Origin of the sequence: Actinoallomurus liliacearum (genome assembly GCF_039542035.1) — a bacterium.
Classification (GTDB): domain Bacteria; phylum Actinomycetota; class Actinomycetes; order Streptosporangiales; family Streptosporangiaceae; genus Actinoallomurus; species Actinoallomurus liliacearum.
In genome coordinates, this window is the sequence record NZ_BAABHJ010000027.1 from 57672 (window position 1) to 112827 (window position 55156).

The 55156-nt window shown below is 70.5% G+C and carries 60 protein-coding genes and 1 pseudogene (2 of these 61 only partly in view); 23 read left to right on the forward strand and 38 right to left on the reverse strand.

Features of this window, described 5'->3' with window-relative positions:
* A protein-coding gene (locus ABD978_RS31835) for a carboxyl transferase domain-containing protein (protein ID WP_425550787.1) crosses the window boundary here: on the reverse strand, position 1 shows a 1-nt sliver of it. 1607 nt of this gene lie to the left of the window's left edge; only 1 of the gene's 1608 nt is visible here; its start codon straddles the left edge of the window (only 1 of its three bases is visible, at position 1); its stop codon lies beyond the left edge, outside the window.
* Positions 2–74: 73 nt separating this feature from the next.
* On the opposite strand from ABD978_RS31835, the gene ABD978_RS31840 reads away from it, so the two are divergent.
* Positions 75–656 (forward strand): SACE_7040 family transcriptional regulator, encoded by a 582-nt coding sequence (locus tag ABD978_RS31840; protein ID WP_345363071.1) that lies wholly within the window; start codon positions 75–77, stop codon positions 654–656.
* Here ABD978_RS31840 and ABD978_RS44045 read toward each other — a convergent pair.
* Positions 653–745, reverse strand: a complete 93-nt coding sequence (locus ABD978_RS44045; RefSeq protein WP_425550788.1) for a DUF397 domain-containing protein — start codon at positions 743–745, stop codon at positions 653–655. The genes ABD978_RS31840 and ABD978_RS44045 overlap by 4 nt on opposite strands.
* Positions 733–1533 (reverse strand): helix-turn-helix domain-containing protein, encoded by an 801-nt coding sequence (locus ABD978_RS31845; protein ID WP_345363073.1) that lies wholly within the window; start codon positions 1531–1533, stop codon positions 733–735. The genes ABD978_RS44045 and ABD978_RS31845 overlap by 13 nt, the downstream gene beginning before the upstream one ends.
* A gap of 129 nt (positions 1534–1662) precedes the next feature.
* On the opposite strand from ABD978_RS31845, the gene ABD978_RS31850 reads away from it, so the two are divergent.
* Entirely contained in the window at positions 1663–1968 is a 306-nt protein-coding gene (locus tag ABD978_RS31850) for a hypothetical protein (protein WP_345363075.1), read from the forward strand.
* Positions 1965–2156 (forward strand): hypothetical protein, encoded by a 192-nt coding sequence (locus ABD978_RS31855; protein ID WP_345363077.1) that lies wholly within the window; start codon positions 1965–1967, stop codon positions 2154–2156. Before ABD978_RS31850 ends, ABD978_RS31855 begins: the two co-directional genes overlap by 4 nt.
* Positions 2157–2363: 207 nt before the next feature.
* On the opposite strand, the gene ABD978_RS31860 is transcribed toward ABD978_RS31855, so the two are convergent.
* Together ABD978_RS31860 and ABD978_RS31865 are read right to left on the reverse strand one after the other, a co-directional pair.
* Positions 2364–3557, reverse strand: a complete 1194-nt coding sequence (locus ABD978_RS31860) for an FAD-dependent monooxygenase (RefSeq protein ID WP_345363079.1) — start codon at positions 3555–3557, stop codon at positions 2364–2366.
* Positions 3554–4459 (reverse strand): zinc-binding dehydrogenase, encoded by a 906-nt coding sequence (locus tag ABD978_RS31865; RefSeq protein WP_345363081.1) that lies wholly within the window; start codon positions 4457–4459, stop codon positions 3554–3556. The genes ABD978_RS31860 and ABD978_RS31865 overlap by 4 nt, the downstream gene beginning before the upstream one ends.
* Positions 4460–4543: 84 nt before the next feature.
* On the opposite strand from ABD978_RS31865, the gene ABD978_RS31870 reads away from it, so the two are divergent.
* Positions 4544–5107, forward strand: coding sequence for a TetR/AcrR family transcriptional regulator (locus tag ABD978_RS31870; protein WP_345363083.1), 564 nt, complete (start codon positions 4544–4546; stop codon positions 5105–5107).
* A gap of 501 nt (positions 5108–5608) precedes the next feature.
* Here ABD978_RS31870 and ABD978_RS31875 read toward each other — a convergent pair.
* Positions 5609–5887 carry a hypothetical protein gene (locus ABD978_RS31875; RefSeq protein WP_345363085.1) on the reverse strand — a complete coding sequence of 93 codons (279 nt, stop codon included), beginning with the start codon at positions 5885–5887 and terminating at the stop codon, positions 5609–5611.
* A gap of 335 nt (positions 5888–6222) precedes the next feature.
* Between ABD978_RS31875 and ABD978_RS31880 the strand changes: the two genes are divergently transcribed.
* Positions 6223–6783: a GNAT family N-acetyltransferase gene (locus ABD978_RS31880; RefSeq protein WP_345363087.1), complete on the forward strand. Its 561-nt coding sequence runs from the start codon at positions 6223–6225 to the stop codon at positions 6781–6783.
* Between the two features lie 42 nt (positions 6784–6825).
* On the opposite strand, the gene ABD978_RS31885 is transcribed toward ABD978_RS31880, so the two are convergent.
* Positions 6826–7905 carry a radical SAM protein gene (locus ABD978_RS31885; protein WP_345363089.1) on the reverse strand — a complete coding sequence of 360 codons (1080 nt, stop codon included), beginning with the start codon at positions 7903–7905 and terminating at the stop codon, positions 6826–6828.
* A 192-nt stretch (positions 7906–8097) separates the two neighbouring features.
* Between ABD978_RS31885 and ABD978_RS31890 the strand changes: the two genes are divergently transcribed.
* From ABD978_RS31890 to ABD978_RS31910, 5 genes are all read left to right on the forward strand, one after another.
* Entirely contained in the window at positions 8098–9471 is a 1374-nt protein-coding gene (locus ABD978_RS31890) for a DUF6002 family protein (RefSeq protein WP_345363091.1), read from the forward strand.
* A gap of 162 nt (positions 9472–9633) precedes the next feature.
* Positions 9634–10704, forward strand: coding sequence for a hypothetical protein (locus ABD978_RS31895; protein WP_345363093.1), 1071 nt, complete (start codon positions 9634–9636; stop codon positions 10702–10704).
* Positions 10701–12056: an ATP-grasp domain-containing protein gene (locus tag ABD978_RS31900; RefSeq protein WP_345363097.1), complete on the forward strand. Its 1356-nt coding sequence runs from the start codon at positions 10701–10703 to the stop codon at positions 12054–12056. Before ABD978_RS31895 ends, ABD978_RS31900 begins: the two co-directional genes overlap by 4 nt.
* A gap of 12 nt (positions 12057–12068) precedes the next feature.
* Complete coding sequence (gene asnB, locus ABD978_RS31905; protein WP_345363099.1) at positions 12069–13886, forward strand: asparagine synthase (glutamine-hydrolyzing); 1818 nt, start codon at positions 12069–12071, stop codon at positions 13884–13886.
* A 7-nt stretch (positions 13887–13893) separates the two neighbouring features.
* A complete protein-coding gene (locus ABD978_RS31910; protein WP_345363101.1) occupies positions 13894–14787 on the forward strand; it encodes an LLM class flavin-dependent oxidoreductase in 894 nt (297 codons plus the stop codon).
* A 111-nt stretch (positions 14788–14898) separates the two neighbouring features.
* Here the strand turns inward: ABD978_RS31910 and ABD978_RS31915 are convergent, their stop codons facing one another.
* Together ABD978_RS31915 and ABD978_RS31920 are read right to left on the reverse strand one after the other, a co-directional pair.
* On the reverse strand, positions 14899–15387 hold the full coding sequence (locus tag ABD978_RS31915) for a GNAT family N-acetyltransferase (RefSeq protein ID WP_345363103.1): 489 nt from the start codon (positions 15385–15387) through the stop codon (positions 14899–14901).
* A 106-nt stretch (positions 15388–15493) separates the two neighbouring features.
* Positions 15494–16267 (reverse strand): SDR family oxidoreductase, encoded by a 774-nt coding sequence (locus tag ABD978_RS31920; protein ID WP_345363105.1) that lies wholly within the window; start codon positions 16265–16267, stop codon positions 15494–15496.
* A gap of 88 nt (positions 16268–16355) precedes the next feature.
* On the opposite strand from ABD978_RS31920, the gene ABD978_RS31925 reads away from it, so the two are divergent.
* Positions 16356–16973: a TetR/AcrR family transcriptional regulator gene (locus tag ABD978_RS31925; protein ID WP_345363107.1), complete on the forward strand. Its 618-nt coding sequence runs from the start codon at positions 16356–16358 to the stop codon at positions 16971–16973.
* Here ABD978_RS31925 and ABD978_RS31930 read toward each other — a convergent pair whose 3' ends face one another.
* Complete coding sequence (locus ABD978_RS31930) at positions 16974–18539, reverse strand: MFS transporter (protein ID WP_345363109.1); 1566 nt, start codon at positions 18537–18539, stop codon at positions 16974–16976.
* Between the two features lie 91 nt (positions 18540–18630).
* Here ABD978_RS31930 and ABD978_RS31935 point away from each other — a divergent pair, with 91 nt between their 5' ends.
* The gene (locus ABD978_RS31935; protein WP_345363111.1) at positions 18631–19002 is read left to right on the forward strand and encodes a winged helix-turn-helix transcriptional regulator; all 372 of its coding nucleotides are present in this window, start codon (positions 18631–18633) and stop codon (positions 19000–19002) included.
* 66 nt (positions 19003–19068) lie between these two features.
* Here ABD978_RS31935 and ABD978_RS31940 read toward each other — a convergent pair whose 3' ends face one another.
* The 4 genes from ABD978_RS31940 to ABD978_RS31955 all read right to left on the reverse strand — a co-directional run bounded on the left by ABD978_RS31940 (position 19069) and on the right by ABD978_RS31955 (position 22013).
* A complete protein-coding gene (locus tag ABD978_RS31940) occupies positions 19069–19659 on the reverse strand; it encodes a hypothetical protein (RefSeq protein WP_345363113.1) in 591 nt (196 codons plus the stop codon).
* A gap of 452 nt (positions 19660–20111) precedes the next feature.
* A complete protein-coding gene (locus tag ABD978_RS31945) occupies positions 20112–20639 on the reverse strand; it encodes a GNAT family N-acetyltransferase (RefSeq protein WP_345363115.1) in 528 nt (175 codons plus the stop codon).
* 16 nt (positions 20640–20655) lie between these two features.
* Entirely contained in the window at positions 20656–21435 is a 780-nt protein-coding gene (locus tag ABD978_RS31950) for a class I SAM-dependent methyltransferase (protein ID WP_345363117.1), read from the reverse strand.
* 137 nt (positions 21436–21572) lie between these two features.
* Positions 21573–22013 (reverse strand): hypothetical protein, encoded by a 441-nt coding sequence (locus ABD978_RS31955; RefSeq protein ID WP_345363119.1) that lies wholly within the window; start codon positions 22011–22013, stop codon positions 21573–21575.
* A gap of 313 nt (positions 22014–22326) precedes the next feature.
* Here ABD978_RS31955 and ABD978_RS31960 point away from each other — a divergent pair, with 313 nt between their 5' ends.
* Both ABD978_RS31960 and ABD978_RS31965 read left to right on the forward strand, forming a co-directional pair.
* Positions 22327–23184, forward strand: a complete 858-nt coding sequence (locus ABD978_RS31960) for a DUF72 domain-containing protein (protein ID WP_345363121.1) — start codon at positions 22327–22329, stop codon at positions 23182–23184.
* A gap of 61 nt (positions 23185–23245) precedes the next feature.
* The gene (locus ABD978_RS31965; protein ID WP_345363123.1) at positions 23246–23821 is read left to right on the forward strand and encodes a phospholipid scramblase-related protein; all 576 of its coding nucleotides are present in this window, start codon (positions 23246–23248) and stop codon (positions 23819–23821) included.
* A 3-nt stretch (positions 23822–23824) separates the two neighbouring features.
* On the opposite strand, the gene ABD978_RS31970 is transcribed toward ABD978_RS31965, so the two are convergent.
* Positions 23825–24583 carry a methyltransferase domain-containing protein gene (locus ABD978_RS31970; protein ID WP_345363125.1) on the reverse strand — a complete coding sequence of 253 codons (759 nt, stop codon included), beginning with the start codon at positions 24581–24583 and terminating at the stop codon, positions 23825–23827.
* Between the two features lie 28 nt (positions 24584–24611).
* Here ABD978_RS31970 and ABD978_RS31975 point away from each other — a divergent pair, with 28 nt between their 5' ends.
* A complete protein-coding gene (locus tag ABD978_RS31975; RefSeq protein WP_345363127.1) occupies positions 24612–25040 on the forward strand; it encodes a MerR family transcriptional regulator in 429 nt (142 codons plus the stop codon).
* A 6-nt stretch (positions 25041–25046) separates the two neighbouring features.
* Here the strand turns inward: ABD978_RS31975 and ABD978_RS31980 are convergent, their stop codons facing one another.
* On the reverse strand, positions 25047–26231 hold the full coding sequence (locus ABD978_RS31980; RefSeq protein WP_345363129.1) for an MFS transporter: 1185 nt from the start codon (positions 26229–26231) through the stop codon (positions 25047–25049).
* 79 nt (positions 26232–26310) lie between these two features.
* Here ABD978_RS31980 and ABD978_RS31985 point away from each other — a divergent pair, with 79 nt between their 5' ends.
* On the forward strand, positions 26311–26922 hold the full coding sequence (locus ABD978_RS31985; RefSeq protein ID WP_345363709.1) for a TetR/AcrR family transcriptional regulator: 612 nt from the start codon (positions 26311–26313) through the stop codon (positions 26920–26922).
* 45 nt (positions 26923–26967) lie between these two features.
* On the opposite strand, the gene ABD978_RS31990 is transcribed toward ABD978_RS31985, so the two are convergent.
* From ABD978_RS31990 to ABD978_RS32040, 11 genes and pseudogenes are all read right to left on the reverse strand, one after another.
* Positions 26968–27639 carry a GntR family transcriptional regulator gene (locus ABD978_RS31990; RefSeq protein WP_345363131.1) on the reverse strand — a complete coding sequence of 224 codons (672 nt, stop codon included), beginning with the start codon at positions 27637–27639 and terminating at the stop codon, positions 26968–26970.
* A 130-nt stretch (positions 27640–27769) separates the two neighbouring features.
* A complete protein-coding gene (locus ABD978_RS31995) occupies positions 27770–28480 on the reverse strand; it encodes an ABC transporter ATP-binding protein (RefSeq protein WP_345363133.1) in 711 nt (236 codons plus the stop codon).
* On the reverse strand, positions 28464–29273 hold the full coding sequence (locus ABD978_RS32000) for an ABC transporter ATP-binding protein (protein WP_345363135.1): 810 nt from the start codon (positions 29271–29273) through the stop codon (positions 28464–28466). The genes ABD978_RS31995 and ABD978_RS32000 overlap by 17 nt, the downstream gene beginning before the upstream one ends.
* Positions 29273–30253 (reverse strand): branched-chain amino acid ABC transporter permease, encoded by a 981-nt coding sequence (locus ABD978_RS32005; protein ID WP_345363136.1) that lies wholly within the window; start codon positions 30251–30253, stop codon positions 29273–29275. Before ABD978_RS32005 ends, ABD978_RS32000 begins: the two co-directional genes overlap by 1 nt.
* A complete protein-coding gene (locus ABD978_RS32010) occupies positions 30250–31143 on the reverse strand; it encodes a branched-chain amino acid ABC transporter permease (RefSeq protein WP_345363138.1) in 894 nt (297 codons plus the stop codon). Before ABD978_RS32010 ends, ABD978_RS32005 begins: the two co-directional genes overlap by 4 nt.
* A 10-nt stretch (positions 31144–31153) precedes the next feature.
* Positions 31154–32305: a branched-chain amino acid ABC transporter substrate-binding protein gene (locus ABD978_RS32015; protein WP_345363140.1), complete on the reverse strand. Its 1152-nt coding sequence runs from the start codon at positions 32303–32305 to the stop codon at positions 31154–31156.
* 110 nt (positions 32306–32415) lie between these two features.
* A pseudogene (locus ABD978_RS32020) lies at positions 32416–33422 on the reverse strand (proline racemase family protein).
* On the reverse strand, positions 33415–34311 hold the full coding sequence (locus tag ABD978_RS32025) for a dihydrodipicolinate synthase family protein (RefSeq protein ID WP_345363142.1): 897 nt from the start codon (positions 34309–34311) through the stop codon (positions 33415–33417). The pseudogene ABD978_RS32020 and the gene ABD978_RS32025 overlap by 8 nt, the downstream one beginning before the upstream one ends.
* A 165-nt stretch (positions 34312–34476) precedes the next feature.
* On the reverse strand, positions 34477–35841 hold the full coding sequence (locus tag ABD978_RS32030; protein WP_345363711.1) for an FAD/NAD(P)-dependent oxidoreductase: 1365 nt from the start codon (positions 35839–35841) through the stop codon (positions 34477–34479).
* A gap of 50 nt (positions 35842–35891) precedes the next feature.
* Entirely contained in the window at positions 35892–36143 is a 252-nt protein-coding gene (locus ABD978_RS32035; RefSeq protein WP_345363144.1) for a (2Fe-2S)-binding protein, read from the reverse strand.
* Positions 36140–37282: an NAD(P)/FAD-dependent oxidoreductase gene (locus ABD978_RS32040; protein WP_345363146.1), complete on the reverse strand. Its 1143-nt coding sequence runs from the start codon at positions 37280–37282 to the stop codon at positions 36140–36142. The genes ABD978_RS32035 and ABD978_RS32040 overlap by 4 nt, the downstream gene beginning before the upstream one ends.
* Positions 37283–37466: 184 nt before the next feature.
* Between ABD978_RS32040 and ABD978_RS32045 the strand changes: the two genes are divergently transcribed.
* Positions 37467–38720, forward strand: coding sequence for a nucleotidyl cyclase domain-containing protein (locus ABD978_RS32045; RefSeq protein WP_345363148.1), 1254 nt, complete (start codon positions 37467–37469; stop codon positions 38718–38720).
* An 87-nt stretch (positions 38721–38807) separates the two neighbouring features.
* Here the strand turns inward: ABD978_RS32045 and ABD978_RS32050 are convergent, their stop codons facing one another.
* Positions 38808–39359, reverse strand: a complete 552-nt coding sequence (locus ABD978_RS32050; protein ID WP_345363150.1) for a winged helix-turn-helix domain-containing protein — start codon at positions 39357–39359, stop codon at positions 38808–38810.
* Positions 39360–39508: 149 nt separating this feature from the next.
* On the opposite strand from ABD978_RS32050, the gene ABD978_RS32055 reads away from it, so the two are divergent.
* Entirely contained in the window at positions 39509–39895 is a 387-nt protein-coding gene (locus ABD978_RS32055) for an STAS domain-containing protein (protein ID WP_345363152.1), read from the forward strand.
* A 657-nt stretch (positions 39896–40552) separates the two neighbouring features.
* Here ABD978_RS32055 and ABD978_RS32060 read toward each other — a convergent pair.
* The 6 genes from ABD978_RS32060 to ABD978_RS32085 form a co-directional block, all read right to left on the reverse strand.
* Complete coding sequence (locus ABD978_RS32060; protein WP_345363154.1) at positions 40553–42598, reverse strand: alpha/beta hydrolase family protein; 2046 nt, start codon at positions 42596–42598, stop codon at positions 40553–40555.
* 229 nt (positions 42599–42827) lie between these two features.
* On the reverse strand, positions 42828–43019 hold the full coding sequence (locus ABD978_RS32065) for a hypothetical protein (protein ID WP_345363156.1): 192 nt from the start codon (positions 43017–43019) through the stop codon (positions 42828–42830).
* 132 nt (positions 43020–43151) lie between these two features.
* Positions 43152–43535: a hypothetical protein gene (locus ABD978_RS32070; RefSeq protein WP_345363158.1), complete on the reverse strand. Its 384-nt coding sequence runs from the start codon at positions 43533–43535 to the stop codon at positions 43152–43154.
* Positions 43532–44320 (reverse strand): hypothetical protein, encoded by a 789-nt coding sequence (locus ABD978_RS32075; protein WP_345363160.1) that lies wholly within the window; start codon positions 44318–44320, stop codon positions 43532–43534. Before ABD978_RS32075 ends, ABD978_RS32070 begins: the two co-directional genes overlap by 4 nt.
* Positions 44317–44571, reverse strand: a complete 255-nt coding sequence (locus ABD978_RS32080; RefSeq protein WP_345363162.1) for a hypothetical protein — start codon at positions 44569–44571, stop codon at positions 44317–44319. The genes ABD978_RS32075 and ABD978_RS32080 overlap by 4 nt, the downstream gene beginning before the upstream one ends.
* Before the next feature lie 35 nt (positions 44572–44606).
* Positions 44607–46313, reverse strand: a complete 1707-nt coding sequence (locus tag ABD978_RS32085) for a hypothetical protein (RefSeq protein ID WP_345363164.1) — start codon at positions 46311–46313, stop codon at positions 44607–44609.
* A 269-nt stretch (positions 46314–46582) separates the two neighbouring features.
* On the opposite strand from ABD978_RS32085, the gene ABD978_RS32090 reads away from it, so the two are divergent.
* The 3 genes from ABD978_RS32090 to crcB (ABD978_RS32100) all read left to right on the forward strand — a co-directional run bounded on the left by ABD978_RS32090 (position 46583) and on the right by crcB (ABD978_RS32100) (position 49471).
* Entirely contained in the window at positions 46583–48412 is a 1830-nt protein-coding gene (locus ABD978_RS32090) for an ATP-binding cassette domain-containing protein (protein WP_345363166.1), read from the forward strand.
* A 127-nt stretch (positions 48413–48539) separates the two neighbouring features.
* Positions 48540–49112: a fluoride efflux transporter CrcB gene (gene crcB / locus ABD978_RS32095; protein WP_345363168.1), complete on the forward strand. Its 573-nt coding sequence runs from the start codon at positions 48540–48542 to the stop codon at positions 49110–49112.
* Positions 49109–49471: a fluoride efflux transporter CrcB gene (crcB, locus tag ABD978_RS32100; RefSeq protein WP_345363170.1), complete on the forward strand. Its 363-nt coding sequence runs from the start codon at positions 49109–49111 to the stop codon at positions 49469–49471. The genes crcB (ABD978_RS32095) and crcB (ABD978_RS32100) overlap by 4 nt, the downstream gene beginning before the upstream one ends.
* A 188-nt stretch (positions 49472–49659) precedes the next feature.
* Here the strand turns inward: crcB (ABD978_RS32100) and ABD978_RS32105 are convergent, their stop codons facing one another.
* The 3 genes from ABD978_RS32105 to ABD978_RS32115 all read right to left on the reverse strand — a co-directional run bounded on the left by ABD978_RS32105 (position 49660) and on the right by ABD978_RS32115 (position 52552).
* Positions 49660–50211, reverse strand: a complete 552-nt coding sequence (locus tag ABD978_RS32105) for a carboxymuconolactone decarboxylase family protein (protein WP_345363172.1) — start codon at positions 50209–50211, stop codon at positions 49660–49662.
* A gap of 131 nt (positions 50212–50342) precedes the next feature.
* Entirely contained in the window at positions 50343–51215 is an 873-nt protein-coding gene (locus ABD978_RS32110; RefSeq protein ID WP_345363174.1) for an SDR family NAD(P)-dependent oxidoreductase, read from the reverse strand.
* A gap of 131 nt (positions 51216–51346) precedes the next feature.
* Complete coding sequence (locus ABD978_RS32115; protein WP_345363176.1) at positions 51347–52552, reverse strand: MFS transporter; 1206 nt, start codon at positions 52550–52552, stop codon at positions 51347–51349.
* Positions 52553–52898: 346 nt separating this feature from the next.
* On the opposite strand from ABD978_RS32115, the gene ABD978_RS32120 reads away from it, so the two are divergent.
* The gene (locus tag ABD978_RS32120; protein WP_345363178.1) at positions 52899–53681 is read left to right on the forward strand and encodes a polysaccharide deacetylase family protein; all 783 of its coding nucleotides are present in this window, start codon (positions 52899–52901) and stop codon (positions 53679–53681) included.
* 56 nt (positions 53682–53737) lie between these two features.
* On the opposite strand, the gene ABD978_RS32125 is transcribed toward ABD978_RS32120, so the two are convergent.
* Complete coding sequence (locus ABD978_RS32125; RefSeq protein WP_345363180.1) at positions 53738–54529, reverse strand: 3-hydroxybutyrate dehydrogenase; 792 nt, start codon at positions 54527–54529, stop codon at positions 53738–53740.
* A gap of 145 nt (positions 54530–54674) precedes the next feature.
* Here ABD978_RS32125 and ABD978_RS32130 point away from each other — a divergent pair, with 145 nt between their 5' ends.
* On the forward strand, positions 54675–55156 hold the start of the coding sequence (locus ABD978_RS32130; RefSeq protein WP_345363182.1) for an FG-GAP and VCBS repeat-containing protein. 922 nt of this gene lie beyond the right edge of the window; only the first 482 of its 1404 coding nucleotides appear in the window; its start codon is at positions 54675–54677; its stop codon lies off the right edge, out of view.

Sequence of the window (55156 nt, forward strand, 5' to 3'; positions counted from 1 at the left end):
CAGGCCCTCCTGTTAACGATCGTTAACAAGTCCGATGTTAATCAACGTTAACAGGCGTCGTCTAGACTCGTGGCATGGCAGAGGTCAGCGCTCCCCCGACCCGCCGACTGGAGATACTTTCCGCGGCGGCGGAGCTGTTCGCCCGGCGCGGCTACCACGGCGTGTCCATCGGCGACCTCGGCCGCGCGGTCGGCCTCACCGGCCCGGCGCTGTACCGGCACTTCCGCGGCAAGGAGGCCCTCCTCGTCGAGATGCTCGTCGACATCAGCGAGCGCCTGCTGACCGAGGGCCGCCGACGCGTCGCCGCCGCCGACACCCCAGACGTGGCCCTGGACGCCCTGCTTCGCTGGCACATCGACTTCGCCCTGGACAACCCGGCCCTGATCACCGTCCACGTCCGCGAACTGGGCAACGTGCCGCAGCCGGAACGCCGCGAGATCCGCCGCCTGCAACGCGCCTACGCCGAGGAATGGGTCCGAGTGCTCCTCCTGATGCACCCGACCGCCGCCGAGGACCGCGCCCGCGCCGCCGCCCACGCGATGTTCGGCCTCCTCAACTCCACCCCGCACAGCACCGGCGAGCTGAACCGCGACACGATGGCCGCCCTCCTCCACGCCATGGCCACCGACGCCCTTACTGGCGCCTTCCGCGCCTAGGCGGTCTCCTCCTCAACGACAACGACCTCGACACACTGTTCACCGTTAGATCCACTCCATGACGACTTTCGCCAGCTCAAACCCGCCATTCTTCAGCCACCGCCTTTATCAACGCGAGCGAAGCCTCTGGCGACAACGCCAGTTCTCGAATATCCTCCCAGATTCGTCCGATCTGGGCCACCTGGTCAGGTCGCTCGATGACCTGCCCTCTAAGGGCGGTGTCCAAGTTTGCGAGTTCCATCCCGTCCAGCTTCGCGATCATGAACGGGCAACCGGCGTAGTACTCGGTACCGGCGGGCACTACCTTGACGACGATGTTCCATCGCTGCGCCATAGCATGAAGATGCACTAATTGCTCACAAAGCACCTCCTTACCGCCGACCGGGCGCCGAAGTACGTACTCGTCAATAATGAAAATACACATCGGCGGGTTCTCATCGTTCAATATCGCCTGCCTCTCAATCCTACGGCGCACGATTTCGTCGACATCGATCCCTGAGTGCCGATTGTGCTGGATGACAGCGCGGGCGTAGTCCGGCGTCTGGAGCAGTCCAGGGATCACAGCGAACTCATAGTTCTGGATCATGTTGGCGTGCGCCTCGGCAGACAACCATCTGTCGGTCCACACCGTAGGGATCTCGCGCGCCACCCACTTCTCGAAGTAACGGGCGAGGTAGCCATTGGTCCGCAGTGCCTCGTCACAGCGGTTCACGTCGTCGAGGTGAGGGGTGCGGCGGCCGTTCATCCACTGGCTGACGGTCGAGGGGGCGACGTGCAGGATCTCGGCGAATTGCTTGCCGGTCAGACCGGCCGCCTCGCAGGCGTAGGCCAGCTCTCTACCCCACGCGTCGAGCGCTGTCTCTCGTTTCGGTGCCATCGGGGGTTCACATCCTCGTGTGAATGGCTTTCGGGACTTCACGCGCAAGCGACGGTGGGTTCGCACTTCTCAGCCTATCCCCTTGCGGCCACGCTGTGTAGCACCATCCTCACGCTAGGAGATCAGCCAATGAGGCCGTACACGAGTGAAGAGATAAGCGCTTTCGCGAAGTGGCTCACGCAGGCCTGCCAGGAGGTCGGTCTGACCGCGGAGCAGTACGGGGCAAAGGTCCGAATCATCGCGCAAAGCCACTTCCTCACCGAAGAAGTGGAATGCCGCCCCGACGGCGACGGAAACCTCCGGTGGTGGTGGTCCTGGGGTAAGCCGATCGCCGCCAGGAACGACTCGGCGCGCGTTCTCACCCCGGACGAGGTCGACGACCTCGTCGACGTCATCCGCCAGGTCGTCACGCTCCCGATCCGGCGGCGGCCGTGACGGAGGCACCGGAGATCACCGACCCCATCGCGCGGGCGACGCTCGAGTCGGTCCGGGCGTTGAACGCCGCGATCGACCGGCTCGGGCTGCCCGCCGTGACGGCGGCGTGCGAGCTTACGCAACTCGACCGCCTCGTCCGCAAATATCCGGAGGCCGCCCGTAAAAGCCTTCAGATGTACGAGCGTTAGAAGCGTTCCGAACGCGAAGGCAGGACAGCTTCCGGATTGAGGCCGCGGTCGAGGCGGGTTCGTTGGTGGAACCAGCGGGCCTGGGAATTGGTGGCGTCGTCGTCGGATCTGCAAGCGCAGGGAGTTGCCCGCGCTCCTCTCTCCCGCCGCACGGCCCAGGTCGATCCCGGGAGTACTCCCGAGATCGACGTCAGGGCGTTTCGGCCGTCACCGGCTACGCGTCGCGGATCGACGTTCGTAGTCCGGCAGCGGGTCGGCCGTCTTGCGCCGGGTGATGCGTTCCATTCCCGCGAGGGAATCCAGAATCCGGGACCGTGCGACCGTGTTCCTCATCCGGGTGCCTATGGCGCTCTTGGGGACCATGAGGCGCAGGTTCGGGCCGACCTGTTGCATTCGCCGGACCGCGTCCCGGAAGCCCTCCTCGTACCGTTGGAAGGCGAAGTGATGGTCACCGTCCGCCGCGGCGAGCTCCCCTGCCAACCGGTAAGCGCCGATCATGCTCAGCCGAGCGCCACATCCCGACACCGGGGAGGCACAGTAGGCGGCGTCCCCGACCAGCGCGACGCGGCCTGCCGACCATGACGGCATCCGGATCTGCGCAAGGGAGTCGAAGTACGGGTCGGGGTCGGCCATCGCGCCGGCGAGCAGCTCGGGCACCCGCCAGGACATGTCCGCGAACGCCTCGTGCAGCAGGCGTTTGTGCTGGTCGATGTCTCGGTAGTCGTAGTCGAGCGGCTCGGGCCGGTGGAAGATGAAGTTGGCCTTGGCGCCCGTGTGGTTGCCTGATCGGTAGACCCCCGCCATCCGCCCCGGCTCGTTGTAGGCGGTGACCCAGCGGTTCTCGCCCAGGGCCGGATCGGTTTCGGCGAAGGCAACGTAGTGCTCCATGTACTTCAGGAATCGCGACTCGGGGCCGAACGCCAGCCGGCGGACGGTGGAATGGATGCCGTCGGCGCCGATGACGAGGTCGAACCGCCGGCTCTGACCGCGTTCGAACGTGACCCGTACGCCGTCGGCGTCCTGCTCCAGTGTCTGGATGGAGTCACCGAAGATGTACTCGACGTCGTCTTCGGTCGCCTGGTTCAGGATCGCCGCCAGGTCTCCGCGCATGATCTCGACTTCGTCGCCGGTGCCCCGCACGTCCATCCGGGCCAGGCTCCGGCCCGTGGCGTCCAGGAAGGCCATGCCCACCACGTCGGCTCCCACGGCCCGGATCTGCGGCAGGATCCCCATCCGCTCGGCCACCTCGATGGCCTGGTCGCGCACGTCGACGCCGTTGCCGCCGGCGCGCAACCGGGGCGCGCGTTCGATCACGGTGGGCTGGAAGCCGTACCTGGCCAGCCAGAACGCGAGAGTCGGACCTGCGATGCTGGCACCTGAGATCAGAATTCGCTCGTTCATCGCACACTCACGATCATCCGGCGGGGAGCGTCCACGGCACGGAGACGCCGCGCGATCGACTCGATGGCGTCCCAGCCGGCGCGCTCGCCGTCCAGGAGTGTGAGCCGGCCGTCCGCGACGAGGTCGAACAGGTAGGCGAGATCGAGCCCGAAGCGGTCTCCGGCGAAGAAGCTCTCGATGGCGCGCCGTGGCCCGACCAGCTGGTAGGGCGCGAACGTCGTCGGCTCTCCCGAACTTGCTCCGACCTGCTGGATGACGCCGCCCTCGGCGAGCAGGTCGAACGCCTCGGCCAGCAGCGGCCCGCCGACCGAGTCGATGACCCCGTGCACCGGCGAGGAGACCTCGGAGAGTGTGGTCACGACCTCGGTGGCACCCAGGCCACGCAGCCGCTCATGATCGCGGAGGTCGCGCGCGGATGCGATCACGTCCGCGCCGGCAAGGCGGCCCAGCTGGACGGCGAAGTGCCCGACCGCGCCGCCCGCCCCGGTGACCAGCACGCGGCGGCCGGTGAGAGCGCCCAGCCGCCGGATGGCGCGCAGCGCGCTCACTCCGGGCGTCAGCAGGGCACTGGCCTGGCCCGGGTCGACGCCCTCGGGCACCACGGCCAGCTCGCCGGTCGGCACGGCGCGCAGCCGGGCCCACGCGGCGCCGATGTGAAGTGTGGCCACTCGGGCCCCGGCCTCAGGGCCCGAGCCGTCGGCGGCGGGGCGCACCACCGTGCCGACCGCGTCGAATCCGGGCACGCTTCCGGCCGGCAGCGTGGCGGCGTGGTCGAGGGCGCGGGCCACGACCGGGAACAGTTCGACCTCGACCAGGACCTCGTCCGGCTTCGGCTGGGGATCGGGGGCATCACCGAGGGACACGCCCGCCGGGGCATGCGGAGAGGCGAGTAGCGCTTGCACGGGTCCTCCTGGATCCGTAAACTAACTGAAATAAGCGTTCCACTTGAAGATATGGAAAGGCTATTCCAGTTGTCAAACTCTTCCGTGGCAGGCGACCAACCCCGGCGGGCGGACGCCGTGCGCAACCGGCGGCTCGCCCTGGATGCCACCAAGACGCTGCTCGCCCAGCGGGAGGCCACGATCACGGTGGAGGCCATCGCCCGTCAGGCCGGCCTGGGGGCCGCCACCGTTGTACGGGCGTTCGGCAACAAGGAGGCGCTCGTCGACGCCGCCGTGGCCGACCTCCTCGATCCGTTCATCCAGCGGGCCAGGGACACACTGTCCGAACCCGACCCCGAGCAGGCTCTGCGCGCCCTCCTGCTCGACCTGATCGAGTTCCAGTCCGCACACTGGATCATTGGCGAGCAGCTCAGAGGGCTCACGGTCCCCTTGACCACCGCCCGCCGGGCCGTCCTGCGCCAAACCCTGGACGACCTGGTCGCCTGGGCCCGGGAGAACGGCGTGGTGAGGGACGACATCGACGCCACCGTCGTCGCCATGCTGCTCGGCGAGGTGAGCTACGCGATCGCGCGGTCGGACGAGGCGTCGCCCCGGCTCACCGAGAGCTTCATCACGGTCATCATGGACGGCCTGCGCCCCCATCAGTGATCTTCCACGCGGAACGCCACGCCCACTCGTCTGAAGAAGCGACGCGAGTTCGGGGCCCTGAACTCGTCCACACGCCCGCGCGGGCGGGCGGGCGACGCTGGAGTCGGCGCGGGCGTTCACCGCCGCCTTCGACCCGCGCGGCAAGCCCGCCATGACCGCTGCGTGGGAGCTCACGCGACTCGACCGGCTCGTCCCGAGGTATCCGGAAGCCACCCGGATGAACCTTCGGCTCCTCGAGCAGAAGAAGCGGTCACACGTCGAAGGCCCCCTCATCCAGTGTGAAACACGCGGGGGCCTGGTTCCTCAGTCGTGAATCGTTGTGTGCCCGGGTCTTGGGGGCTGTCTGCCGCTGGCGGAAACTCAGGTGGCCTCAACGCATCATCCGGACAGAGTCGGGCGGTGCCCGAGCTGACGCGGCTGCATGCCCACCATGCCCCGGCGGTCCTGGCCTTCGAGGTGGCGAACCGGCGTGTGGGCCGGCGCCGTACTCGTCGATCTCGGTCACGGGTGGTCGTTTTCCTCGCCGAAGCCATGCAGGTAGTCCTCGAAGGTGAGGCCTCGGTCTTTTCGGCGCGACCACAATATTGCGGCCACCAACGCGAAGGGGACCAATGGGAGTTTGAGCGCCTGGCGGCCCAGCCCGCGAACCATCGGACGCAGTTCCTTGAGCGTCTGCCAGGGGTGCGCCAAGGCCACGACGGTCATGAGGAAGGCCGCGCCCCCGCGGCTGATCCCCGCGAAGTCGTCGGGGCCGTCGTGTCGTTCCTTGTCCTTGCTCACAGTGCGGAACTGAAGGTGAAGGGCAGGAGCTTGCTGCTGCGGGCCATGGAATCCTCCCAAGTCAGCATGGATACCTGAAGATCAGGATCGCGGTCGGAGCCGCGATTGTGAGCGTACGTCAGGGACGACTGCGTGTGGGCGTTGTGGGCGGAGACGTTGTCCAGGATCACGTGGACGGGGGCGCGCCGGCCGTCGTTCGCTCTTCTCGTCTCTGTCGGGCAAGCGCCGAACGTCACCCTCAGTGTGGTCGCGCCGGCACAATCGCGGCCGTCGTGCCGCGTGACGCAGCAAGCCGAAATGGTGAGCGGCCCGCGCTGTGGGTGTAACTTCCATGTGTGCCGACGTTGACATTCCCTGTCCCCCCGCTCGCCGATGGCATCATTGAATTGCGCCCTTGGCGTCGATCCGACGCGCCGCAGCGGTTCGCCGGCTTCTCCGATCCGCTGTGCCTGCGCTTCTCTTGGCCGCTCGTCGAGCCATTCACCCAAGCGCATGTGCTCCGGTGCTTCGACGAGCAGGAGGACGCGCGGCTTCGCGGCCAGGAACTCAACCTCGCCATAGTCGACGCAGCCGATCCCGATCACGTTTGGGGCAAGGCTTCGTTGTACGACGTCGACCTGGACGAGGCGCGTGCGGCGGTCGCCTGCTGGCTCGCGCCGCATGCGCGCGGACGCGGCGTCGCCACGCGGACACTGCGCCTGCTGGCGCAATGGGCTTTCGACAGCCTCGCCATCGCCCGCCTAGAACTGACATGCGCCCCTGACAACGTCGCGTCCCAAAGTGTCGCCGAACGCTGCGGGTTCGTACGCGAGGGGGTGTTGCGCTCGCACATTCGATTCAAGGGCGAACGGCGCGACACCGTGGTATTCAGCTTGCTGCCCGGCGAACTGCGATAGCCCGGTCACGATCCGGTCACCGTACGCCGGCGAAGCTCCGCGTCACGATCCGTCTCGGCGAGCGGCGCTCCCAGACTGCCGCAGCACGGCATTTCGACGGACGATCCTTGCCTTGTCCTCGTCTGAGCCATAGCGGCGGTCGAGGACACGGGTGACGCGTGCCCAGTCGTCGAGAGTCTTGATCGAACTCTTCTGCTCGAGCACGAACGGGTCGTTCCGCCATGCGATCGCTCGGTCCCACAGCACATCAAGGGGCTCGTCGAGGATGTTGCCGACCTTCGCCTCGTAGATGGCGAACGCCCGCAACGCGCCATCCGGCTCGATCTGTGCGATCGACTCGCCTTCGATGCTGTCCGGTGAAGTCGGTAGGAAGGTTCGCACGTCCGTGACCTCGACCGACACGCCGTTTCTGGCGCGCGACATGAGTTCGAGCTCGGAATCGACCAGCGCGTCCAACTCTTCGTCGTTGAGCAGCTCGCTCCTCACGAATTGAGTTTCTTGGGCGAGCCCTACCGGCATTGCCGCGCCGATTCGGACGTAGTCGAGCTCCGCGAAACGAGATGTTACCTTTTCTACGAAATCGTCAATGTTCCGCTTACCGGTCCGTGTGACCGTGTAATCAACGCCGAGCTGATAGCAGGTCTCGCTTCCTGCCATGCGTTGTCGTTTGACTCGGATGAGTCGATCGAGAGCGGCCATGGCGCGGTCGAAGGAGCCGATGCGGCCACGAATGGCATCGTGCGTTTCTTTGTCCGGACCGTCGACGCTCACTGTCACTGTGGTCACGGACGTAGTGAGTTTGTCGGCCATCTCCTCGTCCATCAGCCATCCGCTGATGAAGATGGTCACCGGAATGCCGGCAGAATTAAGGAGACGTGCGGCCTCGTCCCACCAGGGTACGAGCAGTGGCTCGCCGCCGGCAAAGGACACGCGCTCCGGGCCGGCCGCAATGATGGTATCAACGACACGCAGCATGCTTTCGCGATCGAGTGTTCGAGCTGGGCGACGTCCCGACTCGGAATAGCAGTGTATGCAGCGGAGTGGACACGCGTAGGTCAGGTCCCAGATGAACCGTCTGATCGGTATGGCCAATTGCGGTCCGGACGAGTCCAGTAGTTCCATGGCCTCTCGCACAGGTTCTCGATGTTAGCTTCGGTAGCCGAGGGCTCTTATCGCTGGTCAGAGTGTCAAGAGGTAAGTCAGAACGGTTTGGCGAGAGTTCAATCTAGCTGAGCTTCCGACGATACTCAAGTCGTAAATGTCATGCGCGGAGAGGCTTGACTGCAGGCGAAGCCGGTGGATGACAATGGCGACATGAGGCATGCCGATGTCGAACCCTCGATCACCGTCGAGAACCCCCTTGTTCGGTATGACGAGCCGATACGTGCCGCACTCCAAGAACTCAGCCGGAAATCCCGCTCCAGCGGTCGGTTCGAGGCGGGTCACGTACTGCCCGCACCGGGCGAGGACCTGACAAGATTCTTTGCGGCCTCGGACATCGCCATCACCGACCTCGGCGAGTACGCCGGGCACCGGCTGCGGTTGCTCGACCTCATGCGCAACGAGCGCACCCGCACCACCAAGACGTTCGCCTCGCGGTTGATCGTCGCCCGCGCGGTCGAGCACATTCGCCGGACCGGCGAGCGGATGATGATCGTCTCCCCGTCCTCAGGGAACAAGGCGACCGCGTTGCGCGACGCCGTGTCGGCGGCGCATGAGACGGGCCTGGCCACGCCGGAGGAACTGGCGATCCTGGTCGTCGTGCCGACGGCGTCCCGAGCCAAGTTGTGGTCCTCGCCGTTGGCCTCGGACGTGCAAGCACGTGTGCGCAATCCGGTGGCCGTCTATCACGGCGCGCGCCGCGACGAGGTCAAGACGCTGGCTGCGGGCCTGGTCGACGGCTTCGGCACAGAGATGTACAGGCGCTTCGGGGTGCGGTTGTGGTACACCCTCGACCTCGACAACTACCGAGTGGCAGACATCGTGCGGGCGTTCGTAGAGCAGGACTATCTGCCTCCTGCGAAGGAACGACTTCACGCACATGCGGTGTCCAGCGCGTTCGGGCTTCTTGGGCATGCTCTCGGCGCACGCCGATTGGCCGAGGAGGGGCATGGTGAGTCGACGGCGCGCTATTTTCTGGTTCAGCATCTGGACACGCCCGACATGGTGCTCAGCCTGTATTTCGGTTCTACAAGCCGACGATCACTGCCCACGTACACGTTGGATCATGCCAATGGGTTCTACCGGCAGGATACCGATCCACGATTTCCACTGACGACGTTTGCGCTGGACGAGATCCTCGATTCGACTTTCTACACTAGACAGCCGGCCACCTCAGCCGAGATGAACGCGCTGATCCGGTCACAGGGAGGAGGCGGAATCGTCGTGTCGCGACATGAATGCCTCCAGCGTTACTCGGCGCTACGAGAGGTGCTGCAGCCGGCCGGGTGCATCTTGCCGACTGTGCCGGATGATCTGCGCGAGTGGTCGCTGGTGATGGCGCTCACGGGCGTTCTCAATGGGATCGATCGTGGCCTGGTGAGCGAAACCGACATCCTCGTGCACGGCTCGGGCAGCTATCAGGTCACCGATTTCACGCCTGTCCCGGATGCGCACCTCAAAACCGTGGAAAGCATCGAGGACCTCGCAAAGGTCGCCGCTGACGCGGCGGAAGGAAAGAGCGTGTGAGAAGCCGGTCGCAGGCCTGACGGCCAGAAATTCCAGGATCTCGAGGCGGCCGTGATGGGAGTCATGGAGAGTACACGACGGTGGCGATCGCTGACAGGTTATGTCTGGTCACAGAGCACGAACCGGCACGTCGTCGCCACTCGCTCTTTCGTGGATACTCGGGTGTCGCCGTGGGCGACCGTGATATCGGCCGCCGGTGCCGACGCGCCGCGTATCGCCTACGTCGGTGCGCCGTACGGGATCATCAAGGTCCACCAGATGCTCGAGCAGCGCCGAGAGGCACTGGGAGCCGTCACGAGCGCCAGGGTGCGTGGCGGGGCGAACCGAACGGCCCTGCTGCGCGGTGGGTGGCTGCCCGATGCGGACCTCGTCGCGGTGGCGGGTTCCAGCGCGCAGGTTCGGATGCTGCCGCGACGATCAGCGTTGGTTCTGCCGTTCCGGCTCCATGTAATGGCGTACACGGGGGACGGCGAGGACGGCTGGCGAAGCCGGATCTCGAAGTCCGAACGACGCTGGTCCAACAGGCTTCACGAACTTGGGTCCTGGGCGCTGGAGGTGGCCGAGGACTCTGCGTCCTTCGACTACTTCTACGACCGGATGCATGTCCCGACCATGCAGGCCCGGCACGGCGAGCGCGCGCGCAGTGAGTCGCGGGATACCGCGCGAGAATGCCTGTTCCGCCATGGTGTCCTGGCGTTCGTGACTCACCGGCGAAAGCGTGTGGCCGGCATGGTATGCCGGTGGGAGCCGGCCGAACGTCTCCTTATCATCCGGATGGTCGGAGTCCTGGACGGCCTGCGGGAGCATTATGAGAACGGCGCGCTGCGCACCGCCGACCACCTGCTGCTGGAATGGGCCGGCAGAATGGGAGTACAGCACGTCGATTTCGGCGGCACCGAGCCCTTCCTGAGTCAGGGCATCTTCCGGCTGAAGCGAAAGCTCGGGTCAAGGGCGATCATGGCGCGCAACCACTTCGGCAGCCTGCGGCTGTGGTGGCATGCACGTCGGGACACCCCCGCGGTACGCGACTTCCTGGTCGCCAACCCCGTGGTGGAGCTCGTGGACGATCATCGCCTGCGCGCGGTGTACTTCCATGACGAGGGACGGCCTCCCCGCCTCGACCTCGCACGGACACGAGAGGGCATGGACGGCTACCGCACCCTGGATCTGGACGAGTTCTTCTCCCACCGATCACAGCCGCTTCGCGCAAGCTCGGAGAGTGCCGACGAATGACCACCGTAATGAGGCCGCACGCCGGGAGCACGCCATGGTTCGGCCGCTGGGAGCAGCCACCGGACATCGGATTGGAACCCGAGCGGATCGCTGAAATCATGCGGCACGAACTACGTGACCTGCGCCTCCCGGTGTTCCCGCTGGCGCTGCAACCGCTCGTCCTGCCGATGGAATCGTTCTGGGAATTGCTGCGAGCCACCGCTGACCTCCTGGTCCTGCTGCGCAAGGAGATGTTGCACACGGCCAAGGACCGCAATGGCCGAATCGCGGCGCTGGGCATCGATCGTGCGGACTGCCCGATGTTCGTTCCCGACGACGACTTCGAGTTGCGCCACTGCGCCGACATGGCCCGGGCCGACGTCGTCATCGGAGTGAACGGGCCTAAGTTCATCGAGTTCAACGTCGGCGGTGCGTTCGGCGGAATGGCGGACTTCCATGCCTATCAGAACGCCTGGCGGCGGATCAGGGAACGGGCGGGTCGGCCTTCCTTCGTCGGCGTGGACGTCTGGGCCAGGCTCGCCACGCTGGTCGAGCGGACATGCGCCGAACTCGGCGTGCCACCATCAGCGGTAGTCGTCGACCACCTCGGTGACTGGGATCCGACGAATACCCTCCGCACCCTGCGCTTGCAGGTTGACGGGCTACGGGCGCACGGGATTCGCGCGCGCCACCTGGAACTGGACGAACTGCTGGACGGGATCGGCCTGCCCGGACCGCTGCGTGAGCCGCTCGGCCTCGGCGAGTTCGATCTCGAGGACGCGCGGGAGGTGGGTTGTGACATCAGCCCGGCGCGGGCCGCGCTCGACGCCGGCTTCCGGCTGATCCCCTCACAGACGTCCTGGTTGCTGCATTCGAAGAAGACTCTCGCCCGATTGTCCGAGGGACCGCCGTGGCTGACCGCCGAGGAACGCGAACTGGTCGACCGCTACGTGCCGTGGAGCAGAACGATGGGGGCGCGTACCGTGCGATGGCGAGGGCGCCGCCACGACCTGCCCCGCCTGCTGATCGAGCATCAGGAGTCGTTCCTCCTCAAAGGCGCCACCGGTTGCGGAGGCAAGGAGGTCGTTTTCGGCGCACGCACCGAACCGGACGACTGGGCACGAATGATCGAGCAAGGGGTCCGTACCGGCTATCCCATCGCCCAAGAGGTCGTCGAATCAGATACCCACCCGGTGGACGTGATGCTCGAGTCCGGCGAGATCGTGCGAGTCGCCGCGAACTCCGTGGTCAGCCCGTTCTGCCTGGGTGGCGCGCCCGCGGGTTGTCTGGCCCGATTCGCCCCGGCCGACAGGCCCGGCGTGGTCCGCTGCGCCGACGGCGCCGTCCTCACCTGCCTGCTCGCAGGGGAATGAGAGGAATCACTGATGTGCGGTGTGGTCGGCTGGCTGGACTTCTCACGGGATCTCACCCGAGAGCGGGACGTCCTGGCCGCGATGGTCGAGACGATGCGCGACCGGGGCCCCGACGGTGCCGGGGAATGGATCGGCCCGCACATCGCGCTCGGTCAGCGCAGGCTGGCCGTCATCGATATCGACGGCGGCGGGCAGCCGATGGCGGCCACCGCGGGCCCGCGACGGCGACCTGTGGTGCTGGTCCACTCTGGTGAGGTCTACAACTTCGGCGAGTTGCGCGCCGAGTTGGCGGGGCTCGGTCACGAGTTCACCACCAGGTCGGACACCGAGGTCGTGCTGCGTGGATACCTCCAATGGGGGGCGTCCGTGGCCGAGAGGCTCGACGGAATGTTCGGCTTCGCGATCTGGGATTCGACGCGCGAAGAGTTGCTGCTGGTACGTGACCGGCTTGGCGTGAAGCCGCTCTACTACGTGCCGTTGCCGGACGGTGTGCTGTTCGCCTCCGAGCCCAAAGGGCTGTTCGCCAATCCCTTGTTCCGGCCGGAGGTGGACGAGCAGATGCTGCCGATCCTGCTCAACCCGAAGCTGGCCCTGCCGGGGGAGACGCCGCTGCGCGGGCTTCATGAGGTGAAGCCGGGGCACGTCGTGCGCATCGGCCGAGATGGCTGCCGCGAGTATCCGTACTGGCAGTTGGTGAGCAGGGAACATACCGACGACCTGCCCACGACCGTGAGCAGCATCCGCGAACTGCTGGAAGACGTCGTCCTCCGGCATCTCGTAGCGGACGTCCCGGTCGGGTCACTGTTGTCGGGCGGGCTCGACTCCAGCGTGTTGACGGCGCTGGCCGCACGTGCCCACGGCGGTCCGCTGAACAGCTTCGCCGTCCAGTTCGCTGGTGATGGGACGGATTTCCGGCCGACGGCGCTGCGACCGGAGCAGGACGCGCCGTACGCCAGGCTGACCGCCGAACACCTGGGGACGGACCATCACGACGTCGTGCTGGACCCCGCAGCGGTGGCCGGCGGGATGGATGCGCCGCTGCGGGCACGGGATCTGCCGACCCTCGGACAGTTCGACTCCTCCGCCTATCTGCTTTTCAAGGCGGTACGCGAGCAGGTGACCGTGGCGCTTTCCGGCGAGGCCGCCGACGAACTGTTCGGTGGCTATCCCTGGTTCCACAACCCGGAGATGATCTGGCGGCAGACCTTTCCATGGCTGGGCGACGCACCGAGGCTCGCCGATTGCCTCGCCCCGGATGTGCGGGCGAGGACCAAGCCGCACGAGGCCGAGCGGGATCGGTACGCCACCCTGCGTGCCAAGGTCCCCCGGCTCTCCGGCGAGGATGGCCTCGACGCCCGGATGCGGGAGGTGCTGTTCTTCAGTCTGCACGGCCCCCTGGCGTATCTGCTGGACGCGGCCGACCGGATGAGCATGGCGGTCGGTCTCGAGGTGCGCGTGCCATTCTGCGATCACCGCCTGCTGGAGTACGTCTGGAACGTTCCGTGGTCGATGAAGGTCGTCGACGGCCGGGAGAAGAGCCTCCTGCGGATGGCCGCGGGCGACTTGGTGCCGGCCAAGGTGCGCACCCGCCCCAAGTCCGGCTATCCGGCGATGCACGACCCGGCACATGACGCCGAAGTACGCCGCGCGGTACAGGCGTTGCCGAACGACACCTCATCGCCGCTGTACGGCTTGCTGGACGGCGACCGTGTCCGCGAGATCGCGACCGGCACCGACAACACCGTGACCCATGTCAGTGGAGCACACGTCCTTGTTCCGCTCCTGGAAGTGGACCGATGGATGCGGGCATACCGGGTCGGCCTGCGGTGAACGTGACATGACGCTGCCTGCACGACTGGGAGTTCTGGTGCTCCCCGAACACACAGGGCCGGACGGCGTCCAGGTCTGGAAACGAGTGGAGCGCCTGGGGGCACACCACGCGTGGACATACGACCATCTGTCCTGGCGATCGTTGAGGGGTCGACCATGGTTCGACGCGATGACCACGCTCGCCGCGGCCGCCTCCGTCACCGAACGGATCGGTTTGGGAACCCTCGTCTCCTCGCCCAATTTCCGGAATCCGGTGACGACCGCGATCCAGGCCATGACCATCGACCACATCAGCGGGGGGCGGTTCGTCTTCGGCATCGGCAGTGGGGCGGCAGGATCGGACGTCACGGCTTTGGGTGGACCGATGCTGTCGCCCGAGGAACGGGCCGACCGTTTCACGGAATTCGTCACACTGACCGATCAAGTCCTGCGTCACGGGAAGGCAGAGTTCCGTGGCCGGTACTTCACGGCGCGGGAGACCTCAGTGACCCCCGGATGTGTGCAGCGGCCGCGGATGCCGTTCGCGATCGCCGGTACCGGCCGCCGTGGTATGCGGTTGGCCGCCGAATTCGGCGAGATCTGGGTGACCATCGGTGCGACGGAACACCCCGGCGTGCAGCCCGAGGCCGACGCGTTCCGTACGCTACGGTCGCAGCTCGGGCGGCTCGCCGCGGCCTGCGAGGAGGTCGGCCGTGACCCTGCCGACCTGCGCAAGCTGGTCAACCTCAGCCGGATCGTGGCTGATCCCTACTCATCCGTGGACCGGTTGGGCGACCTCGTAGGGCGTTGCGCGTGCCTGGGCTTCACCGATGTGGTGGTCGCCTACCCCCGGAGCGAGGGCGTGTTCGCAGGCGACGCCGCCATGTTCGAGAAGGCGATGAGCGCGCACGCGGACGGCTAGCGACGGCCGCGCCGAGTGCTCGGCGAGTGGGCGCTCCCGGCGGCGGTTCGTCGGGGGATAGAGCGATCCGTCCCCTCACCCTCCCCTCGTTCACCGAGACTTTCGTCCTCGTCAGATCGCGCGGTGCATGATGTGCAGCCCGACATAGCCCTTCGTCGGGTGCCGGAAGCCCTCGGGCAATGTGCCCAGTACTTCGAAGCCGAGGGCCCGGTACAGCTTCACCGCCCGCACGTTCGTCTCCACGACCGCGTTGAACTGCATCGCGCGGTAGCCTGCCGCACGCGCCCACTCCAACGTGTACTCGCACAGCGCACGTCCCACGCCCCGCCCGGCATGCGCGGGATCGACCATGTAGCTCGCACTCGCGATATGCGACGCGTTCCCCAGGTGATTGCGATTCATCTTCGCCGTACCGACGATGGCGCCCGAGTCGTCCACCGCGACGACCGTCCGGTCGGGAGCCGGTAGGAGCCACCAGTCACGCCCCTGGTCCTCGGCGAGATCCGTCGGATAGGTGAAGCTCTCACCCGCAGCGACGATCGAGTGAAAGAAGGGCCAGATGGCAGGCCAGTCGTCCGTGGCGGCTTCCCTGATCAGCATGCGGACAGGATGCCCGCACGGGCGCGGGTCCTCCAACGCTTTTCCGCTTGCCGACGGTCGGAGAACATGAGGCCGGGCCACGCCACGAAGCTCCGGCGGACAGCGCTCACAGGCCGGCGCCGCCCGTCGCGTCGATGACCCGTCCGGTCACCCAGCGCGCGTCGTCCGAGGCGAGGAAGGCCACGATGTCGGCGATGTCGTCCGGCTGCCCGACCCGGCCCAGGGCGGCCAGGGACGCGGCGTGCGCCTCGGCCTGCGGGTTGCCGCGAAGCCAGGAGGCGTTGACGTCGGTGTCGACGATTCCGGGCGCCACCGAGTTCGCCGTGATGCCGCGGGGACCCAGCTCCTTGGCGAGGTTGAGGGTGAAGGTGTCGAGCGCGCCCTTGGTGGCGCCGTAGGCGATGATCTCCGGCATGGCGAGGGCGGCCGCGCCGCTGGAGATGTTGATGATCCGGCCGCCGTCGCGCAGGCGGCTCAGTCCCTGCTGCACGATGAAGAACGGCGCGCGCACGTTCACGGCGAACACCTCGTCGAACTCGTCCTCGGTCAGCGCGGACAGCGATGAGCTGCGCCCGATGCCGGCGTTGTTGACGATGATGTCGAGCCTGCCGTCCGGCGCGTGGTCCCCGCCCTCGGCGTCGAAGGCGGCCCACAGGCGGGCCGCGTCGCCGTGCCGCCCCAGCTCCGCGCGCAGCGCGAAGGCCCGGCCGCCGTCCTTCCGGACGCGCTCGACGGTCTCACCCGCCGCCGTCTCGTCGCGGGCGTAGGCGACGGCGACGGTCGCGCCGTCGCGGGCGAGCCGTTCCGCGATGGCCCGGCCGATGCCCCGGCTGCCTCCGGTCACCAGCGCGACCTTGCCCTCAAGCGCTCGTACCGCCATGGCTGGATACACCCTTCCTTTTTTGAGGGATCACTCAATAAAGAGACCGTAGCACGGCTTATTGAGTGATCGCTCTAAAATGAGGGGTGTGAGTGGAGCAGGCGCGAAGCGCGGACGGCCGCCGGCGTTCGACCGTACGGAGGCCCTGGCGGCCGCCACCCGGTTGTTCTGGGAGCACGGCTACGAGGCGACCTCGATCGGCGAGCTGACCAAGGCGATGGGCATGCGACCCGGGAGCCTGTACGCGGCCTTCGGCGACAAGAAGGGCCTGTTCAAGGAGGTGGTACGGACCTACGGGCGCTCCCCCGTCGGCGCGTTCATGGGCACCGCGCTGGAAGAGGAGCCCACGGCGCGGGGGGCGTTCCGCCGCATCCTGCGCGAGGCGGCGGCCGTCTATCCCGACCCGTCGCACCCGGCCGGCTGCCTGACCATCAGCGCCGCGACCAACGTCACCGTCCAGGACGCGGAGGTGGCGGCGTTCCTGCGGGACCTGCGCAACGCGAACCTGGCCACCTTCGAAGCTCGCCTCAGAACCGCGCAGCGCGACGGCGAACTGTCCGCCGCGGCCGATCCGCGCGCCCTCGCGGCGTACTTCGCCGCGGTCATCCAGGGCATGTCGCAACGCGCCCGGGACGGCGCCACGGCGGCGGAGCTCACCGAGACCGCCGAACTGGCACTGGCGGCGTGGCCTCGGGAGAAGGACTGATCACCGTCCTGCCTCGACACGGGTGGTCGGACGCAGCAGCGCCACGGCAAGGAACGAGGTCAGGCCCAGGATCACGGCCGCGATGGCGGCGACGGTCGTGAAACCCTGACCGTAGGCGTCGCGCGCGGCGCGGCGCAGGACCTCCCCTGTCGTGGCGTCCAGCCGGCCGGCGACCTCGACCGCGGCCCCGATCGACTCACGGGCCGTACGCTGCTCGCCCGTGGACAGCCCGGCGACCGACGGCAGCACGGTCCGGTACGTCGCGGCCAGAACGGTTCCGAGAACGGCGACTCCCAGGCCCGCTCCCAACTCGAACGAGGTCTCCTGGATGGCGGCCGCCTCGCCGGCGCGTCGTGGGTCCGCGGCGGCCGTGATCAGGTCCGCGCCGAGCGTCATGACGACCCCCGCGCCCGTGCCCGCCGCGACCATGGTGACCACGACCACGCCGTACGCGGCCGGTCCCGAGCCCGCCAGGAGGGCCAACGTCGCGAGCGCGGCCGCGAACAGGGCGAGCGCGCCGGAGACGGCCCACCGGGCGCCGACACGGCGCGCCGCCCAGGGCGCCAGCACGGCGCCCACCGCGTTGGATCCGGCCAGCGGCATCAGCGCGAGACCGGCCCTCAGCGGCGAGTGGCCGCCCACCCACTGCAGCCACTGGGTGAAGAAGAACAACATGGCGGTATAGCCGCCGAAACAGCTGATCACGCAGATGGTGGCGGCGGCGACCCGCCGGTCGGAGAGCAGCGAGAGATCCAGTAGCGGCTGGGCCAGCCGCCGCTGCCGCACGACGAACGTCGTCAGCAGCGACACCCCGGCGGCTCCGATGACCGCGACACCCACGCCGACTCGCAGATGCTCGCCGACCTGCTTCAGCGCGTACACCACCCCGGCCAGGCCGGCGACCGACAGCGCGACGCTGGACAGGTCCCAGCGGCGTGGCGCGGGATCCCTCGACTCCGGCAGGATGAGCGCCCCCACGATGAGGATGACCACGACGATCGGGACGTTCACCAGGAAGACCGCGCCCCACCACCATCGCTCGACCAGCGCCCCGCCCAGCAGCGGTCCGACGGTCGCGCCGACGCTGTGCGCGGAGGTCCAGATCCCGATCGCGAGCGTCCGTTCACGGTCATCGGAGAAGACGACCCTGATGACGGCCACGGTGGAAGCCATGATCATCGCTGCCCCCACGCCGAGGAGCGCCCGCGCGAGAATCAGCTCGACGGCGGTCGTGGAGAAGGCGGCGGTGGCCGATGCCACGCCGAACAGCGCGAATCCGCCCAGCAGCAGGCGTCTGCGACCGATGCGGTCCCCCAGCGTGCCGCAGGTCACCAGGAGCGCCGCCACCGTCAGCGAGTAGACGTCGACGATCCATAGGAGTTGCACGCCGCTGGGATGCACCTGCCGTGTCATCTCCGGCACGCTCACGTGCAGCACGGTCAGGTCGATCCCGCACAGCAGCAGGCTCGTGCAGGCCACCGCTAGGATCATCCAGCGCCGCCGATGCGCGATGGCCGCACTGTCGCTCCCGCTCGACGCGGTTCCCAGCACCCCGTTCAGGCTCATGGCAGCACTATGGGTGTCTAGTGCGTCGGCGGAAAAGTACGGTCTTTTCTGTGACGTAGTGTCGTTCTGTATACCAATGGAGGGTGTGGCGATGCGCGGCGACATCGACGCGACCGCGGACCACTGCGCGGTCGAGATAGCGATGGAGGTTCTCGGTGGCCGGTGGAAGCTGGCGATCCTCAAGCAGCTCATGGGCGGCACTCATCGCTTCGGTGAGCTGAAGCGCGCCATGCCCGGGATCACCCAGCGGATGCTCACCCGCCAGCTCCGGGAGTTGGAGGCCGACGGGCTGCTCGTACGCACGGTGTACCGCGAGGTGCCGCCGAAGGTGGAGTACACGCTGACCGACACCGGCCGAAGCCTGGAGGAGATCACGAACACCCTGGACCGGTGGGGACGCTGGTATCGGGACACCGCGCGGCGGCCGACCTCGGCGGCCACCGACAAGGTCGACGAAGCGTAACCTGTCGGCGGCCGCCGAATACGAAGCCCGCCGTGCCGTACCCGGCCGAGCGCGGCGGGTGGCCGGTCAGGCGGCGGGAGTGGGTTTGACGTAGGTCACCGCGACGTTGAGGTAGGTCGCGAGACCATAGTCGTGGCCACGGATGGCGAGCAGGTTGCAGCAGTCCAGGTAATTGGCCGGAACGACGACGTTGATGGCGCCGGCGTTGCAGTTGCCGCTCTTGACGGTCTGGAGGAGATGACCGTTGAGATAAACGCTCGCGTCGTTGTCCACGGTCCCTTGGATGCGGACCTGTTGGGCGTCCCGCGGGATGTGGACCCAGTGGCGTACGAGGATGTCCGTGTTGACGGCCCAGTGGGTCTTGACGTCCGTCGAGTTGTTCCACTTGCACGTGCCGTTGACGGTCCCGAAGCCCTCCTGGCCGGAGGGCCAGCCGCTGTCGTCGAAGCTCCGGTCGGCGAAGAGGGGCTGGTTCGCCGCCGGGGGCACCTGCAGGTACGTCCAGTCGGTGCTGTTGTAGCCGAGCGCGGTGACCGTGGTCTGCCGCTTCGCGACCGGTGAGGCGGACGCGGGAGCCGTGGCGGCCAGGGTCATGGCGGCCAGCAGCGAGCCGGCCGCAAGGCCCACGGGCAGAAAGCGCAAGGACTTCTTCGACATGAACAGCCTTCCGTCGATTGTGCGGAAACGTCGTGATCCGGCTGGTGGCTCCAGGCCGACGGTCATTCCTGCATGGGTGACGTCGGCGGTCCGGCCGGCGTGAATCGAGGAGAGCGAATCATGTCGGCGACGGCGGCGAACGGATCCGCTGTCGCGATTGGCCGATCTTTGCGCGGAGGAGGGTCCGCGCTGGAGGTCGATTCATCGCGTCCCCACGGAACACCCGGGTCGGAGCGGCCGCCATGCCGAGCGGTAACCTGCGCGCCTGATCAACCTCAGGGGGAGGCGGCACTCGCGATGTTCAGGCGCTTGCGGCGGCGGATCGGCGGTGCGACGGTCGACGTCGACGCGCAGGTGCTCTCCGGGCTCGTCCGTCCGGGCGAGAGGTGCACGGGACATGTCGGCCTCAGGGCCATCGACCGCGAGGCGCGGATAGAGGCCCTCCTCCGGCGTCAGGCGACGATGGCCCAGACCTGGACGTCGCGGTGCTCTCCCGCGAGGTGGAAGGCCTTCCGGTGGGTGCCCTCGAGGGTGAAGCCGAGGCGGCGGGCGACGGCGATGCTGGCCTCGTTGCGGGGGTCGCACCGCCACTCGACGCGGACCATCCCGCGCACGTCGACCGCCCAGTCGATGAGCACGCGGCAGGCGCGGGTGATCAGGCCCCGGCCGCGGACCTCCGGCTCCAGCCAGACGCCGATCTCGCAGACGCGCTGTGCCGCGTCGAAGGCGCGGTAGATGACACCACCCCGCAGCACGCCCGCCACGTAGACGCCGAAGATCCGCCCGGCGTCGGCGGCCTGGCGATCGGCGTAGACCTGCAGGTGGGCGCGGGCCGACTCCTCGTCCACGACGGTGTAGGCGAACGGGATCCACGGCTTGAGCGCGTCGCGGACCCGATGGACGTGCGCGGCGAACTCGGCCGCCTGCCACGGCTCCAGCGGGCGTAGCTCCGCGTCCTCTCCCAGCGCTCGGCTGAACATCGAACGGACGGCCGGGTCAGGCCGGAATGGCGCGGATGAGGACCAGTGATCCGTCGAGGTACGGCTGCCGGCGCAGGGCGCCGTGGCGCTCGTCCCAGGCCCCGGACTCCAGGTCCGTCCGGAGGCGCTCCACGTACTGCTCGCCCAGCGCCGGCTCGACGAAGCTCCACGCCGAGCAGGCCTGCCGTGCCCCGGGATCGAGCAGGCGTTCCGGCCGCGCGTAGTACGCCTCGTTGAAACCGTCGGTGCAGTCGGCGGGGATGGGCACCCGTCGCACCGACGCCTCGCCGCCCAGCACCTCGGTGATCTCACCGACCGACGGGTACCGACGAGCCTCGGTGTCCAGGACGAGCGGCGCGTACTCGTACAGCCAGAAGTCCCGGACCCGGTCCGGGTCGCAGGTGAGGATGACGACGGGACCGCGCGCGACGCGCCGCATCTCCCGCAGACCGGCCTTCAGGTCGCTCCACTGGTGCACGCTGAACGTGGTCATCGCGGCGTCGAAGCCGTCGTCGGGGAACGGCAGGTCCTCCGCCATGGCCTCCACGGCGGGCGGCAGGTGGGCGGGCCGCTGGGCGCGCATGGACGCCGACGGCTCGACCGGGGTGACGCTCGGAGCCACGGACTCGTACGACCCGGCGCCCGCACCCACGTTGATCACCGTTCGCGCGTCGCCGAGCGCGTCGGCGATGACCCGCGCGATCCGGTCGTCGGGCCTGCGGTAGTCGGTGTAGCCCGCCCCGATCGTGCCGTAGTCCGCGTCCCCCGCGCTGCCGTCCGTTCTCCGTGCGCTCATGATCCTCAAGGTTCCCAGACAGACGGCCGCTCCGGAAACGCCCCTCCTCGATCACCCGATCGACGCCTCTGCTACGCCTGGTGTGCCGGCAGGCGGGAGAGGTTCCGCCCGCCTGCCGGCACGGCCGGTGCGACCGATCAGTAGTAGATGCAGGGCTTGCGCGGTGTCACCTTGGGGCCCGGCCAGTAGCCGTTGATGGTGACGGAGCTGACGACCCCGCACCATTTCTGCTTGCCCTTCTTGTTGTTGACCTTGTAGACGATGTCGCACCAGTTCCTGTTCAGGTTGCAGGCCCGCCCCTTGGATTTCGTGATCTGCCCATTCATCGAGCCGTTGACCCAGACCGTCAGGGCATGGATGTGCTTGCATTCCACATAGGCGCGGAATCTTATCTTCGAGCCGGCGGTGACGCTCGCGTACGTTCGGCAGCGATCGGTCTTGTACCCGGTGTACTTCTGCGGGGGCTTGAACCAGGGACCCCAGGAGTCCTTGCTGGGCAGACTGGCCGAATGCACCGCACCGGTGTTCTCGGCGGCCGACGCCGTCGAGGCGAACGCCGTCATCAGTGTGAGCGACATCGCTCCGATCACAAGCGACTTACCGAACATTGGAGATTCTCCTTTCCGCCGCCGACCGAGCCAATCGACCGAACGGCGATGAGCCACGCGCGCCATCCGAGGAAATGGCGAACTAGAAGCACTCTCCAGGTGGCGTGATCGGCGCTCAAGCTGATTCGGACTCCCCCGAATAAGGACGATCCCGCAGGAGCCTCGCGCGGAGCCCCACCCAGGACTCGCGGGCGGATACCGCAGACGATGAGCCTCGGTCGGCGGCCGGCCACGGAGGCGGGCCCGGCGCCGTCGCGCACCGGGTTTGGGTAACGTCACGTGCGTGCGGCTTCACGTGGGATGCGCGATGTGGACCCATGCGCCATGGCAAAGGCGTTTCCTGCCCCACCCGCTCGCTCCTCAGGAGCGGCTGCGGGCGTACGCGACGTGGTGCAACGCGGTCGAGGGGAACACCACCTTCTACGCCGTTCCGGCGCGGGACACGGTCGAGACCTGGGCACTGCAGACCGACCCGGAGTTCCGCTTCGTCCTGAAGCTGCCCAAGTCCATCACCCATGAGCGCCGCCTCGGGGACGTCGGCGCGGAGGTGCGCACCTTCCTGGGCGCGATCGAGCCGCTCGGGCCGCGCGCCCATGCGCTGTGGATCCAGCTTCCGGCGGCGTTCGCGCCGGCCGACGTCGAGGTCCTGGCGGGTTTCCTGCGCCGGCTCCCTCCCTCCTACCGGTACGCCGTCGAGGTCCGCCACCGGGCGTTCTTCGAGGACGGGCGATCGGCGCGGCTCCTGGAAAGGGCGCTCGCGAGCGTCGGGGCGGAGTGGATCCCGTTCGACACCACGACGCTGTTCCAGAGCCCGCCCACGACCGACATGGAACGGGATGCGTGGACGAAGAAACCGCGGGTGGCGCGGCGGACCGTCGCCCTCACCGACCGGCCGATCGTCCGTTACCTGGGCCGGGACTCGACGGACGAGACGATCGAGGGCTGGCGGGGATGGGTCGGCCGGGTCGCCGAGTGGCTACGGGAAGGTCGTTCGCCGACGGTCTTCATCCACACGCCGGACAACGCGGACGCGCTGCTGCTCGCCCGCCGGTTCCACGACGACGTACGGGCCCGGCTGCCGGAGGTCGAGCCGCTTCCGGAGCCGGCCCGGGCACCCGCCGAACCGCCGACCCTTTTCTGACGGGCGGCCTGGCCACCGGTACGAAACGCAATTACAGAAGGCATACTCAGTGAGTGTGGACGTGCTCTTCGATTCCCCCGTCGTGCGGGTGCGACAACCCGGCAAGATTCTCCCCACCCAGGCGAAGTACGAGATTCTCGACGACAAACGAAAGCGCCTGGCGTTCGCCGAGGAGACCGACCGGCGCACGCGTGTGCAAATGCTGAAGGCGACCCTGCCCACCGCGCCGCCGCCGGACGCCCGGATCCTCACGGTCACGGGCGCCGACGATCAGGCGATCCTGGTGCTGACCAGGCATCCGGACGGGCGGCTCGCCGAGGTCCACCGGCCGGACGGCGGCCTGGTCGGCCGGATGCGCGCGACCGGGACGACCCGTCACTACTCGCTCACCGACGACCAGGGCCAGGTCGTGGCGACCGTCGTCGGCGAGCTGTCGCTCAAGCATTTCCAGGTGACCACGCCCCCCAAGAACCGGATCGCGCGCATCAGCAAGACCTGGGCGGGGCCGGTCAAGGAATGGCTCACCCCGTCCGACCACTACAAGGTCGAGTTCACCGGCCCGGCACCCGAGCCGGCCCGCACCCTGATCGTCATGATGGCGATCGTGCTCGACCTGGCCCTGTACGGCCCGATGTGAGGCTCAACGCGCCGACCCCGCCGCCACGAACATGGGGACGGCGAGGAACAGCCGGTCCGCCGCCGCGCGGTCGGCCTGCTCCGCGCACCAGACGTCGGCCTGCTCGCCGGTGACGGCCCCGGCGGCGTCGGCCGCCCGGGCGAGCCCCTGGAGCATGGGCAGCATCGCCGCACCCGTGAACACGGCGGTCCGTACCTCGGCGGTGACGTCCGCGAACCCGGCGTCGAGCAGGAGCCCGCGGAAGCGCCGGGCGGCGCGCGGCGAGGGGATCGTGTCGGCGCGGGCGTGCACGATGGTCCGGGTGAGCCCCGGGTCGTCGGAGTCGATGAGGAAGGCGTCCCAGTCCTGGCCGGTCAGCACGATCCGCCCGCCCGGCGCGAGCACGCGCCGGGCCTCGGCGGCGGCCCGCGCCGGGTCCGGCAGTTCGTGGTACACCTTGTCCGCGCGGTAGCCCGCCAGCTCCCCGTCGCCGAACGGCAGGTCACAGGCATCGGCCAGGCGGACGTCCGCGCCCGGCCACCGGCGCCGCGCCACGTCGAGCATCCGCTCGCTCACGTCGACGCCGATCGCGTTCACTCCGCGCTCGCGCAGTTCCGCGACGGCACGGCCGGCGCCGCACCCCACGTCGACCACGGAGGCGTCCGGGGCCGGCTCGAGCAGCTCGTACGAGCGGGTCCGCAGGTCGGCGACGCCGGGCAGGGCGTCGGCCGTGTCGAGGGCGCGGATGAGGGCGTCGATGTCGTCGATCTGTTTCGTGGACATGCGCGCCATGGTGCGACTTAATGTCGGCATGAAGTCAAGCGGCTCGATGAGCATCGGTGAGGTCGCCGAACGCTTCGGCCTGGCGACGCACGTCCTGCGGCACTGGGAGTCGATGGGCCTGCTCGAACCCGTCCGGGCGGCGGGCGGGCGCCGCCGCTACACGACGGACGACCTGTACCGGGTCGCGATCATCCTGCGCGCCAAGGAGGCGGGGCTCGGCCTGGAGGACATCCGCCGGATGCTGGCCGTACGGCGACCGGCCGAACGACGGGCGATCCTGGAGGGACACCGGCGTGAGCTGACCGAGCGCATCGCCCGGGAGCGGGCGTCCCTGCGGATGATCGAGGCGGCCCTCGACTGCGACCACGAGGACTTCACCCGCTGCCCCCATTTCCAGGCGGTCCTGACCGAACGGCTCGCCCCGACCGGCACGCCCGGACCCGGCGCCGGCCGTTGAGGGAGATCAGGCCCGCGACGCGTCTTCTCGTGCCGAAGACGCTTCTCGGGACGAGCGCGACCTCGTTCCCGTCACGGTGAGGGCGAACGCGAGCGCGGCCGCGCCGGCGCCGACCGCGAAGGCCGGGCGGAAACCCGCGTGCCCCGCGATCAGTCCGCCGACTGGTCCGGCGGCGAGGATGCCGAGGTCCCAGAACGAGGTCATGGCCCCGACCGCCGCTCCGGGCGTCAGCGCCCCGGCCCGATGCAGCGTCAGCTTCGTCGTCGCGGGATAGATCAGCCCGAGGCCGACGCCGGTGACGGCCACGGCGAGCAGCGCGACGGTCTCCGATGCGGCATTGGCGAGCAGGACCAGGCCGCCTGCCTCGACCAGCAGCACACAGCGTGCGGCGGCCAGCCCCCCGTACCGGTCGATCAGCGGGCTGCCGACCGCACGCGTGAGGAGGAACGAGACGGAGAACACCGCCAGACCGGCTTCCCTGCCACCGACGCCGGGAGTGGCCAGGAACAGTACGAGCAGCGCCGTGAGAGTGCCGTATCCGTACGCGGCGAGCCCGAGCATCGCGCCGGGTCCGCCGACGCCGGCCGGGATGAGGTCGCGCCGCCCACGGATGGACAGGGGCGCCTTGGGCCCGGACGGGCGGCGCGTCGAGGCAACCAGCAGGGTCGAGACGATCGGCAACGCGACCACGGCCGACCACACTGCGGCCGTCCCGCCGGCCGACGCCGCAGCGGCGGCCAGCAGAGGGCCGGCCGAAAGGCCGCCCCACATGGACAGACCGAACCAGCCGGCGATCCGCGCACGGCGCGAGGCGTCGACCCCGGTCAGGACCCAGGGCAGGCAACCGGAGAACAGCGCCGCCTCGCCGACGCCCATCACCAGGCGTGCCAGCAGAAGTGTCCCGACGTCGGGCGCGAGCAGGTGTCCCACTCCGGCGACCGTGGTCAGCACACCGCCCGCCATCACGATCGGGCGGGACCGGCCGGCGTCGGCCGCGCGCCCCGCGAACGGCCGGGCGACGGCCGTCCCAGCGAAGGCGAGCCCGACGACGATGCCCACGGTGAACGCAGGCTGGTGGAAGCGATCGGACACATAGATCGGCAGTTCTTGGAGGGTGGCGCCGAGCGCGAGGTAGCCGCAGAGGACGGCCAGCCAGAGTCGCGCGACCGGCACCCGATCGCCATTTGTCACGACGCGACAGTACCGATCAGTACTACGACAGTACAAGTCGGTATTGTCAGTCGCGCGGGCGGCTACGCTCGGGAACGTGATGACCGAAACGCTCAGCCCTTCACAGCAGGCCACGCGCGCCAAGATCCTCGATACGGCGGCACGGCTCTTCTACGAGCGGGGGGTTCACGCGGTGGGCGTCAACGAGATCGTCGCCGAGGCGAAGGCGTCCAAGCTCAGTCTCTACCGCTACTTCCCGTCCAAGGAGCGGCTCGTCGCGGCGATGCTCACCGAGCACAGTGACCGGATCCACGATTGGCTCGTCCGCAAGACCGCCGACGCCCCGGCCGGGCCGGAGCGCGTCCTCTCGGTGTTCGACCTGCTGATCGACTGGTTCGCCCAGCCCGGTTACCACGGCTGCACGGTCGTGAACACCGTCACCGACACCCGCGCCGATCCTGCCATCGCCGCCATCGCCCGTCGTCACCTGGCGCGGTACCGGCGGCTGCTCGAATCCCGGATCCAGGAGGCCGGCCTCACCGACGCGCCGCGGTTGGCGAGGCAGTTGCTGCTGCTCATCGAGGGCGCGAGCGTGGTCGTCTCGATCGAGGATACGACGGACGCCGGCGCCGACGCACGCGCCGCCGCGGACCGGCTCCTGGCAGCCGCGCGCCGGCAGGGCGGACACCCGACCGCGCGATCATCCGGGTGACCACATCCGGCGTTCCCGCCCCCGGCGGCCGACCGCGATGCTCCGTCAGCCGCCGGTGGCCTTGGCGGAGCCGGCCCAGATGCCGCGGACGTGCCGCAGGTGGTGGCGCATCAGCGTCTCGGCGCCCTCGACGTCGCCGCGGGCGATGACGTCGAGCAGGGTCAGGTGCTCCCGTGCCGAGGGCAGCAGTTCGCCGCGCTCGGCGAGCTTCGGCACTCCGTACAGCCGGGAGCGGTGCCGCAGCTCGCGCACCACCTCGACGAGCTGGGCGTTGCCGGCCAGGGCCAGCAACTCCAGGTGGAAGGTCTGGTCGGCCTCGATGTAGGCGAGGATGTCGCGGCGTTCGGCGGCATGGACGATGGCCTCCGCCATCGGCCGCAGCCTCTCGACCCCACCGGGCGAGGCCGCGACCCGGCCGACGGTCGGCACCTCGATGAGCGCGCGGACCTCGGTGATGTCGTCGAGGTCCCGGTCGGACAGCTCGGTGACCCGGAACCCCTTGTTCCGGACGACGGTGACCAGGCCCTCCTTGACCAGGTCCAGCATCGCCTCACGGACGGGGGTGGGCGAGACGCCGAACCGCTCGGCCAGCGCGGGCGCGGAGTAGATGACGCCGGGCCGCATCTCCCCGGCGACGAGCGAGGCACGCAACGCCTGCGCGATCTGGTCGCGGACGTTCTGCCGCGCCCCCAGCGGCGGCAGATTCAGCTCACTCATGCCCCATCCTTCCTGAGCGCAGCCACGGTGACGATCCTCCCAGGGCGGTGCCGCGACCTGTGCCCGGCCCTCCGGCGCGCCCCGGCGTCGTGGGCGGTCCGGGCGGACCGCCCACGACGCCGGGGCAGGCTCAGGCGACGCCGCCGAGGTAGGCCTCGACGACGCGGGAGTCGGCGGCCAGGTCCGCGGCCGGGCCGTCGAGCACGCAGCGGCCGTTCTCGATCACATAGCCCCGGTGGGCGATCTTGAGCGCGGCCTTGGCGTTCTGCTCGACGAGCAGGACGGCGGTGCCGGCCTCGTTGATGTCGCGGATTACGTCCATGACCGCCGCGACGATCAGCGGGGCCAGCCCCATCGACGGCTCGTCGAGCATCAGCAGCCGCGGCCCGGCGACGAGCGCCCGGCCGATGGCCAGCATCTGCTGCTCGCCGCCGGACAGGGTGCCGCCGTGCTGGGCGCGCCGTTCGGCGAGCTTGGGCAGCAGGGAGTACGCCCGGTCGACGCGACGGGCCAGCTCCTTGGCGTCGCGCACGAGGTAGCCGCCGAGCAGCAGGTTGTCGTGCACGGTCAGGGTGCTGAAGATCCTGCGCCCCTCCGGCACGTGCACCAGACCACGTCCGACGATCTTGGGCGGCGCCGCGCGGGTGATGTCGTCGCCCTCGTACACGATCCGTCCCGCACCGGGCCGTACCAGCCCGGACACGGCCGACAGCGTCGTCGTCTTGCCGGCGCCGTTGTTGCCGAGCAGCGCGACGATCTCGCCCTCGCCCACGGTGAGCGACAGCCCGCGCAGGGCCTGGACCCCGCCGTAGCTCACCTCCAGGTCACTCACCTCGAGCACCGCCGACCTCCTCTCTGGCCGCCTCGACCTCGGCCTCGTCGGCGTCCCGCCCGAGGTACGCCTCGATCACCGCCGGGTCGCTGCGGACCTGTTCGGGCGGCCCGTCGGCGATCTCCCGGCCGAAGTTGAGCACGACGACCCGGTCGGAGACCTCCATGACCAGGCCCATGTCGTGCTCGATCAGCGCGATCGCGATGCCGAGGTCGCGGATCCGCCGGATCAGGTCGAGCAGTTCGGCCTTCTCGCCGTGGTTGAGCCCGGCCGCGGGCTCGTCGAGCAGCAGCAGCTTCGGGCGGCGGGCCAGCGCTCGGGCGATCTCCACCCGGCGCTGCTCACCGTACGGCAGGTTCCGTACGAGCCCGGTCCGGTCGCCGCGCAGGCCGACGAAGTCGAGCCACTTGTTCGCCTCCTCGGTGCCCTCGCGCTCGCTGCGGCGGTACCGGGGCGTGTGCAGCAGCGCGTCGACGACCCGCTGGCGCAGCCACAGGTGCGTGCCGGCCCGCACGTTGTCCAGCACCGACATCTCGCCGAACACGCGCAGGTTCTGGAACGTCCGGGAGACGCCCCGCGAGGCGATCAGCGAGGGCCGCCGCCCGGTCACGTCCGCGCCGTCGATCCGGATCCGGCCCGCCGTGGGCTTGTAGAACCCGGTGACGCAGTTGAACGCCGACGTCTTGCCGGCGCCGTTCGGGCCGATCACCGAGACGATCTCGCCCGCGCCGACGCCGAACGACAGCCCGTCCACGGCCAGCACGCCGCCGAAGGACAGCCGAAGGTCCTCGACTTGCAGCATCACCGCTCCCTCGATCGATGGGGCCACAGTCCCTGCGGACGAGCGATCATCACGATGATCAGCAGCACGCCGAAGGCGAAGAACCGGTAGTCGGCCAGGCCGCGCAGCACCTCCGGCAGCAGGCTGATCACGATCGCGCCGAGCACCACGCCGGGCGTCGAGCCCATGCCGCCCAGCACGACCGCCATCAGCACGAGCGCCGACTGCAGGAACGTGAAGCTGGCCGGTGAGATCGCCGAGAGCTGCGCCGCGAACAGCACGCCGGCCAGGCCGCCCCAGACCGCGCCCGCGATGTAGGCGGCCAGCTTCACCTTGTACGTGTTGATGCCCATCGCCTCGGCGGCGTCCTCGTCCTCGCGGACGAACCGCCACGCCCGGCCGATCCGGGACCGGCCGAGCCGGGCCGCCAGCAGCACGGCCACGGCGACGATGATCAGCACGGCGTAGTAGAAGACGACCTGGTTCGACGAGGCGTCGCCGAACAGCCCGGGGATGCCGTAAATGCCGGATGGTCCGCCGGTGATGTTCAGGTTGTTGGCGGTGATCCGGATGATCTCCCCGAAGCCGAGCGTCACGATCGCCAGGTAGTCGCTGCGCAGCCGGAGCGTCGGGCCGCCGATGATGACGCCCGCGATCACCGTCACGATGACGACCGCCGGGACCGTCGCCAGCAGCGGGATCTTCAGCTCGGTGGACAGCACGCCGCTGGTGTACGCGCCGACCGCGAAGAACGCGGCGTATCCCAGGTCCAGCAGGCCGCAGTAGCCGACGACGATGTTCAGCCCGACGGCGAGCATGACGAAGACGACCGCGCTGGTCATCACGTCCATCGCGTACGGCGTGGCGATGACGAACGGCGCGAGCAGCCCGATCGCCAGGCCCGCCCAGCCGAGGTGCCGGCTCTCCAGGAACCGCGTGATGAACGTCGGGCCCCGGCCCTTCACCGGCTTGACCGGCGGATCCTGCACTGTTTCGGTCATACGCGCTCCGTGACGCGTTCGCCGAGCAGGCCGGTGGGCCGCACGGTCAGGAACAGGATGAGGAATCCGAACGCGAAGACGTCGCGCCACTGACCGCCGACGAAGTGTGTGCCGAACGACTCCAGCAGGCCGAGCAGCAGGCCGCCGAGCATGGTGCCCGGGATGTTGCCGATGCCGCCGATGACCGCCGCGGTGAACGCCTTGAGCCCGATGATGAAGCCCATCAGGAAGTCGATCTTCCCGTAGTAGCCGCCGGCCATGACGCCCGCCGCCCCGGCGAGCGCCGAGCCGATGAAGAAGGTCCGCGAGATCACCTTGTCGACGTCGATGCCCATGAGCAGGCACGCCTTCGGGTCCAGCGCGATGGCCCGCATGGCGCGGCCCTGCCGGGTCCGGGTGATCAGGATGTTCAGCGCCACCATGAGGACGACGGAGACCGCCATCAGGGCGATCTGCTGCCAGGTGACGCGGGCGCCCAGAACGTGCAGCGCCGTGCCGTCGAGCCGGACCGGGTACACCTTCGGGTTCGGCCCGGCGACGATGCGGGTGCCGTACTCCAGGGCGAACGACGCCCCGACCGCGGTGATGAGAAGGGACAGGCGGGGCGCGCCGCGCAGCGGCCGGTAGGCGACCCGCTCGATGACGACGCCGGACAGGCCGGTCGCCACCATCGTCAGGATCAGCACGACGAACAGGGCGACGAGAGAGGAGGACTTCACCAGTCCGCCCATCGCCCCGAGCATCGCGAACCCGCTGAACGCGCCGAGCATGTAGAGGTCGCCGTGGGCGAAGTTGAGCAGCTTGATGATGCCGTACACCATGCTGTAGCCCAGCGCGACCAAGGCGTAGAACGAGCCGACGAACAGGCCGTTCCAGATCAGCTGTGACATTGGCAGGGGCCTACTTCAGCGCGTCCTGGAGCACGAACTTGCCGTTCTTGACGACGAGGATCACGAAGCCGCCGCTGGTGAGCGTGTGCCGGTCGGTGAACTTCAGCGGGCCGGAGAACAGCTGCAGCCCGTTGATGCCCTCCAGCGCCGTGGCGAGCTTGTCGCCGTCGGTGCCGCCGGCCTTCTTGATGGCCTCGGCCGCGACCCGTACGGCGTCGTAGGACTGGGTGGAGTACGGGCCGGGGTCGGCGCCGAACTTCTGCTTGTAGGTGGCGATCCAGCTCTCCGCGCCCTGGATGGTGTCCGGGGTCTGGGTCATGGTGGCGTACGCGCCCTCGGCGGCGGTCCCACCGGCGATCTTGACGAGCTTGGCGTCCACCGAGCCGTCGGCGACCATGAACTTGCCCTTGTACCCGGCCTGCCGGAGCTGCCGCAGGATCAGGCCGCCCTCCTGGTAGTAGCCGGTCCAGTAGATGAAGTCCGGGTTCTTCCGAAGGACGTTCGTGACGTTCGCGGAGTAGTCGCTCTCGCCGGGGTTGACCGCGTCCAGGGTCGCCTTGTCGGGGCCGCCGGGCTTGTCGAGCTCGGCCGCGGTGCGCACCGCGATGTCCTTGGAGTAGGACGTGTTGTCGTGCAGGAGCGCGACCTTCTTGGCGCCGCTCTTGGTCATCCAGGTCATCGCGGCGATGGCCTGCTGGTCACCGGTGCCGTTGACGAAGAACACGTGCTTGAGCTTCTGGTCGACCAGCTCGGTCGAGTTGGCCGCCGGGATGATCATCGGGATCTTGCGGCGGTCGAAGACCGGGAGCGTGGGCAGGGTCGCGCCCGAGCAGTACCCGCCGACCGACACCGCGACGTTCGCGGCGACCAGCTTGTTGGCCGCGGCGACCGCCGTCTTGGGATCGCAGGCGTCGTCCTCGGCGCGCAGTTCGAGCTTGCGGCCGAGCACACCGCCCTTCGCGTTGATCTCGTCGATCGCCATCTGGGCGCCGTTCTTCATGTACGGGCCGATGTCGGCGCTGCTGCCGGACAGGGGGATGTCCATCCCGAGCAGGATGGGGCCCTTGTCCTTCTTGCTGTCGCCACCGAGCACGCCCTGGCCACAGGCCGAGGCGGTCAGAGCGGTCGCCGCCAGTGCGACGCCGAGCGCTGCTTTCCTCATGGGGATCTCCGATATGTGAGCGACGGGTAGGGGGAGATGGCGGCGCGGCCGGGGTGGCCGCGCCGCGTCGGACGGTCGGGTTGAGGAGCGGGAGGTCTAGGAACGGGGGGTCAGAGCAGGAACCCCTCGGGGAAGGGATCGTCGGGGTCGAGCAGGTACTGCGCCGTGCCGGTCACCCAGGCGCGGCCGGTGATCGCCGGGACGATCGCGGGCCGGGAGCCGGCGACGGTCGTCTCCTCGGCGATCCGGCCGATGAACCGGCTGCCGATGAACGACTCGTTGACGAACTCCGCGCCGGGGGCCAGCTCCCCGCGCGCGTGCAGCTGGGCGAGGCGGGCCGAGGTGCCGGTGCCGCACGGCGAGCGGTCGAACCAGCCCGGGTGGATCGCCATCGCGTGCCGGGAGTGCTCGGCGTCCGAGCCGGGCGCGACGAACTGCACACGTGATGGCAGCCCGCGATGTCGGGGTTCTCCGGGTGCACCGGGCGGCGCTGCTCGTTGATCGCCGCCATCGTCGCCAGGCCGGCGCTGAGGATGTCGTTCTTGCGCTCCCGGTCGAACGGCAGCCCGACCCGCTCGATCGGCAGGATCGCGTAGAAGTTGCCGCCGTAGGCCATGTCGTACGTGACGGGGCCGATCCCCGGCACGTCGACGGTCTGGTCGAGGGCGTCGACGAACGACGGGACGTTGCGGATCGTCACGCTCTTCGCCGCGCCGTCGCGCACCGCGACCTCGGTGACGACGAGCCCGGCGGGCGTGTCCAGCCGGATCGTGGTGACCGGCTCGGTCACCTCCACCATCCCGGTCTCGACCAGTACGGTCGCGACCCCGATCGTGCCGTGCCCGCACATCGGCAGGCAGCCGGACACCTCGATGTACAGCACGCCGTAGTCGGCGTCCGGCCGGGTCGGCGGCTGGAGGATCGCGCCGCTCATCGAGGCGTGCCCGCGCGGCTCGTACATCAGCAGGGTGCGGATGTGGTCGAGGTGTTCCATGAAGTACGCGCGCCGCTCGAACATCGTCGCGCCGGGGATGACGCCGACCCCGCCGGTGACGACGCGGGTCGGCATCCCCTCGGTGTGCGAGTCCACGGCGTGGAACACGTGCTTGCTACGCATTGCTCTCCAGGTGCGCGGCGGCCTCCGTGGCGGCCCGCACGGTCGCGGCCTGTTCCTCGGTCAGCGGGAGGCGGGGCGGCCGGCACGGCCCGCCGTGCCCGCCCATGACGTCCATCGACAGCTTGATCGCCTGGACGAACTCCGTCCGCGAGTCCCAGCGCAGCAGCGGGTGCAGTGCCCGGTACAGCGGCAGCGCCCGCTCCAGGTCGCCGGCGACGGCCGCGCGGTACAGCGCGACGCTCGCCTTCGGCAGGGCGTTCGGGTAGCCGGCGATCCAGCCCTTGGCACCGGCGATGGCCAGCTCGAGCAGCACGTCGTCCGCGCCGATCAGCACGTCGAGCTCGGGGGCCAGCTCGGCGATCCGGTAGGCGCGGCGCACGTCGCCGCTGAACTCCTTGACCGCGACGATGTGACCGGCCTCGTGCAGGCGGGCCAGCAGCTCGGGGGTCAGGTCCACCTTGGTGTCGTACGGGTTGTTGTACGCGACGATCGGCACCCCCGCCTTGGCCACCTCGGCGTAGTGGGCCTCGACGATCCGGTCGTCCGCGCGGTAGGCGTTCGGCGGCAGGAGCAGGACCGCGCCCGCTCCGGCCTCGGCGGCCTGCTCGGCCCAGCGCCGTGACTCCGCCGAGCCGTACGCCGCGACGCCCGGCACGACCCGGTCGCCGCCGATCGCCTCGACCGCGGTCCGCACGACCTGGGTCCGCTCTTCGGGGGTGAGGTTCTGGTACTCACCGAGTGAGCCGTTGGGGCACACGCCGTCGCAGCCCGCGTCGACCAGGTCGCGAACGTGCTGGGCGTACCGGTCGAAGTCGACCGACAGGTCCTCACGCAGCGGCAGGGCGGTGGCGACGAGGATGCCGTGCCAGGGCTTACGAGGGGCGCTCATGCGGTTCTCCCTTATGCGATGTGACATTTCACGTTGGACCGAGCATGGTCGTCAAGATGTCGCAGGACTCGTGATCCGTCCGTTATGCCGGGTTGATCGGACGGTTTCCGGACCGCAGCCGTAGGGATTCGCCCCTCCGGCCGCGGCCGTTCGCTCTGTTCCGTGTCAGGGCCGGTCCTCGGCGGCCAGGTCACGCAGCCGCAGAGGCTGGGCGAGTGGTCGGCGCGCGATTCCCCGCAGGTCGTCGGCGTCGGGCAGCCGCCCGCAGATCCCCGCCGCGAGCCACGCGGTCGCGTAACCGCACACCCGGCCCTGGCACCGGCCCATGCCCGCCCGGCTGAGCAGTTTGGCCGAGCGCGGGTCGGTCGCGCCGAGCTCCGCCGCCTCGGTCAGCCGACCGCAGGTGACCTCCTCACAGCGGCAGACGATCGTGTCCTCCCGCAGTCGGTCCATCCAGCCCGGACGGACGGGATACGCGCGGTGCAAAGCCGCGGCGAACGCCCGCAGCCGCCGCCGTCGCGCCAGCAGGCGCCGTACGTCGGCCGGGTCGGGCGCGACGCCGCCCGCCGCCTCCGCGACCGACAGCCCGGCCAGCTCCCCCTCGACGAGCGAGAGCCGGGCACCGCCGACCCCGGTGGTCTCCCCCGCCGCGTACACGCCGGGCACGCTCGTACGCTGCGCCACGTCGACCGCGACGACCAGGCTGCCGTCGGCGTCCATCCGGGTGGCGCAGCCGAGCTGCAGGGGGATCTCCAGCTGCGGCGTGAACCCGTAACCGACCGCCACCGCGTCGCAGGCGACGACGCGCTCGCGCACCGGTGCCCAGTCCCGGTCGAGCCGGGCGACGGTGACCGCCTCGACCCGGTCGTCCCCGTGCGCCGCGACGACGGCGTGCCCGGTGCGGTACGGGATCCGGTGCCGCGCCAGCAGGGCGGCGTACCCGGCGCCCTCACGCGCCTTGTCCGGATGCCGGGCGACGTGCCGGGCGAAGCCGTACGGGCGGCCGGCCTCGAAGACCCCGACGACGGTCGCGCCGGCCCCGGCCAGGCCGGTGGCGACGGGGAGCAGGAACGGGCCGGTGCCCGCGACAACGATCCGCTCGCCCGCCGTGACCCGGTCGCCCTTCAGCAACGCCTGCGCGCCGCCCGCGGTGAGCACGCCCGGCAGATCCCAGCCGGGGAACGGCAGCGACCGGTCGTGCGCGCCCGTCGCGACGACCAGCGTCCGCGCGCCGATCCGGACCGGGCGCTCGTCCCGGTCCCCCGCGAGCGCGTGCACGGTGAACCCGTCCTCGACGTGCCAGACCCGGTGGTCCGGCAGGTAGGTGAGGCGGTCCAGCGCGTCCCGGAGCCGTACGAAGGCGTCCCAGTCGTGGTGGAGACGGCCCGTCTCCGCCGCGTGGTGCCGGTAGTACTGCCCGCCCGGCCGCCGTCCCGCGTCGATCAGCGCGACGTCCAGCCCGGCCGTCGCGGCGGACACCGCCGCGGCCAGGCCCGCCGGTCCCGCGCCGATCACCACCAGGTCATGCATCGCGGCCACCGCCCTTCCCCACGTCGCCGTCCCCCGCCATCGGCACCGGGTCATGCATCCGGGCCACCGCCCTCCACGACGTCGCCGTCCCGCGCCTCGACCATGCAGGCCCGCAGCGACGGGCGGCCGTTGACGGTGATCAGGCAGTCGAAGCACACGCCGATCCCGCAGTACAGCCCGCGCGGCCGCCCGCCGAACCGGGTCGTCCGCCAGGATCTGATGCCCGCGGCGGTCAGGGCGGCGCCGACGCTCTGACCCGGTTCGAACGGCACCGGCCGGCCCTCGAAGACGATCTGACTCATGGCTGCTCCGGAAAGCGGTCGGGGCGGAACGGCGCGAGGTCGAGGTCCGGCCGCGCGCCGGTGAGGGACTGGGCGAGCAGGTGGCCCGTCGCCGCCGCCAGGCCGATCCCGGCGCCCTCGTGGCCGCAGGCGTGCAGCAGCCCCTCGGCGCGCGGGTCCGGGCCGATGACCGGCAGATGGTCGGGGCAGTACGGCCGGAACCCGCAGTAGGCGCGGATCGCCGTGGCGTCACCGAGCACCGGGAACAGCCGGATCGCCTGGGCGGCCAGGCGCCGCAGCGCCGCCATCGACAGCGTGCGGTCGAACCCGACCCGCTCCCGGCTGGCACCGATCAGGATCGTGCCGGCCGGGGTGCCCTCGACGACCGCGGAGGACTCCAGTCCCTCGTCGTCGCTCGCGACGTTCGCGACGTACTCCGCGGCGTACACCTTGTGCCGGATCAGCGGCGGCAGCGGCTCGGTGACGAGGATGAAACCCCGGCGGGGCAGCACCGGGACGGTCACCCCGGCGAGGGCCGCCACCTCCCCGCCCCACGTGCCGGCCGCGTTCACGACCGCCCCCGCGGCGAGGTCTCCCCGGTCGGTGCGCACCCCGGTGACCCGGTCGCCGCTCCGCAGCATCCCGGTCACGGTGACGCCCGTACGGACCTCGGCCCCGGAGGCGCGCAGCAGGTGCGCGGCGGCCAGCATCGGCTGGACCTGCGCGTCCTGCGGGTAGAACATCCCGCCGGCCAGGTCGCGGGCCAGGTGCGGCTCGTAGCCGGGCAGCTCCGCCGCGGGCACGGCGACCGCGTCGACGCCCGCCGCGCGCTGCAGTTCGGCCAGCGCCGCGAGCCCGGCGATGCCCTTCTCGCTCTCGGCCACGACGAGGCCGCCCTTGGGCTCGTACTCGAAGGCCGCCCCGAGCCCGTCCTCGGCGGCCAGCTCCGCCCACCGGGCGGAGGAGAAGACCGCGAGGTCGAGCTCCGGGCCGGGCTCCTTGTCGGAGACGAGGAGGTTGCCCTCTCCAGCCCCGGTGGTGCCTCCGGCCACCGCGCCGCGTTCCACGACGGTCACCGCCAGCCCGGCCCGCGCGGCGTAGTACGCGCACGCGGCACCGACGACGCCGCCGCCGACGATCACCACGTCAGCAGTGCTCACGAGCGGTAAAATGTCACATGGCTCACCTTTCGCACAAGAGTCCGGTAATGGGCGATCGCAGGCCGGGCCAGAAATCCGGACCCGACTCGGGAGGGCGCCACGCGGCCGGGCCGCTGCCTTTACATTGTAGATTTTTATCACGAATCGCACTCATTTGATCACTGTGCGTTGTTATGCTGGTGGCGTGATCTCCGAATCCCCCGCGGGCCGGCACGTTCCCGGCGACTACGACCTCACCCGCGACATCGTCGGCGGGCTGCCGCACGCCCTCGTCGAGCGGTGGCGGCGAAGCGGTCAGACGGCCGACGACGCGCGGCGCCTGCTCAGCGGATACGCCGTCGAGGGCTACAGCGTCGTGTCGGACTCGGCGGGCCTGACGAGGCTCAGCGAGCGGCTGGCACTGCTGGAGGTGCTGGCGCTCATCGACCGGCCGAAACGGATCCTGCACGCGTACGGCCGTGCGATCGGGGGCCGGGCGGTGGGAGTCTGGGCCGCCGACAACGCCCAGCTGTTCCATCCGGCCGGCACCCGCGCCGCGGAGCTGCTCTCGGCCCTCTTAAGCGTCCAGGACGAGATCGAGCGCCGGTGCCGGATCCGGATCGGTATCGGAGTCCACCGCGGGACCTTCAGCGAGCTGTCCGGCGGGCTGTACGGCGAGGAGGCCGACGGAATCGAGGACGTCGCGGAGAACCACGTGGAGGGCGGGGAGATCGCCGTCACCGAACCGGTCGTCGACCTGCTGCCGCCCGGCCACCCCTTCACCGTGGTCCGCAGGGACGACCTACGGCATCCGATCGGCCCGGTCTACCGGCTGCTCGACGGCCCGCGCCTGACCGACGCGCGCCCTGTGGAGGGCGAGCGGTACCCGATCCCGTACTCCCCCGACCTCCACGCCGACCTCCTTCACCTCGAGCGCTCCCCCGGTGACACCGATCTCCTCGCCCGGCTCACCGCCCGGCACCTCCGGGAGCGGACCGTCGTGCTCGTCGAACGCGGCGGCGCGTCGGCGGGCACGCCCGACCTGGCGGTGCTGAGAGGGCTGGCCCTGTCCACCACGATGCGCGAGACGGCGCTGGGCCTGCTGCCGTCGGCCGGTGCCGTGGAGATCAAGGTCGCCGGCCCACTGGGCATCTACCTCTTCGACGATCCCGGATCCGCCGTCGAGTTCGCCCTTCGGCTCCGCGCGGGGCTGGCCGAGCGCGAGATCGTGTGCCGGATCGGCGTGGACACCGGGCCGGTGCTGACCGGAGAGACACCGGGCGGCGGCCGCGACATCGCCGGAGCCCCGGTCAACGTCGCGTCCAAGATGGCCCAGGACCTCGGGCGGCCCGGCCGGGTCTACCTCAGCGAGCCCCTGCGCGAACAGACCGTCCTGGGCCGCTTCGTCCCGGTCGAGCGGGTCGTCTCCGGCGTGCGGATCACCTTCTTCGAAGGCTGAGCCCGGCCCCGCGTCGAGTGTCGGCCCGGAGACTCCGCCGTGCGGGCGGCCGGCGCGCCGTGACCGCACGCCGGGGCCCGCGGTGACTCAGCCGACCGACGCGGCGTCGGCCTCCGGCCGCCGGTAGCAGTAGCCCACCCGCCGGATGGTCACCAGGCGGTCGCCGTGGCGCCCGAGCTTGCGGCGCAGGCGGTGGACGTGGACGTCCACCGTCCGCGGCACGACGACGGCCGCGCCCTCCCACACCGCGTTCATCAGGTGGATGCGAGAGAACACCTTTCCGGGGCGCGCCGTCAGGTAGTCCAGCAGCTCGAACTCCTGGAACGTCAGCGACACCTCTTCACCGTCCAGCCAGACACGCCTGGCGTCGCGGTCGACGACCAGGTCGTCGGGCTCCCACCCGCCCGGCCCCCGGTCCAGAGACCTGACCGCCCGGGGAACGGCGACCGGCGTACCGAGGTCCGCCGCCGGAAGGAGATGGGCGGTGATCACCACCACCTGTCCGGTGCCGGGAAGCGGAATCACCTCCAGGAGGCCGCCCGGTGGCGGGTCGTCCGGGACCGGCGGCGGCCCCACATCGAGGTCGGGCGATGCCTCGCGTAGGTGGGTGTCGAGCTTCGCAAGCTGGAGTCGTGGCATGAGCGAACTATATTCCCTACTTTGCCAGTCGACAATATCTGAATATGGCGAAGCACGTGGACGTGGTCGGCGTTGACGTACCATCGGCCAAGAATGACTGGGGGCCGTAAAGTGAAGACCACCATCATTCGGCGTGGAGGTGGGGACGAATGACGGCGGATCGACCCGAGGAAGCGACGCTGGACGTGGCGGTCGAGCCACGGGGCGAGTGGGCGCTGGTGCACGTGGCGGGCGAGCTCGACTACACGACCGTCGGGAGCATCCGCGACGAGCTGGACACCATACTGGCGGCGGGCCAGGTCCGGATCGCACTCGACCTGTCGAAGCTCGAGTTCTGCGACTCGGTCGGACTGGGCTGCTTCGTCGGCGCCTGGAAGCGCGCTCGTAAGGACGGTGGCGAGCTGCTGTTGCTCCGGCCCGCCGGACACGTCCAACGGATGCTCAAGATCACCGGACTCGACCGGTTCCTGTCCAGCACGGATGAGATCCCGGGCGACGCACCCACCGGCGACGCGGATCTGACGGCGGCGCGTTAACCCGCTCAGCCCCCGGCGGCGATCCACCGGCGGACCACGTACGGCCTCTGGCGGTGAGCCTTGAGCAGCGCCCATCGACGGCCTAGGTCCTGTCCGGCGGATCTCGGTGTTCGACTGAGGTCGATCTCGTCGCGTGGGTCATGGTCCGGCGACATGAGTCAACCGATGCGGCCTGGCAGCGGATCGAGCCGTTGCCGCCTGTCAGATCACCCCGGTCTCCGCCTTATTGTGGATCACGTGCTGGTCGATCCGTGACGGCGAGGGATGCGTGCGGCGCCGGCCGGTCCGCCCGCTGGGTGGGGCGTCGTTTCTGGTGGTGTCTACTCAGCGGAGAAAATTCTCCGCTGAGTAGACGCCGGTGGAAGAGGACGGGCGACCCGGGTGTGCGACCTGTGGAGATTGCCCTTTATCTCCTCGAGGTGGCCGTGCGGGGTCGTACCGGATGCTCGGAAAAGCCTCGCCCGTGGTGTCGATATGGGGGCTTTTGCCCTTGTCCTGGGCTGCGGTCGCCGAGCATTCGGTACGCCGTGGGCGGCGGACCGGAGCCGTCCCGGCTACCGGTTCGGCCGACCAGGGTGACGAACCCGCCGCTATCGGACAGGGATCAGCCTGATTCCCGTGCCGCCATTGAGCGCCACAAGATCCACCGGACAGGTCCTAGGGCGGTGACCCGCCGACCGTCAGCCCCGCGGCGGGGCGACCCTCCACGGACGGCGCCCCGGCGACGGCGGCCAGCCAGGCGGCCTTCTCCGTGAGGGCGGCCGCGATGCCGTCTCGGCTCCGGAGCACATGCCCCTCCCCCGGCAGCACGACGAGCCGCGCTCGGGTCCCGTTGGCGATCAGCGCCTGGAACAGCAGCGTCGCCTGGAGCACCGGAGTCGCCGGATTCCGGTCCGCCTCACCGTGGATGATCAGAACCGGTCGTCGGATGCGGTGCGCGTTCACGATCGCGTCGAAGTCCGCGTAGACCCGCGGAGCCTCCCAGAGAGATCGGGTCTCGTCCTGGAAGCCCAACGGGGTCAACTGCCGGGAGTAGGCGCCGTTCTGCACGATCGCGGCATCGAACAGGTCACAGTCCGCGACCGCGAGCAGCGCCAGCGTCGCGCCGAAACTCGCGCCGCCGACGGCCAGACGCGCCGCCTCCCCGTGCCGGTGGACCCCGCTGCCGAGAACGGCGGCACGGATCTGCCGGACGAGAGATGGCCGAAGGTCCTCGTCGGGCACTTCGGGCGCCCAGCCGGGAGTGAGCCGCACGTCCAGGACGCCGAAGCCGGCGAGCGTCAGCCAGTGCGGATCGAGCACGGCGGGGGAGGCGACCGCTCCGCCGGGTACCGTCTCCCCCGCCTGCGACAGCCACACGAGGACCGCCGCCGGCTCGCGCCGCCCGGGCAGGTACAGCGAGAAGTCCGCGGCCGCCGCCGGTACGGTGCCGCGCAGCGGTGGCGGCCCGCCCGGGTGCGCGGGCAGCGGAACCCGCGCGCGCCTTCGGACGCAGACGGGCCTGACCTCGCCGGCCTCCCGGCCGGAGACGGTGATGAGCTCCTCGTCGTCCCGTAGCGAGAGGCCGGAGAGCCGCCGCGCTGCCGCGCCCTCCGCCGGCACGCCCCAGACGATCACGTCGTTGTCCGCGTCGACCGTGGCGAAGCACCGCCCGGCCACCGGCGGCCCCGGCTCGACCGCGGCGATCCTGAGGAGCACCGGCGGTCGCAGGCCGAGGGCCAGGCTCAGCACGGGTCGCGGCGCACCGGGATCCACGACGAGCACGACGTACGAGCCGTCGGCGTCCAAGGCCAGGACGAACAGGGCCTCCTGGCGGTGGGCGTGGAGGTAACGCCCTCGGTGCCGGTGCAGCAGACGCGAAGGTTCGACGGTGTGGTCCGACACCGCGCGGGCCATGATGTCGAAGCCGTCCGGGCGGCCGACGACCATGACCAGCTCCGCTCCCGCCGTCAGCCAGCAGAAGTCGTGCAGCGGAGCGTTCCCGACCGCGATCAGGTGCTCGTCGCCTGAATCAGGCCCGCCGACGGCGAGGATCTCGCCTCCGGTGTCGATGGCCGGCGTGCTCGCCGCGACGTGACCCGTCGCCGCCCCGCGCACGCGCTGGTACGGCCGGTCGGTCAGGAGCATCGCCTCGATGCCGCCGTCCGCCGGATCGAGCGCGACGAACCGGCAGGGTCGGCGATCTTGGGCCGGCGGGCCGGTGATCACCCGGACCCGCTCACCCGGTGGTGCTTCGAAGATCTGCGGCGCCGCGTCGTACGGGCCGGGCGGCGGGTCCACCGGCACCACGAGCGCGGACCCGGCCCATGCGACGGGCGCGTCATCCCCGACGAGCAGCGCCGGGGTCGGTCCCGTGAACCTGACCGAACGGTCGGCCGCGTCCGCGATCCAGCAACGGAGAGCGCCGGAGTCGATCGCGACGCCGGCGAACACCGACGGCTCGACGGGATGCTGGACCGGTCGGCCGAGCACGTCCCGCAGCCGGTCCGGCATCCAGCGCGTGCCGTCCGGAAGGTGGAGGCACAACCGCCCGGGCCGTAGTCCCGACGGTATCGGGCCGGTGCCAAGGATCGGCGGATACGGCGCATGGACGGCCGAGGTGCCATATCCGCCGCGATGAGCCTCCGTCGCCTGCTCCGCACACGCGTCCAGCAGGCCGAGGATCTGTTCGCGGAACTTCTCGCCGCTCACGTCATCCGCCATGAAGACCGATGACCGTTCCTTTCTTTCTCCCGGCGATCGATTGGCTTCGATATTCAGCGTTGCGGATCGGCGGATATGGCGCCTGAGGTGAGCGAGCCGCCATATCCGCCGCTGCGGGATCCGAGGTCATCTCCGGCCGCGGATTCAGCGGGGGAGCCGACCTCGGAGTCCTCGCGGATCACGTCATCCGCTCCGTGAATTCGGCGTCAGGAGCGATGCGGATCCTCTTTCACTTGCAGCAGTAGACCTTGTAGCCGGTCCAGCAGCAGGCGCCGTCGCCGCAGGTGTTGCGGTTCCGCTCGGTGTATCCCGGAGGGCACGCGCCGGCGCAGAACGGCGCCGTCCCGTCCCAGTAGCACGTCTCGGCCTCGCGCTCGTTGCGGTAGGGGGTCACGGTGAAGGTGGTGCGTGTCGCGGCCATTTCCTGAAGACCGTGCATACGTGGCAGATCCCTTCTTTTCGCAGTGGCCGGTTACCCGGCATTTACAGAATGACGCGCCGGGATTCTAGTGTCAATGACCATTTCTTGATCCTGTTGTGATTTGATTTTCGATCACGAATGCGTTTCGCCCGATTTAGGAAATCTGATCAGTTCAACCAGATAATTCCCGGGCGGCGATTCGGTGTCGAGCGGAACGCCCGCGATCTCGATCCAGGTGTAGATGCGATATCCGCCGTGGGATTCGGGCACCGGGTCGGCGCCCACGACGAGTTGCGCCGGGACGCCACAGCGGTGCAGGGCCGCGACGACGAGGGCGTTCTCACGCATCGGGGCGGAGAAGCCCGCGGAGATCCGGAGGGTCAGGACGATCGGCGTGACGGACGGACGGGTGCCGCGGCGCCGCCGTGGGGGCCGGTCCATTCCGGCGACGAGCGCGGGCATGTCGTGGTGGCGTAGCCGGAACACCGTCCACATCGCGGTGATCGTGGTCGTCATGTGCTCACCTGGGATCCCGATCGGCGGGACGGTGTCGTCGAGTGGCGCAGCAGGTCACGTATCGCGGCGAGGCCGTGCGCGGCCTCCGAGACCGCGCTGCCGTCCGCTCCGTAGGCGACGGCCGCCGGGAACGCTCCACCCGCGGCCCGTACCTCCTCGTCGCCGTCGGCACGCCGGAACTCCACCGGACAGTCGGCCATGGCCTGGTAGCGGTCGCGTTGCGCCTCGAGAGCGGCGCAGTAGCGGCAGGACTCGGTCGTGAAGATGACGATGCGGTGGACGTCGGCCGGCGGCTCGGAGTGACCGTCGGCGGCGGACCGGCGGCGGAACCAGGCGGCCGCCACCACGGCCAGGATGAGGCCGGCTCCGGCCTGGGCGCCGGCGGCCCAGACTCCCGGTGGGCCGAGGATGCCGGCGAGGGCCAGCATCGCGACGACGGCGCAGCCGACCGCATGGGCCATCGTGAACCGCGTGGGGATCCAGTCGCCGAAGCAGGCGCAGCGGCGGCCCCGCATGAGGAGTGCGGCGACCGTGTAGCCGGCGAAGACGGCGGCGAGCAGCCCGAGGCGTACTCCGACGGGCGAGGGGAGCAATGCCGTCACCGCCACCAGTCCCTCCACCACCGTCACCTGCGTCGGCCCGGCGAGCGCACGCAGGCCGCCGGTCACGGGCCACACGGCGCGGGTGGTCTCCCAGTCCATGAGCTTGGCGGCGAAGCTGAGGGCGAGGACGGCGACGCCGCCCACGAGGACGGCGGCGGCACAGAGGACGGTGAGCTCCTTCATGCGGTCTCCTCCTGGTGGATCAACCAGCCCTCCTCGACTCCGAGGCGGAGCTCGGGGGCGAGCGCGGGTGACACTCCAGGCGTCCCGGCGGCCCCCGGTTCGGAGCCGGCCGGCTCGGATGGTGAGGTGTCGCCGCCGTCCGGCCCGGCCGGTGCGGCAGCGGTGCCGGCGAGCAGGGCGGCCAGCTCGGAGCCGATCTGCCGAGCGGCCAGCCGGGCGTCGTCCATGACGAAGGCTCCCCCGAAGGGCATGGGATGCAGGCTGACTCCTTCACGGAGCGTCCAGCTCACGACCGGCCTCCCGAGGTCCGCGGGCCGGGGTGGCGGGCGGCGGTGACGCAGAGCCGTTGCAGGGCTCGAGCGTCGGCGAGCATCCTGGTGGAGTCGGCGAGGACCGCCCGAAGGCGCTCGGCGAGGATCCAGGGACTCCCCTCCACCTGGGCCAGCAGTGCCGCACGCCGCGCCGGAGCCGCCAGGCGGCGGGTGACGAAGGCGGCGGCCAGCAGGGCTTCGCGCTCGGCCGGGGTGACGTCCGCGGGCCATAGGCCGGAGGGCACCAGGTCACGCAGGAGCGGCGCCCGGTGCACGTACCCGTCACGCCGGCGCAGCCGGAGGCGTCCGTGCCGGGCCAGGAGGACCGCCGCGCCGAGCACCACCGGGTGGGCGCAGACGAGCACCGGGTCCAGCCTGTGGTCGCCGGGTGTCCGTGGCGGGCGTTCGAGGAGGTCGAGGACGGTCTGCAGGGACTCGGCGCCGGGCACCGCGCCCGTCGTGTCGTCGACGATGGGGACGAGGTGGCTCGGGGTCCGGGCCGAGGTCACGGCGACGCCGGACTCGGCGACGGCGGGTGAGATCCAGCCGCCCGGCAGGAAGGCGTCGGGCCGGGCCGCCTGGTCGCCGGAGCCCTGCGGCGGCGGGTCGTCGCCCCGCGGCGGATTCCAGGCCCGCCATCCGGGACGGCCGAACAGCGTCGGGAACGGCGCCGCCATGGTCAGCTGCCGCCATCCGGTACGCAGCCGGCCGGGCGTGTCGGCGGCCCCGGTCAGCAGCCCGACCAGCCCCGCGCCGCTGAGCAGCGGAGCGGTGTCCCATCCCGCGGGCCGGAGGAGGTCCGGAGCCGGCGGCCAGGGGTCGCCGTCCCCCGGTGCGCCGAACCAGGGGGTGTCGCACGCACGGTGCCAGTGGGCGGTGCCGTCGATCACCTCGACTCCGGCGGCCAGCCGTCCGCGCCGGCGGTCGAGGACGGGAACGTCCAGGTGCACGTGGAATCGCCGGAGTCGCGCCGGAGCGATCGCGGCCAGCGCGGCCGCGCCGATCCCGCCACCGTCGCCGAGGATCCCATTGCCCCCGCCGGCCGCGAGCGCCTCGTCGACGGCGTGCCGCAGGGCCCGGCGCACCACCCCGCGCGGGTCGGTGGGACGTCCGGTGATCCGCCGTGCCTGGTCGGCCAGGCCGTCGAGGTCGAGCTCGTCCAGGGTGAGGCGCTCCCGGCCGCCCGACGTGCCGAGCGTCGTGCCGCAGGCCAGTTGGAGGACCCCCTCGTACGGCGTGAGCGGCATCGGCAGGGCCTCTCCGGCCAGCGCCGCCGCGACCGCCGCGGACCACATCTCGGACCGGGAGCCGACGAGGTCGGCCAGGTCCGTGGAGAAGCGGACCAGGCGCCCCTCCGTGCCCGTTCCGTCGGTGACGGCGTAGTAGAGCGGCGTCTGCGCGAGCGCGCCCCTGCCGAGCGTGCCGGTGGCCGGATCGGCCCACGTCTGCGCGAGCCGCCCGGCGGAGGCGAACGGGCCCACGACCGTCGGGCCGGGCACCGCCTCCGAACTCGCGGGCGGGACGTGGCGCCCGCCACATGAGCAGACCGTCTCGAGGAGCATCCGCGCGGACGTGACCGTACCCGCGAAACCGACGGGTGCGCCGCCCGCGGCGCAGCCGACGGTCCGTACCCCGGGCGCGGCACCGGTCATCGAACCCTTCTGCAGGGTCGAATCTGGCATGTCACCCCGTCTTCCCACCGATCACCCCACAGCGCCAGATGTAATGGAATTCCCACTCAAGCCCGCCAGTAAATCGATCTTTCCAGAATAAATAGATCGTTCACTGGGAGGGCTCACGAGGCCGACCTTACCAAGGTAAAACGCCGATGCCGAGACGCTGAGCACATTGCCCGAATTGCCATATTCGCAGCGCTCGATGTCTCCCCACTCGGCATGGCAGACTGCCGAACGACAGGACGCGGGTATGGCGCACGGAAAGGCGGCACCATATGACGATCGAAGGTCGGCGGCGGCGCTTTACCGAGATGCGGCAATTACTGACCTTCGGGGTGGTTCTCGGGTGGCGGGCCGATCGCCGGCGGGTGATGATCGTCCTGCTCCTGCAGCTCGGCCAGGCGCTCGGGGTCGGCGGCATGCTCCTCGCCGGGCGCGGCGTGGCCGACGGTCTCCTCGGCTCCGGACACGGGCGGACCGACGTCTCCCGGGCCGCCGTCTCCGCCGTCGTCGTCATGGCGCTGGCGTTCGTCAACAGCACCGTGAACATCGTCGGCCTCACCCAGCAGTCCGTCCTCCGCGTGGCCATCGAACGCGACGCCGTGGAGGCGGTGACCTCGGCCACGGCGCGGACGGACCTGCTGGAGTTCGAAAGGCCCGGATTCCACGACAGAGTCCGGCTCGCCCTCACGGCCGCGCAGATCCACGCCCCGAATCTCCCCTTCACCGTGCTGACGGTGACGCGGACGACGTTGACGCTGGCGACGGTGCTGATCGCGCTCATCGCCATGGCCTGGTGGCTGCTGCCGCTCCTCCTCGTCGCGGCCCTCCCGTCGATCCGCGTCGCGCTGCTCCAGCAGCGCGCCCATTTCGACCTGCAACGGCAGCTCACCGAGAACCAGCGCACGGCCGGCTACCTCACCCAGTTGCTCACCGGGCGGGATGAGGCGAAGGAGCTTCGCGCGTTCGGCCTGAGCCGCGCCTTCTTCGACCGGCTGGCCGCCTGCTACGACCGCACGCTGAACGCCGAGGTCGCCTTCCGGCACCGGTTCCTCTGGAAGGAGATCCGGGCCCGGCTGGCCGGGCAGGTGATGGCGGCGGCGGCGGTCGGCGGCCTGCTCGTCGCCACCGTCGCCGGCGTGGTCGACGCGCCGACCGCGCTGACGGCGCTCGGCGGCCTGCTGATCGGCGTCCAGCAGGGCATCATGATCACCTCGGTCCTGCGGAGCTCCGGCGATTCGCTGCGCTACCTGCGGGAGTTGCGGCGTTTCACCGCCGAGGTCTCCGGTCCGCCCGCACCGCCCGTGGCCACGCGCCGGTCGTTCGGGGTCCTGATCGCCCGGAACCTCTCCTTCGCCTACCCCGGCGGCGCCCGGACCGCAGTGGCCGACGTGTCCCTCGACCTGCGCCCCGGCGAGGTGGTCGCGCTCGTCGGGGAGAACGGCTCGGGCAAGACCACGCTGACGAAGCTGCTGACCGGCCTGTACTCCCCCGCCTCCGGCGAGCTGCTGGTGGACGGAAGACCCGCCCCCGCCGCCGAGCTGCGCGCGCTGTCCACCGTGCTGTTCCAGGACTATCTGCGCTACAAGCTCTCCGTCGCGGAGAACATCGCGCTCGGCGACCCGGCGTTCCTCGGAGACCGGGGCCGGCTGCTGGAGGCCGCGCGCCGCGCCGGGGCGGCGCGGATCGTCGCCGACCTGCCGGGCGGGTACGACGCGCAGCTCGGCGCGGAGTTCACCGGTGGCACCGACCTGTCGCTCGGGCAGTGGCAGCGCATCGCGCTGGCCAGGGCGTTCTTCCGGCAGGCGCCGCTGGTCGTGCTGGACGAACCGACGGCGGCGATGGACCCCCGGGCGGAGGCCGACCTGTTCGCCCGGATTCGGGAGCTGTTCGCCGAACGGGCGGTGGTGTTGATCTCGCACCGTTTCTCGAGCGTCCGCTCCGCGGACCGGATCCTCGTCCTGCGCCGCGGCCGGGTCGTCGAAACCGGCACCCACGACGAGCTGATGGCCGCGGACGGGCTGTACGCCGAGTCCTTCCGCCTCCAGGCGGCCGCGTACCTCGACGAGCCGGTCTCGCGGCCACCGTCGGCGAGACCCGTGTGAGGCCCCGGCCGCCCCGAGGCCGGCGGGACCCGGGCCGTACCGGCGTCCGGCGCGGACGAGGATGGGGCCGGGACGCGACCGCTGCGCGCATCCCTCACACTGGTAGGGGACAGACCGAAAGGACGCAGTGGCCGCACGATTCTCCAAGGACTCGGCGGATCGCCGCACCGACGAGCCGCCCGCCGACCCCGACCTCCTGCCCGTCGACCCCGACACCGGCCCGATCGACGGGACCGCACCGGACGCCGACGTCTTCGCGGTCCGCGCCGGGCGCCGCGACCGGCAGTGGCGCGTGCTGGCGGCGATCTCGCTCGGCGGCGGGCTGGGCAGCGTCGCCCGCTACCTGATCTCCCAGGCGCTCCACGTGTCCCCCGGCCGCTTCCCCTGGGCGACCTTCACGATCAATCTGAGCGGGTGCCTCGCGATCGGGCTGCTCATGGTCCTCGTCCTGGACGTCTGGCCGCCGAACCGCTACGTACGGCCGTTCTTCGGCGTCGGCGTCCTGGGCGGCTACACCACGTTCTCGACCTTCGCGGTCGAACTGCGGACGCTGGCCGCGCACGGGTCCTGGGGGATCGCCGCGGCGTACGCGCTCGGCAGCCTCCTCGGCGGGTTCGCCGCCGTGTGGTGCGGGATGACGCTGGCCCGGCTGATCGCCGGGCTGCCCGTGCTCCGGGGCCGGGAAGGACGGCGCGGGTGACCGTCCTGCTCGTGCTGCTCGGAGGTGCCGTCGGAGCGCCGAGCCGCTACCTGATCGACCGGTACGTCCAGCGCCGACGGGACGGCGTCTTCCCCTGGGGCACGTTCACCGTGAACCTCATCGGCTGCTTGATCCTCGGTCTGCTCACCGGCTCCGCCCACACCCTGCCGGCGCACGTCGTCACCCTGCTGGGCACTGGATTCTGCGGAGCGCTGACGACCTTCAGCACCTTCGGATTCGAGACCGTACGGCTCCTGGAGGACGGCTCGTTCCGCGAGGCCGGCCTGAACGCCGTGGGCGGGCTCATCCTCGGGACCGCGATCGCCGCCCTCGGCTACGCGGTCGGCGCCGCCCTCTGAGCCGTCCGCGGCCACACGACCGGCTCCGCGACGGGGCCGTGTCGGCGTCCGCTCTTTGGCCCGCGACGGCCAGGGCCCGGCAAGCCCCGGGATCAGCGCCACCGGAGGTCAGCGCCGCTCGAGGCCAGCCGCTCGAGGCCAGCCGCTCAAGGCGTCAGCGCCGCCCGAGGGGGCAGCACCACCGGAAGTCAGCGCCGCTCGAGGGGTCGGCGCCGCCGGGGAGGGTCGGGCGGGATCCGCAGCGCGGTGATGGCCGTCGCCAGCATGTCGTAATGGCCGACGAGCATGATCAGCTCGATGCACTCCCGGTCGTCGAGGTGCTCTCGGAGCCGTGCCCACGCGGCGTCGTCGAGGTCGCGCTCGGCCTGCAGGGCGTCCACCGCCGCCAGGATGGCGCGTTCGCGCGGCGACCAGCCGTCGTCCTCGGGCCCGCGCTCGACGAGCCGGGCAACGTCGGTGCGGGTGACCCCGGCCCGGGCGCCGAGCCGTACGTGGTGATCGAACTCGTAGCGGCAGTCCCGCAGGTGCGCCACCCGCAGGATGACCAGTTCGGTCTCGCGGCGCGGCAGCACGCCGCCCGGCATCAGCCGGCCGGCGAAGTGCAGCCAGCCGCGGAACAGGCGGCGGTGCCGGCCGAGCACCCGGAACAGCACCGGCGCCCGCGTTCCGGTCCGCCGTCCCGCCAGCCGGATGAACGTCCACGCCGGCGTGCCCAGCTCCCGCCGTGATCCGGGCGGCACACGCGGCACCCCACGCGCCGGCCCCTCACGCTCCCCCGCCGGGAACCCCTCTCCCGCCGGATCTGGCTGCTCGTCCGCCGGGGCCGGGGACCCGCTCGCCGATCGGGCGCGCGAGGGGGGCCGGTCGGCGGTCATCCGGCCCGGTCCTCGGGCTGCGGCGTCGTCATCGGCGGGTCCTCCTCCTCGAGGGCGATCCGCAGGGCGGGTTCCACCCGTGCCCGCACCGCCGTCTCCACCACCCGCTGGGCCGCCATCCGCCCGTACAGGACCGGCCCCACCCAGCGCGGAGCGTGCACCCGGCGGGCGCGCGTCGCGATGCCGCGCTCGAGCGCGTCGATCCCGGACCGGAGCGGCGTGACCCCGGTGAACCCGCCGCGCCGGCCCTGCAGCACGGCGCCCGCCCGGGTGCCGAACCCGCGGCGCGTCATGTCGGTGTCCAGTTCGGCGAAGTACGCGACGCCGACCCGCGCTCCCGTGTGCCGCAGCTCGAGACGGAGCGTGTCGCCGAGCGCCTCGACGGCGGCCTTCGACGCACTGTAGGCCCCGAGCAGCGGGGCGTGGACGGCGGCGGCGAGCGAGGCGACGGTCAGCGCGTAGCCGCCCGGGTGGGCGATGTACGGGCCCGCCGCGCGCAGCGTGTGATAGGTGCCGAAGACGTTCACGCGCATCGTCGTCTCCAGGATGCGCGGGTCGCCGCCGAGGACCGGCCACTGGCAGGCGACCCCGGCGTTGGCCACGACGACGTCCAGGCCGCCCAGCTCGTCGGCCAGCTCCGTCACGACCCGCTCGACACGGCCGCGGTCGGTCACGTCGCACGTCCGCCATGGCGCGTCGCCGCAGTCCCGGGCGACGGCCGCGAGGCCGTCCGGCTCTAGACCCGCCAGGGCCACCCGAGCACCCCGGGCGTGCAGGCGGCGGACCAGGGCCGCGCCGATGCCGCGCGCGGCTCCGGTGACCAGCACGCGGCGCCCGCGCAGCGCCGCCGGGTCGTTCGGTCGTCGCATGGATCAGCTATACACCGGCTCCGCCGCTCGCGGAACCCGGGTCCGGCGGCGGGCGGCGACCACTATGGGACGGCGGCACCGCGTGACGCGACGTGGACCTGACCCCGGCCTCGCCAGGACCGGGGAGCGCGTCAAGCGGCGTCGGCGACCGGCTCGACCGCCGTCGTCCGCGGTGCCGCCGGCCGGGCGGCGCGCCGCCACATCGGGGTGGCGAGCAGGACGACGAGGAGACCCGCGGCGCCGGAGAGGGCGAACGCCCAGCGGGGGCCGAAGTCGTCGATGACGACGCCCGTGACGGGTCCGGCGACGGCCAGTCCCAGCGTCATCGCGGTGCCGTGCAGCCCCGTCGCCTCGCCGCGGGCCGCGGCGGGCACCCACCGGCTGAGGGTGTCGATCGAGGCGGAGATCGCCGGGGCGCACAGCATCCCCGCCGGGAGCAGTGCGAGACAGAGCCACTCCCAGTGGCCCGCCAGGCCCATCGGAGCGGTGAGGGCGGCCATGGCGCCGACGATGACGAGCGGGGAGAAACCTCGGGGCAGCGCGCCGTACACGAATCCCCCGACCAGCGAGGCGATGCCCCAGAACGCGAGCACCAGGCCGGTCCACCTGGTCGCGGAGTCGGCCTTGAGCACCGCGACCAGGCCGAGCTCGGTCCCGGCGAGCACGAAGGTGGCGGCGGACGTCACGCCGAGCAGGGCGAAGAGCGCGGGCGTCAGCCACTGGCGGCGGCGCACCGTGGCTCCGGCGGTCTCCGACTCGGCGCCGACGTGGATGGGCGGGTCGAGCGCCAGCAGCGCCGTGCCGGACCCGACCAGTCCGAGCCCGATGAGTGCCATGGTCCAGGAGCTGCCGAGCGCGGTCGTGCCGGCCACGGCGAGCGCCGGGCCGGTCATGTAGGCCACCTCGACCAGCATCGAGTCCAGGGCGTAGGCGCTGCGGCGGTGCTCGGCCGGGACGGCGGCCGCGAGGCACTGGCGGATGACGGTGAAGACCGGCAGTGCCAGGACCCCGCTCACGAAGGCGCCCACGAGCAGCGGCCAGTACGGCAGGAACGGCGCGACGGTCCAGAAGAGAAGCTGAGCGAGCGTGGTGACCACCAGGACCGGCCGGAGGCCACGTCGGTCCACGAAGCGTCCGGCGATCGGGGCTCCGACCGCCACTCCTGCGGTCGAGGCCGCCCCGACCAGGCCCGCCTGCATGAAGCCGCGCCCCAGACCGCCGACCACGTGCAGGGTCAGCGTCAGCCCGCAGGCGACGACCGGAATCCGGGCGACCAGCCCGACGAGCAGCAGCATCCGGACACCGGGGATGGCCAGCACCCGCCTGTAAGGTTCCACAGTCACAGTGATCACTTACCTCCGCTGGCAGTATGCCAGCGGGCACCGACAGCCGGGAACCGGATTTCCGGCGCCTCACGCCGCCGGTCGCCCACGTCGCCCGTCTTTTCTGACAGCGTTCGTCATCGCGAGTTCGGGCGGCTCGATTTCGCGGGTATAGGTATCGCGACGGGGGTGGCCATCGCGGTCTCCGCTGTTCGGCTCGATATTCCGGACCGTTCTTAGCCGCCCCCCGAACCCTGCGCATGACCAAAAGTCGCTCAGTCTGGGGCAAAAGGTGACGAACGACGAAAACGATAAAAGCCATGAAAATGAAAAAAGTGGATTTCTACAACGGCGTTGGATCATGCCTGCCGCCCTCGGCGCGGCCGTACTGGTGGGCGGTGCGGTGGGCGCGGGAGTGTTCCTCCTCGCCGGCTCACCGTCGCACGAGAACCGGTCCGCCCACCGGGCCGCGAAGGCGCGGCCCGCGGCCCCGGCGAAGGTCGACTGTCATGTGCGCAAGTGCATCGCGCTCACCTTCGACGACGGACCGGTCACCGGAACCGCCAAGCTCCTCGACATCCTCAAGGCGCGCGGCGCGCACGCGACCTTCTTCGTCCTCGGCCAGCAGGTGGCGAACAACCAGGACATCCTGAAGCGGGAGGCCACCGAGGGGCACCAGATCGGCAACCACACCTTCGACCACGCCAAGCTGACCGGAGCCCCGCGGGCGAAGGTCGAGGATGAGCTCATCCGCACCCAGGAGGCGATCCTGCAGGTGACCGGCACGGCGCCGACGGTGATGCGACCGACCTATGGATACTCGGACAAGCAGGTCAATGAGATCGCGAAACAGATGGGGCTGGCGCAGATCCTGTGGACCGTCGACACGGTGGACTGGAAGGACCGCAACACGGCCGTGGTGACGAAACGCGTCCTCGCCGGCGCGAAGCCGGGCCACATTGTGATCATGCATGACATCCGGCCGACCAGCGTGGACGCCGTACCCGGCATTCTGGACGCTCTGACCAAACAGGGCTACGCCTTCGTGACGGTCTCCGAGCTTTACGGCGGCAACCTCGTGCCCGGCGACCGCTACCCGCCCTTCCTCGGATCGCCCACCGCGGGCCCGGCCCCGCCCATGTAAGCCCTCGATGTGACCCGATCGGCGCCCGCGCGACCGCGCGCGGGCGCCGTCGGCCGTCAGTGCGCGGTCCAGCCGCCGTCCATGGTGAGGGACGCCCCGGTGATCATCGAGGCGTGCGGCGAGCAGAGGTAGGCGACCATCTCGGCGACGTCCTCCGGCTCGATCAGCCGCCGGATCGCGGCCCGGGCCAGCATGACCTCGTCGACGACCCGGTCGGGCTCCATTCCGTGCGCGGCCGCCTGGTCGGCGATCTGATGCTCGACGAGCGGGGTGCGCACGTACGCCGGGCTGACGCAGTTCGCGGTCACCCCGTGCTCGGCGGCCTCGAGCGCGATGACCTTGGTCATCCCCTCCAGGGCGTGCTTGGCGGCGACGTAGGCGACCTTGTACGGCGAGGCGATCCGGCCGTGCACGGAGGAGATCCCGACGATCCGCCCCCAGCCGCGGTCGTACATTCCGGGCAGTGCCCGGCGGGCGAGGCGGAACGGCGCCTCCACCATGATCCGCTGGATGCGCGCGAAGACGTCCGGGGGGAACTCGGTGACCGGGGCGACATGCTGCAGCCCGGCGTTGTTGACCAGGATGTCCACGTCACAGTCGATGCCCTCGACCGCCGCGGCGTCGGACAGGTCCGCCGCGACCGCCCGGCCGCCGATCTCCTCGGCGACGGCCTTGGCCTCCTCCTCGCGCAGGTCGACGATGACGACCTCGGCTCCGGCGGCCGCCAGCCGCCGGGCGCACGCCAGGCCGATACCGCCGGCCGCGCCGGTCACCAGGGCCCGGCGACCGGACAGGTCCAGGCCGGCGGGCGACTGCGGGGACGGCTGCGAGGTGTTCGGCGGAACCACGCATTCCTCCTCAATCGGGAACACTCCGTGCGGACACGACCCTATCCGCGCAATCCAGGGGTCACGCGGCCGGTCCGGAGGGGGTAAACCCTCGGCGATCTTGCGGCGTCCTCCGAGTGAACATCCGCGAGGAAGGGGACCCATCGTGAGGACGCACAGTGCCGCCGTGGCGGGGGCCGCGGTGGTCGTGACCGCTTTCGGGCTCGCCGGGGCGGTCGCCGCGCCGGCCCACGCCTCGGCGCATCCGGCGAAGGCGGGCGACTTCAACGGCGACGGCCGACGCGACCTGGTGGTGGCGAGCCCCGGCGGCACGGTGGCCGGCGAGGAGGAGGCCGGTTTCGTCACCGTCGTCTACGGCGGCGCGTCGGGGCCGGACAAGGCCCGCCGCCAGACCCTCACCCAGGACAGCCCGGGGATCCCCGGCGCGCCCGCCGCCTACAACGCGTTCGGCGGCGCGGTCGCCTCCGCCGACTTCGACCGCGACGGGTACGCCGATCTCGCCGTGACGGTCGGGCGGCCGTGGCGGATCGTCATCGTCTACGGCGGCGCGAAGGGACTCACCAGCCGCACGACCGCGCTGTCGGGCCCGGGCGCGTGGATCTCCCCGCACCTGGCCGTCGGGGACTT

Coding starts and splice junctions, on each gene's coding strand:
- ABD978_RS31840 (WP_345363071.1), top strand. CDS start 75: ATGGCAGAGGTCAGCGCTCCCCCGACCCGCCGACTGGAGATACTTTCC.
- ABD978_RS44045 (WP_425550788.1), bottom strand. CDS start 745: ATGGCGGGTTTGAGCTGGCGAAAGTCGTCATGGAGTGGATCTAACGGT.
- ABD978_RS31845 (WP_345363073.1), bottom strand. CDS start 1,533: ATGGCACCGAAACGAGAGACAGCGCTCGACGCGTGGGGTAGAGAGCTG.
- ABD978_RS31850 (WP_345363075.1), top strand. CDS start 1,663: ATGAGGCCGTACACGAGTGAAGAGATAAGCGCTTTCGCGAAGTGGCTC.
- ABD978_RS31860 (WP_345363079.1), bottom strand. CDS start 3,557: ATGAACGAGCGAATTCTGATCTCAGGTGCCAGCATCGCAGGTCCGACT.
- ABD978_RS31885 (WP_345363089.1), bottom strand. CDS start 7,905: ATGGAACTACTGGACTCGTCCGGACCGCAATTGGCCATACCGATCAGA.
- ABD978_RS31890 (WP_345363091.1), top strand. CDS start 8,098: ATGAGGCATGCCGATGTCGAACCCTCGATCACCGTCGAGAACCCCCTT.
- ABD978_RS31900 (WP_345363097.1), top strand. CDS start 10,701: ATGACCACCGTAATGAGGCCGCACGCCGGGAGCACGCCATGGTTCGGC.
- asnB (WP_345363099.1), top strand. CDS start 12,069: ATGTGCGGTGTGGTCGGCTGGCTGGACTTCTCACGGGATCTCACCCGA.
- ABD978_RS31910 (WP_345363101.1), top strand. CDS start 13,894: ATGACGCTGCCTGCACGACTGGGAGTTCTGGTGCTCCCCGAACACACA.
- ABD978_RS31915 (WP_345363103.1), bottom strand. CDS start 15,387: ATGCTGATCAGGGAAGCCGCCACGGACGACTGGCCTGCCATCTGGCCC.
- ABD978_RS31920 (WP_345363105.1), bottom strand. CDS start 16,267: ATGGCGGTACGAGCGCTTGAGGGCAAGGTCGCGCTGGTGACCGGAGGC.
- ABD978_RS31930 (WP_345363109.1), bottom strand. CDS start 18,539: ATGAGCCTGAACGGGGTGCTGGGAACCGCGTCGAGCGGGAGCGACAGT.
- ABD978_RS31935 (WP_345363111.1), top strand. CDS start 18,631: ATGCGCGGCGACATCGACGCGACCGCGGACCACTGCGCGGTCGAGATA.
- ABD978_RS31940 (WP_345363113.1), bottom strand. CDS start 19,659: ATGTCGAAGAAGTCCTTGCGCTTTCTGCCCGTGGGCCTTGCGGCCGGC.
- ABD978_RS31945 (WP_345363115.1), bottom strand. CDS start 20,639: ATGTTCAGCCGAGCGCTGGGAGAGGACGCGGAGCTACGCCCGCTGGAG.
- ABD978_RS31950 (WP_345363117.1), bottom strand. CDS start 21,435: ATGAGCGCACGGAGAACGGACGGCAGCGCGGGGGACGCGGACTACGGC.
- ABD978_RS31955 (WP_345363119.1), bottom strand. CDS start 22,013: ATGTCGCTCACACTGATGACGGCGTTCGCCTCGACGGCGTCGGCCGCC.
- ABD978_RS31970 (WP_345363125.1), bottom strand. CDS start 24,583: ATGTCCACGAAACAGATCGACGACATCGACGCCCTCATCCGCGCCCTC.
- ABD978_RS31975 (WP_345363127.1), top strand. CDS start 24,612: ATGAAGTCAAGCGGCTCGATGAGCATCGGTGAGGTCGCCGAACGCTTC.
- ABD978_RS31985 (WP_345363709.1), top strand. CDS start 26,311: ATGACCGAAACGCTCAGCCCTTCACAGCAGGCCACGCGCGCCAAGATC.
- ABD978_RS31990 (WP_345363131.1), bottom strand. CDS start 27,639: ATGAGTGAGCTGAATCTGCCGCCGCTGGGGGCGCGGCAGAACGTCCGC.
- ABD978_RS32000 (WP_345363135.1), bottom strand. CDS start 29,273: ATGCTGCAAGTCGAGGACCTTCGGCTGTCCTTCGGCGGCGTGCTGGCC.
- ABD978_RS32005 (WP_345363136.1), bottom strand. CDS start 30,253: ATGACCGAAACAGTGCAGGATCCGCCGGTCAAGCCGGTGAAGGGCCGG.
- ABD978_RS32010 (WP_345363138.1), bottom strand. CDS start 31,143: ATGTCACAGCTGATCTGGAACGGCCTGTTCGTCGGCTCGTTCTACGCC.
- ABD978_RS32015 (WP_345363140.1), bottom strand. CDS start 32,305: ATGAGGAAAGCAGCGCTCGGCGTCGCACTGGCGGCGACCGCTCTGACC.
- ABD978_RS32025 (WP_345363142.1), bottom strand. CDS start 34,311: ATGAGCGCCCCTCGTAAGCCCTGGCACGGCATCCTCGTCGCCACCGCC.
- ABD978_RS32030 (WP_345363711.1), bottom strand. CDS start 35,841: ATGCATGACCTGGTGGTGATCGGCGCGGGACCGGCGGGCCTGGCCGCG.
- ABD978_RS32035 (WP_345363144.1), bottom strand. CDS start 36,143: ATGAGTCAGATCGTCTTCGAGGGCCGGCCGGTGCCGTTCGAACCGGGT.
- ABD978_RS32050 (WP_345363150.1), bottom strand. CDS start 39,359: ATGCCACGACTCCAGCTTGCGAAGCTCGACACCCACCTACGCGAGGCA.
- ABD978_RS32055 (WP_345363152.1), top strand. CDS start 39,509: ATGACGGCGGATCGACCCGAGGAAGCGACGCTGGACGTGGCGGTCGAG.
- ABD978_RS32060 (WP_345363154.1), bottom strand. CDS start 42,598: ATGGCGGATGACGTGAGCGGCGAGAAGTTCCGCGAACAGATCCTCGGC.
- ABD978_RS32065 (WP_345363156.1), bottom strand. CDS start 43,019: ATGGCCGCGACACGCACCACCTTCACCGTGACCCCCTACCGCAACGAG.
- ABD978_RS32070 (WP_345363158.1), bottom strand. CDS start 43,535: ATGACGACCACGATCACCGCGATGTGGACGGTGTTCCGGCTACGCCAC.
- ABD978_RS32075 (WP_345363160.1), bottom strand. CDS start 44,320: ATGAAGGAGCTCACCGTCCTCTGTGCCGCCGCCGTCCTCGTGGGCGGC.
- ABD978_RS32080 (WP_345363162.1), bottom strand. CDS start 44,571: ATGCCCTTCGGGGGAGCCTTCGTCATGGACGACGCCCGGCTGGCCGCT.
- ABD978_RS32085 (WP_345363164.1), bottom strand. CDS start 46,313: ATGCCAGATTCGACCCTGCAGAAGGGTTCGATGACCGGTGCCGCGCCC.
- ABD978_RS32090 (WP_345363166.1), top strand. CDS start 46,583: ATGACGATCGAAGGTCGGCGGCGGCGCTTTACCGAGATGCGGCAATTA.
- ABD978_RS32110 (WP_345363174.1), bottom strand. CDS start 51,215: ATGCGACGACCGAACGACCCGGCGGCGCTGCGCGGGCGCCGCGTGCTG.
- ABD978_RS32120 (WP_345363178.1), top strand. CDS start 52,899: ATGCCTGCCGCCCTCGGCGCGGCCGTACTGGTGGGCGGTGCGGTGGGC.